Source organism: Mycobacterium sp. NGS40, assembly GCF_059812735.1.
In genome coordinates this window covers 57,672-113,317 of sequence record NZ_JCALDG010000002.1, presented here as the reverse complement: position 1 = coordinate 113,317, position 55,646 = coordinate 57,672, and the positions used below count along the sequence as shown (strand labels likewise).

The 55,646-nt window shown below is 67.4% G+C and carries 55 protein-coding genes and 1 other RNA gene (2 of these 56 cut by a window edge); 30 read left to right on the top strand and 26 right to left on the bottom strand.

Going from position 1 to position 55,646, the window contains the following annotated elements; all coding sequences use genetic code 11:
• Together AC5Y5O_RS04015 and AC5Y5O_RS04010 are read left to right on the top strand one after the other, a co-directional pair.
• Positions 1–340: the 3' portion of a bifunctional RNase H/acid phosphatase gene (locus AC5Y5O_RS04015; protein WP_500023873.1), read on the top strand. 800 nt of this gene lie to the left of the window's left edge; only the last 340 of its 1,140 coding nucleotides appear in the window; its start codon lies off the left edge, out of view; it ends in the stop codon at positions 338–340.
• A gap of 16 nt (positions 341–356) precedes the next feature.
• Positions 357–947 (top strand): TetR-like C-terminal domain-containing protein, encoded by a 591-nt coding sequence (locus AC5Y5O_RS04010; protein WP_500023871.1) that lies wholly within the window; start codon positions 357–359, stop codon positions 945–947.
• A gap of 93 nt (positions 948–1,040) precedes the next feature.
• Here AC5Y5O_RS04010 and AC5Y5O_RS04005 read toward each other — a convergent pair whose 3' ends face one another.
• Both AC5Y5O_RS04005 and AC5Y5O_RS04000 read right to left on the bottom strand, forming a co-directional pair.
• Positions 1,041–1,235, bottom strand: a complete 195-nt coding sequence (locus tag AC5Y5O_RS04005; protein WP_500023869.1) for a ferredoxin — start codon at positions 1,233–1,235, stop codon at positions 1,041–1,043.
• Positions 1,232–2,407: a cytochrome P450 gene (locus AC5Y5O_RS04000; RefSeq protein WP_500023867.1), complete on the bottom strand. Its 1,176-nt coding sequence runs from the start codon at positions 2,405–2,407 to the stop codon at positions 1,232–1,234. Before AC5Y5O_RS04000 ends, AC5Y5O_RS04005 begins: the two co-directional genes overlap by 4 nt.
• Positions 2,408–2,546: 139 nt before the next feature.
• Between AC5Y5O_RS04000 and rnpB the strand changes: the two genes are divergently transcribed.
• Positions 2,547–2,948: RNase P RNA component class A (gene rnpB, locus AC5Y5O_RS03995), an RNA gene on the top strand.
• Between the two features lie 86 nt (positions 2,949–3,034).
• Here rnpB and AC5Y5O_RS03990 read toward each other — a convergent pair.
• Both AC5Y5O_RS03990 and AC5Y5O_RS03985 read right to left on the bottom strand, forming a co-directional pair.
• Positions 3,035–4,600, bottom strand: a complete 1,566-nt coding sequence (locus AC5Y5O_RS03990; RefSeq protein WP_500023865.1) for a CYTH and CHAD domain-containing protein — start codon at positions 4,598–4,600, stop codon at positions 3,035–3,037.
• Between the two features lie 172 nt (positions 4,601–4,772).
• Entirely contained in the window at positions 4,773–5,015 is a 243-nt protein-coding gene (locus tag AC5Y5O_RS03985; protein ID WP_096288720.1) for a hypothetical protein, read from the bottom strand.
• A gap of 140 nt (positions 5,016–5,155) precedes the next feature.
• Between AC5Y5O_RS03985 and AC5Y5O_RS03980 the strand changes: the two genes are divergently transcribed.
• Positions 5,156–5,524, top strand: a complete 369-nt coding sequence (locus tag AC5Y5O_RS03980; RefSeq protein ID WP_243394086.1) for a heme-binding protein — start codon at positions 5,156–5,158, stop codon at positions 5,522–5,524.
• 1 nt (position 5,525) lies between these two features.
• Here AC5Y5O_RS03980 and panB read toward each other — a convergent pair whose 3' ends face one another.
• Positions 5,526–6,377, bottom strand: a complete 852-nt coding sequence (gene panB / locus AC5Y5O_RS03975; protein ID WP_500023862.1) for a 3-methyl-2-oxobutanoate hydroxymethyltransferase — start codon at positions 6,375–6,377, stop codon at positions 5,526–5,528.
• A 231-nt stretch (positions 6,378–6,608) separates the two neighbouring features.
• Between panB and AC5Y5O_RS03970 the strand changes: the two genes are divergently transcribed.
• Together AC5Y5O_RS03970 and AC5Y5O_RS03965 are read left to right on the top strand one after the other, a co-directional pair.
• Positions 6,609–8,165: an alpha/beta hydrolase gene (locus tag AC5Y5O_RS03970; RefSeq protein WP_096288718.1), complete on the top strand. Its 1,557-nt coding sequence runs from the start codon at positions 6,609–6,611 to the stop codon at positions 8,163–8,165.
• Between the two features lie 94 nt (positions 8,166–8,259).
• The gene (locus tag AC5Y5O_RS03965) at positions 8,260–9,819 is read left to right on the top strand and encodes an alpha/beta hydrolase (protein WP_096288716.1); all 1,560 of its coding nucleotides are present in this window, start codon (positions 8,260–8,262) and stop codon (positions 9,817–9,819) included.
• Between the two features lie 13 nt (positions 9,820–9,832).
• Here the strand turns inward: AC5Y5O_RS03965 and AC5Y5O_RS03960 are convergent, their stop codons facing one another.
• Both AC5Y5O_RS03960 and AC5Y5O_RS03955 read right to left on the bottom strand, forming a co-directional pair.
• Positions 9,833–10,018: a hypothetical protein gene (locus tag AC5Y5O_RS03960; protein ID WP_133160868.1), complete on the bottom strand. Its 186-nt coding sequence runs from the start codon at positions 10,016–10,018 to the stop codon at positions 9,833–9,835.
• Between the two features lie 188 nt (positions 10,019–10,206).
• Entirely contained in the window at positions 10,207–10,440 is a 234-nt protein-coding gene (locus tag AC5Y5O_RS03955) for a hypothetical protein (RefSeq protein WP_096288713.1), read from the bottom strand.
• A 311-nt stretch (positions 10,441–10,751) separates the two neighbouring features.
• On the opposite strand from AC5Y5O_RS03955, the gene glnA (AC5Y5O_RS03950) reads away from it, so the two are divergent.
• The 8 genes from glnA (AC5Y5O_RS03950) (at position 10,752) to AC5Y5O_RS03915 (ending at position 19,943) form a co-directional block, all read left to right on the top strand.
• Positions 10,752–12,092 (top strand): type I glutamate--ammonia ligase, encoded by a 1,341-nt coding sequence (glnA, locus tag AC5Y5O_RS03950; protein WP_025735084.1) that lies wholly within the window; start codon positions 10,752–10,754, stop codon positions 12,090–12,092.
• Between the two features lie 51 nt (positions 12,093–12,143).
• Positions 12,144–15,128, top strand: coding sequence for a bifunctional [glutamine synthetase] adenylyltransferase/[glutamine synthetase]-adenylyl-L-tyrosine phosphorylase (locus AC5Y5O_RS03945; RefSeq protein WP_500023859.1), 2,985 nt, complete (start codon positions 12,144–12,146; stop codon positions 15,126–15,128).
• A complete protein-coding gene (locus AC5Y5O_RS03940) occupies positions 15,125–15,769 on the top strand; it encodes a PaaI family thioesterase (protein WP_096288709.1) in 645 nt (214 codons plus the stop codon). The genes AC5Y5O_RS03945 and AC5Y5O_RS03940 overlap by 4 nt, the downstream gene beginning before the upstream one ends.
• Positions 15,766–16,626: a TIGR03619 family F420-dependent LLM class oxidoreductase gene (locus tag AC5Y5O_RS03935; RefSeq protein WP_096288707.1), complete on the top strand. Its 861-nt coding sequence runs from the start codon at positions 15,766–15,768 to the stop codon at positions 16,624–16,626. The genes AC5Y5O_RS03940 and AC5Y5O_RS03935 overlap by 4 nt, the downstream gene beginning before the upstream one ends.
• Before the next feature lie 33 nt (positions 16,627–16,659).
• The gene (locus AC5Y5O_RS03930; protein WP_500023856.1) at positions 16,660–16,881 is read left to right on the top strand and encodes a hypothetical protein; all 222 of its coding nucleotides are present in this window, start codon (positions 16,660–16,662) and stop codon (positions 16,879–16,881) included.
• A 206-nt stretch (positions 16,882–17,087) separates the two neighbouring features.
• On the top strand, positions 17,088–18,485 hold the full coding sequence (locus AC5Y5O_RS03925; RefSeq protein ID WP_096291223.1) for an FAD-binding oxidoreductase: 1,398 nt from the start codon (positions 17,088–17,090) through the stop codon (positions 18,483–18,485).
• 54 nt (positions 18,486–18,539) lie between these two features.
• Positions 18,540–19,151, top strand: coding sequence for a TetR/AcrR family transcriptional regulator (locus AC5Y5O_RS03920; protein ID WP_096288703.1), 612 nt, complete (start codon positions 18,540–18,542; stop codon positions 19,149–19,151).
• A gap of 138 nt (positions 19,152–19,289) precedes the next feature.
• On the top strand, positions 19,290–19,943 hold the full coding sequence (locus AC5Y5O_RS03915) for a hypothetical protein (RefSeq protein WP_500023854.1): 654 nt from the start codon (positions 19,290–19,292) through the stop codon (positions 19,941–19,943).
• Between the two features lie 60 nt (positions 19,944–20,003).
• Here the strand turns inward: AC5Y5O_RS03915 and glnA (AC5Y5O_RS03910) are convergent, their stop codons facing one another.
• Positions 20,004–21,440: a type I glutamate--ammonia ligase gene (gene glnA / locus AC5Y5O_RS03910; protein ID WP_096288699.1), complete on the bottom strand. Its 1,437-nt coding sequence runs from the start codon at positions 21,438–21,440 to the stop codon at positions 20,004–20,006.
• A 233-nt stretch (positions 21,441–21,673) separates the two neighbouring features.
• Here glnA (AC5Y5O_RS03910) and AC5Y5O_RS03905 point away from each other — a divergent pair, with 233 nt between their 5' ends.
• On the top strand, positions 21,674–22,090 hold the full coding sequence (locus AC5Y5O_RS03905) for an RDD family protein (protein WP_096288697.1): 417 nt from the start codon (positions 21,674–21,676) through the stop codon (positions 22,088–22,090).
• Between the two features lie 6 nt (positions 22,091–22,096).
• Here AC5Y5O_RS03905 and AC5Y5O_RS03900 read toward each other — a convergent pair whose 3' ends face one another.
• From AC5Y5O_RS03900 to lipB, 3 genes are read right to left on the bottom strand one after another with little or no spacing between them, the layout of a single operon-like run.
• A complete protein-coding gene (locus AC5Y5O_RS03900) occupies positions 22,097–22,849 on the bottom strand; it encodes a DUF4191 domain-containing protein (protein WP_500023851.1) in 753 nt (250 codons plus the stop codon).
• A gap of 43 nt (positions 22,850–22,892) precedes the next feature.
• Positions 22,893–23,831: a lipoyl synthase gene (gene lipA, locus AC5Y5O_RS03895; RefSeq protein WP_500023849.1), complete on the bottom strand. Its 939-nt coding sequence runs from the start codon at positions 23,829–23,831 to the stop codon at positions 22,893–22,895.
• Positions 23,828–24,517 (bottom strand): lipoyl(octanoyl) transferase LipB, encoded by a 690-nt coding sequence (gene lipB / locus AC5Y5O_RS03890; protein WP_500023847.1) that lies wholly within the window; start codon positions 24,515–24,517, stop codon positions 23,828–23,830. The genes lipA and lipB overlap by 4 nt, the downstream gene beginning before the upstream one ends.
• Before the next feature lie 188 nt (positions 24,518–24,705).
• Between lipB and AC5Y5O_RS03885 the strand changes: the two genes are divergently transcribed.
• Positions 24,706–25,302, top strand: coding sequence for a hypothetical protein (locus tag AC5Y5O_RS03885; protein ID WP_500023845.1), 597 nt, complete (start codon positions 24,706–24,708; stop codon positions 25,300–25,302).
• 313 nt (positions 25,303–25,615) lie between these two features.
• The gene (locus AC5Y5O_RS03880) at positions 25,616–26,986 is read left to right on the top strand and encodes an HNH endonuclease signature motif containing protein (protein ID WP_096288689.1); all 1,371 of its coding nucleotides are present in this window, start codon (positions 25,616–25,618) and stop codon (positions 26,984–26,986) included.
• Between the two features lie 4 nt (positions 26,987–26,990).
• On the opposite strand, the gene AC5Y5O_RS03875 is transcribed toward AC5Y5O_RS03880, so the two are convergent.
• Positions 26,991–27,902, bottom strand: a complete 912-nt coding sequence (locus tag AC5Y5O_RS03875; protein ID WP_500024121.1) for a TIGR01777 family oxidoreductase — start codon at positions 27,900–27,902, stop codon at positions 26,991–26,993.
• A gap of 15 nt (positions 27,903–27,917) precedes the next feature.
• The gene (sucB, locus tag AC5Y5O_RS03870) at positions 27,918–29,714 is read right to left on the bottom strand and encodes a 2-oxoglutarate dehydrogenase, E2 component, dihydrolipoamide succinyltransferase (protein ID WP_500023843.1); all 1,797 of its coding nucleotides are present in this window, start codon (positions 29,712–29,714) and stop codon (positions 27,918–27,920) included.
• 197 nt (positions 29,715–29,911) lie between these two features.
• Between sucB and AC5Y5O_RS03865 the strand changes: the two genes are divergently transcribed.
• Positions 29,912–31,678 (top strand): SDR family oxidoreductase, encoded by a 1,767-nt coding sequence (locus tag AC5Y5O_RS03865; protein ID WP_500023842.1) that lies wholly within the window; start codon positions 29,912–29,914, stop codon positions 31,676–31,678.
• 21 nt (positions 31,679–31,699) lie between these two features.
• Here the strand turns inward: AC5Y5O_RS03865 and AC5Y5O_RS03860 are convergent, their stop codons facing one another.
• Complete coding sequence (locus tag AC5Y5O_RS03860) at positions 31,700–32,038, bottom strand: aminopeptidase (protein WP_096288685.1); 339 nt, start codon at positions 32,036–32,038, stop codon at positions 31,700–31,702.
• A gap of 160 nt (positions 32,039–32,198) precedes the next feature.
• Between AC5Y5O_RS03860 and AC5Y5O_RS03855 the strand changes: the two genes are divergently transcribed.
• Both AC5Y5O_RS03855 and AC5Y5O_RS03850 read left to right on the top strand, forming a co-directional pair.
• Complete coding sequence (locus AC5Y5O_RS03855; RefSeq protein ID WP_500023840.1) at positions 32,199–32,663, top strand: SRPBCC family protein; 465 nt, start codon at positions 32,199–32,201, stop codon at positions 32,661–32,663.
• A 3-nt stretch (positions 32,664–32,666) separates the two neighbouring features.
• On the top strand, positions 32,667–34,259 hold the full coding sequence (locus tag AC5Y5O_RS03850; RefSeq protein ID WP_500023838.1) for a phytoene desaturase family protein: 1,593 nt from the start codon (positions 32,667–32,669) through the stop codon (positions 34,257–34,259).
• A gap of 7 nt (positions 34,260–34,266) precedes the next feature.
• Here the strand turns inward: AC5Y5O_RS03850 and AC5Y5O_RS03845 are convergent, their stop codons facing one another.
• Together AC5Y5O_RS03845 and AC5Y5O_RS03840 are read right to left on the bottom strand one after the other, a co-directional pair.
• Positions 34,267–35,826 carry a leucyl aminopeptidase gene (locus AC5Y5O_RS03845; protein WP_500023836.1) on the bottom strand — a complete coding sequence of 520 codons (1,560 nt, stop codon included), beginning with the start codon at positions 35,824–35,826 and terminating at the stop codon, positions 34,267–34,269.
• A 31-nt stretch (positions 35,827–35,857) separates the two neighbouring features.
• Complete coding sequence (locus AC5Y5O_RS03840) at positions 35,858–36,961, bottom strand: adenylate/guanylate cyclase domain-containing protein (RefSeq protein WP_500023834.1); 1,104 nt, start codon at positions 36,959–36,961, stop codon at positions 35,858–35,860.
• A 44-nt stretch (positions 36,962–37,005) separates the two neighbouring features.
• On the opposite strand from AC5Y5O_RS03840, the gene gcvT reads away from it, so the two are divergent.
• Both gcvT and AC5Y5O_RS03830 read left to right on the top strand, forming a co-directional pair.
• The gene (gene gcvT, locus AC5Y5O_RS03835; protein WP_500023832.1) at positions 37,006–38,109 is read left to right on the top strand and encodes a glycine cleavage system aminomethyltransferase GcvT; all 1,104 of its coding nucleotides are present in this window, start codon (positions 37,006–37,008) and stop codon (positions 38,107–38,109) included.
• Between the two features lie 55 nt (positions 38,110–38,164).
• Positions 38,165–39,271: a branched-chain amino acid aminotransferase gene (locus AC5Y5O_RS03830; protein ID WP_096288674.1), complete on the top strand. Its 1,107-nt coding sequence runs from the start codon at positions 38,165–38,167 to the stop codon at positions 39,269–39,271.
• Here AC5Y5O_RS03830 and AC5Y5O_RS03825 read toward each other — a convergent pair.
• From AC5Y5O_RS03825 to AC5Y5O_RS03810, 4 genes are read right to left on the bottom strand one after another with little or no spacing between them, the layout of a single operon-like run.
• Entirely contained in the window at positions 39,268–40,017 is a 750-nt protein-coding gene (locus AC5Y5O_RS03825; protein WP_500023830.1) for an adenosylcobinamide-GDP ribazoletransferase, read from the bottom strand. The genes AC5Y5O_RS03830 and AC5Y5O_RS03825 overlap by 4 nt on opposite strands.
• Complete coding sequence (gene cobT, locus AC5Y5O_RS03820; protein ID WP_096288670.1) at positions 40,014–41,078, bottom strand: nicotinate-nucleotide--dimethylbenzimidazole phosphoribosyltransferase; 1,065 nt, start codon at positions 41,076–41,078, stop codon at positions 40,014–40,016. The genes AC5Y5O_RS03825 and cobT overlap by 4 nt, the downstream gene beginning before the upstream one ends.
• Positions 41,075–41,611 (bottom strand): bifunctional adenosylcobinamide kinase/adenosylcobinamide-phosphate guanylyltransferase, encoded by a 537-nt coding sequence (locus AC5Y5O_RS03815; protein ID WP_096291219.1) that lies wholly within the window; start codon positions 41,609–41,611, stop codon positions 41,075–41,077. The genes cobT and AC5Y5O_RS03815 overlap by 4 nt, the downstream gene beginning before the upstream one ends.
• Before the next feature lie 27 nt (positions 41,612–41,638).
• Complete coding sequence (locus AC5Y5O_RS03810) at positions 41,639–42,271, bottom strand: DUF3043 domain-containing protein (RefSeq protein ID WP_243394145.1); 633 nt, start codon at positions 42,269–42,271, stop codon at positions 41,639–41,641.
• 246 nt (positions 42,272–42,517) lie between these two features.
• Between AC5Y5O_RS03810 and AC5Y5O_RS03805 the strand changes: the two genes are divergently transcribed.
• Entirely contained in the window at positions 42,518–43,594 is a 1,077-nt protein-coding gene (locus AC5Y5O_RS03805; RefSeq protein ID WP_165796421.1) for a glycerate kinase family protein, read from the top strand.
• Positions 43,595–43,664: 70 nt separating this feature from the next.
• Positions 43,665–44,021, top strand: a complete 357-nt coding sequence (locus AC5Y5O_RS03800; RefSeq protein ID WP_096288664.1) for a HesB/IscA family protein — start codon at positions 43,665–43,667, stop codon at positions 44,019–44,021.
• Between the two features lie 22 nt (positions 44,022–44,043).
• Here the strand turns inward: AC5Y5O_RS03800 and AC5Y5O_RS03795 are convergent, their stop codons facing one another.
• Positions 44,044–44,712 (bottom strand): Rv0361 family membrane protein, encoded by a 669-nt coding sequence (locus AC5Y5O_RS03795; RefSeq protein ID WP_096288662.1) that lies wholly within the window; start codon positions 44,710–44,712, stop codon positions 44,044–44,046.
• A gap of 195 nt (positions 44,713–44,907) precedes the next feature.
• On the opposite strand from AC5Y5O_RS03795, the gene AC5Y5O_RS03790 reads away from it, so the two are divergent.
• Positions 44,908–45,882, top strand: coding sequence for a carbohydrate kinase family protein (locus AC5Y5O_RS03790; RefSeq protein WP_096291218.1), 975 nt, complete (start codon positions 44,908–44,910; stop codon positions 45,880–45,882).
• A 98-nt stretch (positions 45,883–45,980) separates the two neighbouring features.
• Here AC5Y5O_RS03790 and asnB read toward each other — a convergent pair whose 3' ends face one another.
• The gene (gene asnB / locus AC5Y5O_RS03785) at positions 45,981–47,924 is read right to left on the bottom strand and encodes an asparagine synthase (glutamine-hydrolyzing) (RefSeq protein WP_500023827.1); all 1,944 of its coding nucleotides are present in this window, start codon (positions 47,922–47,924) and stop codon (positions 45,981–45,983) included.
• A 153-nt stretch (positions 47,925–48,077) separates the two neighbouring features.
• Here asnB and ctaC point away from each other — a divergent pair, with 153 nt between their 5' ends.
• The 4 genes from ctaC (at position 48,078) to AC5Y5O_RS03765 (ending at position 51,347) form a co-directional block, all read left to right on the top strand.
• Positions 48,078–49,133: an aa3-type cytochrome oxidase subunit II gene (gene ctaC, locus AC5Y5O_RS03780; RefSeq protein WP_500023825.1), complete on the top strand. Its 1,056-nt coding sequence runs from the start codon at positions 48,078–48,080 to the stop codon at positions 49,131–49,133.
• A gap of 8 nt (positions 49,134–49,141) precedes the next feature.
• Positions 49,142–49,561: a cytochrome c oxidase subunit 4 gene (locus AC5Y5O_RS03775; protein WP_096288656.1), complete on the top strand. Its 420-nt coding sequence runs from the start codon at positions 49,142–49,144 to the stop codon at positions 49,559–49,561.
• Between the two features lie 182 nt (positions 49,562–49,743).
• Complete coding sequence (locus AC5Y5O_RS03770; protein WP_500023823.1) at positions 49,744–50,715, top strand: MmpS family transport accessory protein; 972 nt, start codon at positions 49,744–49,746, stop codon at positions 50,713–50,715.
• Positions 50,715–51,347 (top strand): DUF2561 family protein, encoded by a 633-nt coding sequence (locus AC5Y5O_RS03765; protein ID WP_500023821.1) that lies wholly within the window; start codon positions 50,715–50,717, stop codon positions 51,345–51,347. Before AC5Y5O_RS03770 ends, AC5Y5O_RS03765 begins: the two co-directional genes overlap by 1 nt.
• A 7-nt stretch (positions 51,348–51,354) precedes the next feature.
• Here AC5Y5O_RS03765 and AC5Y5O_RS03760 read toward each other — a convergent pair whose 3' ends face one another.
• Complete coding sequence (locus tag AC5Y5O_RS03760) at positions 51,355–51,588, bottom strand: hypothetical protein (RefSeq protein ID WP_096291217.1); 234 nt, start codon at positions 51,586–51,588, stop codon at positions 51,355–51,357.
• Between the two features lie 216 nt (positions 51,589–51,804).
• Between AC5Y5O_RS03760 and AC5Y5O_RS03755 the strand changes: the two genes are divergently transcribed.
• Complete coding sequence (locus tag AC5Y5O_RS03755; protein ID WP_370496602.1) at positions 51,805–52,245, top strand: DUF5994 family protein; 441 nt, start codon at positions 51,805–51,807, stop codon at positions 52,243–52,245.
• A 17-nt stretch (positions 52,246–52,262) separates the two neighbouring features.
• Here AC5Y5O_RS03755 and qcrB read toward each other — a convergent pair whose 3' ends face one another.
• The 3 genes in view from qcrB to qcrC are tightly spaced (each overlapping or abutting the next) and all read right to left on the bottom strand, a layout consistent with a single transcriptional unit that may run on beyond the window.
• On the bottom strand, positions 52,263–53,909 hold the full coding sequence (gene qcrB, locus AC5Y5O_RS03750; protein ID WP_500023819.1) for a cytochrome bc1 complex cytochrome b subunit: 1,647 nt from the start codon (positions 53,907–53,909) through the stop codon (positions 52,263–52,265).
• Entirely contained in the window at positions 53,906–55,084 is a 1,179-nt protein-coding gene (gene qcrA / locus AC5Y5O_RS03745) for a cytochrome bc1 complex Rieske iron-sulfur subunit (RefSeq protein ID WP_500023817.1), read from the bottom strand. Before qcrA ends, qcrB begins: the two co-directional genes overlap by 4 nt.
• Positions 55,081–55,646 carry the 3' portion of a cytochrome bc1 complex diheme cytochrome c subunit gene (gene qcrC / locus AC5Y5O_RS03740; protein ID WP_423790906.1) on the bottom strand. It continues 307 nt past the right edge of the window, so only the last 566 of its 873 coding nucleotides appear in the window; its start codon lies off the right edge, out of view; its stop codon occupies positions 55,081–55,083. The genes qcrA and qcrC overlap by 4 nt, the downstream gene beginning before the upstream one ends.

The following is a 55,646-nucleotide window of genomic DNA, read 5'->3' as shown; positions in this document are numbered from 1 at the left end:
GGAGGGGCTGACGTTCGCCGAGGCCGCCGAACGCGATCCCGACTTACACACCCGCTGGCTGCGCGACACCAGCACGGAGCCGCCGGGCGGCGAGAGCTTCGATGCCGCGGCCGACCGGGTGTATCAGGCGCGCGAGCGAATCCTGGCCACTCATCCCGGCGCCACGGTGCTGGTCGTCTCGCACGTCACGCCGATCAAGATGTTGCTGCGCCTGGCGCTGGATGCCGGACCCGAGATCCTGTACAGATTGCACCTTGACCTGGCATCCTTGAGCATCGCCGAGTTCTATTCGGACGGGGCATCTTCGGTGCGACTCGTGAATCAGACCGGCTACCTCTAGCCGCTAGGAGTAGTAGATGTCGCCGGATCAACCACCCGACGGATTGCCGGACGCCGTTCCGGCGGATGTCCGGGCGCGGGTGATGCCGGCGGTGCTCGACGAGTTGGCCCGCTGGGGCGTCGAGCGATTCAGCATCGAGGCACTGGCCGAGCGTCATCGCATCGACGCGGAAATGATTTACCACCACTGGGTCGATCGGCAACGGCTGATCGTCGACGCGGCTCTCGCTGATCTCGAGACCTGGGGTGACGTGCCGGACACGGGTTCGTTGCGCGGGGACCTGGACGCGTTGGCCATCAGCGTCGCCAAGCGCGTCAACACCGAAGTGGGCCGGGCGTTTCTGCGGGCTTTGGTGATGGCACCGCGTGGGCGCCACGACGAAGAAACCCGAATGATGTTCTGGCGGGCCCGTTTCGCGGTGGTGCGCCGGATCATCGACCGGGCCAGGCAGCGCGGTGAACTGCGCGACGGAATCACCACGGTGGCTGCCACCCAGGTTCTCTTGGCGCCCATCAACATTCGCGCGCTGTACTCCGACGCTCTCATTGAAGAGGAATATTGCTCGGCGATCGTCGACCTGGCCTACCACGCGATTGCCCGCCAATAGGCCGCTGCTTGTCGCCGAACGTGCACTGAGGGCGAGATTTGGGCTATTTATTCGAAATGAGAGCACGTTCGGTGGGGCAGCCGGGTGAGCTGGTCAGCGCGACAACGTGATTGCTCGCTCGGGACAGTTTTTCTCACCCATGCCGGCCTGCTCCTCCAGTTCACCCGAGACGTCCTCGACGAGCACCACACAGTGGCCGACGTCGTCGGCGTCGAAGACCTCGGGTGCCAGGCTGTAACAACGTCCGTGCCCGGTGCACAGGTCGGGGTCGACGGACACCCGACTCATGACACGTCGAAGACCAGCGGCAGCGACTCCACCGATCTCAGTGCGGCCGTGTAGGTCAGCTGAGTGCCGGGTTTGATCTCGTAATCCGGTATGCGCCGGTGGAATTCGCGCAACGCCACCCGCAGCTCCATCCGGGCCAGGTGAGATCCGAGGCAGCGGTGCGGCCCGCCGCCGAACGCGCGGTGCCGGTTCGGGTTGCGGTTGAAGTCCACCAACTCGGGGTCGGCGAACTCGGCGGGGTCGGTATTGGCGGCGCCGAGCAACGGGCTGACTCGCTCACCCTTGCTGATCGGGCATCCACCCACCTCGACGTCTTGCATGGCGACGCGGGCTACACCGGGAACCGGTGTCTCCCAACGCAACAACTCTTCGACGGCGTGCGGCAGAACATCGGGCTGCTCGACCAGCTGATGACGGTGCTCGGGATGACGCGCCAGATACACGAAGAAACAGTCCAGCGAGTCGGTGACCGTGTCCAGCCCGGCGATCAGGAACAGGAAGCAGATGTCCAGTAACTCCTCGCGCGACAGCGGCCGGCCCTCCGCGCTCAGGTTCGCCGCGATCATCGCGGACAGTACGTCGTCGCGCGGGCTGGCGATGTGGTCGTCGATGGCACGCTCGAAATAGTCGTAGATCTGTTGTGCCACGGGCGCTGAACTCTCGTGGCGGCGGTTGAACCCGGAGTCGCCCTCCGGGCGGATCACGCCGTCCTTCCATTCCAGGAATTTGTCGAGATCTTCCAGCGGCAAGCCGAGCAATTGCAGGAAGACGGTGCAGGGCAGCGGCACCGCGAACTCAGCGTGGAAGTCGCATTCGCCCCGCCCGGCGAAGCGGTCGATCATCTCGTTCACCAGCTCGGTGACCTGTGGCTCACGTCGGGCCATCTCCCGCGGAGTGAACAGCGGGTCGAGGACACGGCGGTACTTCGCGTGCTCGGGAGGATCGACTTGCAATGGAATCAGCGGTCGAATGTTGCCGAGGTTGACCGCGTCCATGTTCGACGAAAACAGCTCAGTGTGCTTGAGCGCCATCTCGATATCGGCGAGGCGGCTGAGCACCACCGCCTGCTCCGACCGGAATACCGGGTTCGATTCGCGCAACAGCTTGTACATGGGTTGCGGCTCCGCGAGGCCGGTGACCGACTGGTAGACGAATCCTTGCGCTTCTGTCATGCGGTCAGCGTGGCACCAACTTCTTATTTAGGCAATGATTGGAAAATTGAGCAATAGCCCGGCCCGGGTGATCGATCGCCCGCACCGCCGTCGTGCCGCTGGCCAGGAGATTAACCAGCGAGTACCGTGTTCGTGCGGACGAGTTGGCTGGGCGGCCGCGGCTCGTGCTGACGAGTCGAGGAAAGTCCGGACTTCACAGAGCAGGGTGATTGCTAACAGCAATCCGAGGCGACTCGCGGGAAAGTGCCACAGAAAACAAACCGCCACCCTCGCGGTGGTAAGGGTGAAACGGTGCGGTAAGAGCGCACCAGCATCCCGGGTGACCGGGGTGGCTAGGCAAACCCCACCCGAAGCAAGGTCAAGAAGGCCGCACCGAAAGGTGCGGCCGCGCAGGCGATTGAGGGTAGCTCGCCCGAGCCTGCGGGTAGGCCGCTTGAGGCACCCGGCAACGGTGTGTCCAGATGGATGGTCGCCGCCGTGCCGCCGTTGGTTACGCCGCGGCGGTGGGGAACAGAATCCGGCTTACAGGCCAACTCGCCCGCCCCGCCGGGTATTAGCGCGAGACTGAAACTGGCAACACATCGCCCCAGAGGCAGCGTCGCCAGTTACAGACTCGCCCGCCCTTAGTCAGCGCGCTTTCTTCACCGACTTGTCGAGCTTGCGCAGCGCCTCGTCGAGCTGCTGGCGGCAGCTCTCGGCCAGATCCGACTCCTGCTGGTAGAGAAGGCCGTACGTGAAGGTGTCCTCGCCCGCGGCGTGCGCGGCGTCGGCCTGCTGGACCAGGTGATCGCGGCTGACCACGCTGTCCTGGTGGTCGCCGAGCAGCGACTGGATGGCCTTGGCCTGCTTGGAGACGTCGTCCGCCCCGGTCGCCGCGGCGGTGTAGCGAAGTCGCTTGGCGCGCTTACGAATTACGTGCAGCGCCTCGTCGCGATCGTGCTCTTCGTCGTCGTCGGGATCCTCGTCGGTGCCCGCGGCGAGCTGCTCCTCGTGCGCCTGCGCGGCCTGGTCTGCTTCGGCGGCCGCCTTGGCGGCCTTGCGTACCTTCTTGTACGCGGCGTCGATGGTGACCGGCGCCGGCTGCTCACCGGTCGCGGTCGTCGGCGTTTCGGCCACTATCGAATCGAGCGCGTCGAGCAGCCGGAAGTAGCGCTGCGACCGCATCGCGATCAGCGACCGCCGCAGCCCCGACTGGTAGCGGCGCTTGGCGCCCTCGACCAGGCGTTCGCGCACCGGCCCCCGCACCAGCTCCGGTGCCAGCCGGTCCAGCTCCTGCTCGTAGCGCTGCGCAAGCACCTCGGCGTCGCGCGCCACGCCCAGGACCCCGGCGAGCTCGCGCAGCTCGTCGAGGACCCAGGCGTGGGTGTCCTCGGACAATCCCGCTTGGGCGTCCTTGAGCAGACTGCGGATTTTGCGGGTGGTGACCCGCATCTGGTGCACGGAGTCGAAGACGTCGGCGCGCACCGCGCGGTCCCACACCACCAGCTCGTCGATTTGCTCGGCGATCGCCCGCTGCACCGGATCGTCCGGCGGCTCAGACCCGTTGGTCGGCAACGTTGTACCGAGCACCCGCGCCAGCTTGGACGCATGATTCGCGGGTTCGCCGCCAGCATCCAGCAGCCGGTTACTCAGCCGGCTCAGCAGTTCGGTGTCGGCGGCCCCACGGGATTCGTCGAGCTCGAGCTCCCATTCCCGCCACTCCTGGACGACGGGCTCCGAGTCGGGGCTATCGCTCGCATTGGCCGACCAGGCGCGGACATGGTCGTTGCTGAACTCCGCGAACGGCGCGCCCTCGGTGCCGTACAGCACCTGGCTTTCGCGCTGAGTCGTGATTCGGGCAACGGGTCGCAGCGGCCGGTCACGGACGATCGCCAGCACCACGTCCAGCAATTCGCTGGGCACGGTCTCGTCGTCCGCGGAGCCCAGCGGCATGCGGATCTCGGTGCGGGCGTCGGGCCCGGCCGGCAACTTCAGGTGCCAGCCGGCGTCGTGGCCGCCGGTGCGGCGACGCAGTGTGATCTTGTTGCGGGCGAGGTCCTGCGTCGGCGTATCGAAGTACATCGCGTCCAGCGATTGCGTCGGCAACGTCTCCACCCGGGCCACCGTCGCGATGCCTTCGAACGACGGTGTGACCGTCGAATCGAGGACGTCGAACTTGCGCTCGACCTCCAGATGACGCGAGGTTTCTGGCATTTTTTCGGCTCCATAGGGGGTCGCGCCGACGCGGCATTACACGGTCATCGACGCTCGTAGCTGGTTACCCATAGGGTGCCACACCACACTTGCACCGCCGGCAGCGATCGTTGCTGCGGCGTGTCCGCGACCACTGGCCTGGGCGGACGGATACGTCCCGCCGCGCGATCGACTACGGGGGCGGGGGAGGCGGCGGAGTGTCCTCCGGCATCGGCGCGTAATCCGTCGGCGGCGGTACGTAGCGCTGGATCGCGTCGCCGACGTTGGCGCAACCGCTGACCGACACGCGTCGTCCGGCGCCGACACAGACCGTGGCGTGGGCCTGCCCGGCAGATCCCGTCGCGACAACAATTCCGGGAATTGGCATCATCGCCAACACTGCCAGCAGTGTCCCGATCCAGCGGCGCCGATTCATTTCGCAAGCATATCGGCCCTGGCGGCCATGCGGCGGGGTTTCGCTTCTTTGCCACATGAATGGATTTCGTCCATGGAATCGCCGAAACCGCTTATGGTTTGCGTGCGGGTAGGTATCGATACCTGACGGAGGAGCTAACGATGGTGTTTTTGGCGCTCGCCACTTCGCGCGCGGTTGTCGGCGGAATTGCCGCCGGCGCTATCAGCGGTGCAATGCTTTTCGCTGCCATGGGCTCGGCTCAAGCGGACCCGGAACCGGGGCCGCTGCCGCCGAACTGCACGGCAGCCGATCTCGCCCAGGTTTCCTCGGGGGTTGCCGCGGCGACGTCGGTATATCTGTTCACTCACCCGGACGTCAACGCGTACTTCACCAGCCTGAAAGGCCAGCCGCGGAGCGAGATTGGCGACCAGGTCAAGCAGTACATGGACGCCAACCCGCAGACGCACGCCGACCTCGAAGCAATTCGGCAGCCGCTGACCGACTTCAAGATTCGATGCCAAATGCAGTAGCTCAGAAGCAGTGTTCGTCGGCGGGGAAAACGCCGCCGGCCACTTCTTCCGCGTATTGAATGGCGGCCCGGCGCAATTCGTCGCCGACGTCGGCGAATCGCTTGACGAATCGTGCCGACTTGCCGCTGCTCATGCCGGCCATGTCTTGCCAGACCAGCACCTGCGCGTCGCAGTTTGGTCCGGCGCCGATCCCGACGGTCGGGATGGTCAGCTTGCCGGTGATCTGGGTGGCCAATTCGGCGGGCACCATTTCCATCACGACGGAGAAGGCGCCGGCCTCGGCCACGGCGATCGCATCGTGCACGGTCTGTTCGGCCGCGTCGCCGCGGCCCTGAACCTTGAAGCCGCCCAGGCTATTGACGCTTTGCGGGGTGAAGCCGATGTGGGCCATCACCGGGATGCCGGCCGCGGTCAGGCACGCGATCTGCTCGGCGACCCGCTCGCCGCCCTCGAGCTTGACGGCATGCGCGCCGCCTTCCTTCATGAAGCGGGTGGCGGCGGCCAGTGCGGCGGCTGGCCCGGCCTCATAGCTGCCGAACGGCAGGTCGGCGACGACGAGGGCGTGTGGGGCGCCCCGGACAACGCCGCGAACCAGCGGGATCAGCTCGTCGATCGAGACGGGCACCGTGGTGTCGTAGCCGTACACGACGTTGGCCGCCGAGTCGCCTACCAGCAAGACCGGGATGCCGGCCTCGTCGAAAACGCGCGCCGTCGAATAGTCGTAGGCCGTGAGCATGGCCCACTTGTGGCCTTCGGTCTTCATTTTCTGTAAATGATGGGTGCGGATTTTGATGCGGGGCGCCTTGGCGGCTTCGCCCGCCGCGTTCGCACCGTAAACGTGCTGCTCAGACATCATTGTCCCTAAATGGTGGTCGGGTCGATCCTCGTGGCCGTGATAGGTCCCCGGGTTCGTCTGACGTGCGCTATTCTGCCATCTCTTCGGGGCGGTTGCACCGTCGCGGGAGTGTGAAACGTGCCATTACGCGCGCGGGCGAGTTCCTGGTGGCCCGGAATAACCACTGGTAGCCGACCTACCGCGGCCGCTCACGAAAGTCTCAGGTTCTCTCTGGCAGCATGTGTTGGCATGAGTCTGACTCGCCGCGACACGGTCGCGCGCATGCTGGTGGTCTCGACAGCGATCGCTGCCGTGGCGCTGCTGCTGGGGGGCTGCATACGCGTTGTCGCCGGACATCCGCTGATGGCGGGCCCGAAATTGGGGCAGCCCGTGGAGTGGACGCCGTGCCGGGTCGTCAGCGGATCGGTGAAGCTTCCCGGCGGCGCCATGTGCGGCAAGCTCGCCGTGCCGGTCGACTACGACCAACCGGGCGGCGACGTCGCGACGCTGGCGATGATTCGCTTCCCGGCGACGGGCGACAAGCTGGGCTCGCTGGTGATCAACCCCGGCGGCCCCGGCGAATCCGGCATCGAGGCCGCGCTCGGCGTCGTCCAGACGTTGCCCAAGCGGGTCCGCGAGCGGTTCGACCTGGTCGGGTTCGACCCGCGGGGCGTGGGGTCGTCGCGTCCTGCGATCTGGTGTAACTCCGATGCCGACAACGACCGGTTGCGCACCGAGCCGAACGTCGACTACAGCCCGGCCGGCGTCTCGCATATGGAGGACGAGACCAAGCAGTTCGTCGGCCGCTGCCTCGACAAGATGGGCAAGGACTTTCTGGCCAACGTCGGAACCGTCAACGTCGCCAAGGATCTGGACGCCATCCGCGCGGCCCTCGGTGACGACAAGCTGACCTACCTGGGCTACTCGTACGGCACCCGGATCGGGTCCGCCTACGCCGAGGCCTTCCCGCAAAAAGTGCGGGCGATGATCCTCGACGGCGCCGTCGACCCCAACGCCGACCCGATCGAGGCCGATCTGCGTCAGGCCAAGGGATTTCAGGACGCCTTCAACAATTACGCCGCCGACTGCGCCAAGCAGGCGGCCTGCCCGCTGGGTACCGACCCGTCCAAGGCCGTCGACGTCTACCACAGCCTGATCGACCCGATGGTCGACCCGAACAATCAACTCGTCGGCAGGCCGATCCCGACCAAGGACCCGCGCGGGTTGAGCTACAGCGACGCCGTCGTGGGCACGATCATGGCGCTCTATTCACCGACGCTGTGGCATCACCTGACCGACGGCCTCAGGGAGCTGACCGACAACCACGGCGACACGATGCTGGCCCTGGCCGACATGTACATGCGCCGCGATCAGAAGGGGCACTACTCCGACGCCACCGATGCGCGGGTCGCGATCAACTGCGTCGACCAGCCGCCAATTACGGACCGTGCCAAGGTAATCGACGAAGATCGCCGCTCCCGCGAGATCGCCCCGTTCATGAGCTACGGCAAGTTCACCGGTGATGCGCCGCTGGGCACCTGCGCGTTCTGGCCGGTGCCGCCGACCAGCAAGCCGCACTCGGTGTCGGCGCCGGGCCTCGCCCCGACCGTCGTGGTGTCAACCACGCACGATCCGGCGACGCCGTACAAGGCCGGCGTAGATCTGGCCAACCAGCTGCGCGGCTCGTTGCTCACCTTCGACGGCACTCAGCACACGGTCGTGTTCCAGGGCGACAGCTGCGTCGACGACTATGTGACGGCGTATCTGATCGGCGGCACCACCCCGCCGAGCGGCGCGAAGTGCTAGTGGCACCCGAAGCTGATTCGCCGTCGCGACGCGCCGGGCCCGAGACCAAGGCGTGACCGATTCGCGCCGTCACAGGTACCGAAGGCTGCGACGATTGACAGCCATGTCGCGCCTGAGATCGCTGAGTTCGGCGCTGCTGTCGTTAGGTCTCCTGGTTGCCGTCCAGCCGGCGCTGCCTGTGGCCGGCGCAACACCGGAGCCCGGTGCCGGCCAGACCCCGAACCCGACGCCGCCGGTCGCGGCGTCGCCGGTGAACTGGGGTAGTTGCAGCCAGATTCTCACCGACAGCAGCGAGGTCCCCACCGCACAGTGCACCACCGTGTCGGTCCCGATTGATTACAGCAATCCCACTGGGGCACAAGCGAAGTTGGCGGTGATTCGAGTGCCTGCGACGGGCCAGCGGATTGGGTCGCTGTTGGTCAATCCGGGCGGACCCGGCGGGTCGGCCGTCGACATGGTGGCCGGGATGGCGCCGGATCTGCAGAACAGCGACATCACCCGGCACTTCGATCTGGTCGGGTTCGATCCGCGCGGCGTCGGGCACTCCACCCCCGCGTTGCGCTGCCGCACCGATGCCGAGTTCGACGCCTACCGCACCGAACCGATGGTCGATTACAGCCCGACGGGCGTGGCGCACATCGAGCAGATCTACCGGCAACTGGCGCAGGAATGCGTGAGCCGGATGGGCAAGGACTTCCTGGCCAACACGGGCACCGCGTCCGTCGCGCGCGACATGGACATGGTGCGTCAGGCGCTGGGCGACGAGCAGATCAACTATCTCGGCTTCAGCTACGGCACCGAGCTGGGCACCACCTACCTCGAGCATTTCGCCGACCACGTGCGCACGATGGTGCTCGACGGCGCCATCGACCCGACCGTCGACCCGATCCAGGAGAACATCAGCCAGACCGCAGGATTCCAAACCGCTTTCAACGACTACGCCGCGGATTGCGCGCGCTCACCGGCATGCCCACTGGGCACCGATCCGACCCAGTTCGTCAACCGCTACCACGCACTGATCGACCCGCTCGTCGCCAAGCCGGGACGCACGTCGGACCCGCGCGGCTTGAGCTATGCCGACGCGACCACCGGGACGATCAACGCGCTTTACACCCCGCAGCATTGGAAGTACCTGACCAGCGGCCTGCTCGGGTTGCAGCGCGGCAGCGACGCGGGCGACCTGCTGCTGCTCGCTGACGACTACCAGGGCCGCGACAAGCAGGGGCACTACGACAACGACCAGGACGCGTTCAACGCCATCCGGTGTGTCGATGCGCCGGCGCCGACGGATCCCGCCACCTGGGTAGCCGCCGATCAGCAGATCCGCCAGGCCGCGCCGTTCCTCAGCTACGGGCAGTTCACCGGCAACGCCCCGCGCGACCTGTGCGGCCTGTGGCCGGTGCCCGCGTCGTCCGCACCGCATCCCGCCCCGGCGATGCCGCTCGGCAAGGTCGTCGTGGTCTCCACCACGCACGATCCGGCCACCCCGTATCAGGCGGGCGTGAGCTTGGCCCGCCAGCTAGGTGCGCCGCTGATCACCTTCGACGGGACGCAGCACACCGCGGTCTTCGGCGGAAACCAATGTGTGGACGGCACCGTGATGCGCTATTTCGTAACGGGCACACCGCCGCCGGCATTGCATTGCCAACCCTGAGCCGATCTACCGATCAGCGACCCTGAGCGTCCTGAAGCCCGCGGTTGATGTGCTCTTCGGCAAACGGGCTGCGGTCAGGGGTGGGCGCTTGGCAGCTGCATTGGAGCTGATTGAACGCGGGGTCGGCGGCAGCAGGCGCTGCCAGCCCGACGGCGGTGCCGAGAACGAGGGCGAAACCCGCCACTACTTTGCTGATCATTCCTAGCCTCTCTGCTGGGGGCGTAGCTGCCCTGATTAGCCCCTGACTAGCCAAGGTGACAGCCGCAAAGGCGGCGGACAAGCGACACTGCCGGGCGCAGGCCGGATTCATACGAATTCGCCGCACCGCCGGAATTCAGATAAATCAGTGGCGTTTCCGGCGCGACGACCAATAGCCTGTCCGCGGCCTCACCTGTTGAGCGCGTCTTGCAGGCCTTGATTGATCCGGTCCTCGGTCGTCTGACCCGGCGCGGGCGGCGGCGTCTGGCAGGTGCAGCTGAGGTCGTTGAACGCGGGGTCCGCCACGAGCGCCTGGCTCGGGCCTGGTCCGAGAGCGACTCCGAGACCGATAGCGGTGACGGCGAGAAGTTTGGTGATCACGTTCAGTACCTCCTGCTGATGCCTCTTACGGCGTGTAACCACTTTAACAGGTTACGTATTTCGGACGAACAACGGTAACCGCACCAGTCGGTTACGGATTTGCTGGGCGTCATGGCAGGGTCGCCCAGCCCCGGTGTTGCTCTTGGGGCCCGACGGTACGGATCCGCGGCTGAGCCGACACTGAGGAATCATCGGAATTCGGCCGGTTGCGGGCGACACGCCAGGCGTCGCGCAGCGGTGGTGTCCGCCGGAGCGTCCGATGGGGGTGTTTGCGCTGGTGGCTGTAACAACGGTGCCGAGCACTAAGCACCCGTGTAACACGGAATTAACAGCAATTGCCTACTGTTCGACGTATGGATCGACAGAAGGAATTCGTCCTCCGCACGCTGGAGGAACGGGACATTCGCTTCGTCCGGTTGTGGTTCACGGACGTGCTCGGCTACCTGAAGTCGGTCGCCATCGCCCCGGCCGAGCTGGAGGGGGCTTTCGAGGAAGGCATCGGCTTCGACGGGTCCTCGATCGAAGGGTTTTCGCGCGTCTCGGAGTCCGACACCGTGGCCAACCCCGACCCGTCGACCTTCCAGGTGCTGCCGTGGGCCTCGCCGAGCGGCCATCACCACTCGGCGCGGATGTTCTGCGACATCACCATGCCGGACGGCTCCCCGTCCTGGGCCGATCCGCGCCACGTACTGCGTCGGCAGCTGCAGAAGGCCAACGACCTTGGTTTCTCCTGCTACGTGCACCCGGAAATCGAATTCTTCTTGCTGAAGCCCGGCCCCAACGACGGAACTCCGCCGGTGCCGGTCGACAACGCCGGCTACTTCGACCAGGCGATCCACGATTCCGCGTCCAACTTCCGCCGGCATGCCATCGAGGCGCTCGAGTTCATGGGCATCTCGGTGGAGTTCAGTCACCACGAGGGCGCGCCCGGCCAGCAGGAGATCGACCTGCGATTCGCCGACGCGTTGTCCATGGCCGACAACGTGATGACGTTCCGCTACGTCATTAAAGAAGTCGCGATCGAAAATGGCGCGCGGGCGTCGTTCATGCCCAAGCCGTTCGGCGAACACCCGGGCTCGGCCATGCACACCCACATGAGCCTGTTCGAGGGCGACGTCAACGCCTTCCACAGCCCGGACGACCCGCTGCAGCTCTCGGATGTGGGCAAGTCGTTCATCGCCGGGATTCTCGAGCACGCCTCGGAGATCAGCGCGGTCACCAACCAATGGGTCAACTCCTACAAGCGTCTGGTGCATGGCGGCGAGGCGCCCACCGCGGCGTCCTGGGGCGCGGCCAACCGGTCCGCTCTGGTACGGGTGCCGATGTACACCCCGCACAAGACGTCGTCGCGGCGCATCGAAGTCCGCAGCCCCGACTCGGCGTGCAACCCATATCTGGCCTTCGCCGTGTTGCTGGCCGCCGGACTGCGCGGGGTGGAGAAGGGCTACGTGCTCGGTCCGCAGGCCGAGGACAACGTCTGGGACCTCACCCCCGAAGAGCGCCGCACGATGGGCTACCGCGAGCTGCCCACCAGCCTCGACAGCGCATTGCACGCCATGGAGGCCTCCGAGCTCGTCGCGGAAACGTTGGGGGAGCACGTCTTTGACTTCTTCCTGCGCAACAAGCGCACGGAGTGGGCGAACTATCGCAGTCACGTCACGCCCTATGAGCTGAGCACCTACCTGTCGCTGTAGCTCACACAGGCCGCCGGTTGGTCTGAGAGATCGGCAGCTTGCGCTACCGTTTTGGTCGTGACCAGACCCACGACCGAGCGCCCGCGGCTGCCCAGCGTCGGGCGGCTCGGTTTGGTCGATCCACCCGCTGGTGACCGCCTGGCACAACTGGGCTGGACGGCACACGACGACAAGGCGCACGTCGACCTGTTGTGGTCGTTGTCGCGAGCACCCGATCCAGACGCCGCGTTGCGGGCATTGGTTCGGCTCTCGGAGAACCCCGACACCGGATGGGACGAGCTCAACGCCGCACTGCTCGGCGAGCGCAGTTTGCGCGGCCGACTGTTCTCGGTGCTGGGCTCGTCGCTGGCCCTCGGCGACCATCTGGTCGCAAACCCGAAGTCGTGGAAGCTGCTGCGGGGCAAGGTGAAACTGCCGACGCGCGACGAGCTGCACGAAGCGTTCATCGGGTGCGTCGAAGACGCGCTGGCCGTGCCGAATTCGGTAGTGCCACGGTTGGCCACGTTGTACCGCGACCATCTGCTGGTGCTGGCGGCACTCGACCTGGCGGCGACGGTCGAGGACGAGCCGGTGGTGCCGTTCACCGTGGTCGGCGCCCAGCTGTCCGACACCGCCGACGCCGTGCTGGCGGCCTCGCTGCGGGTTGCCGAGGCGACCGTGTGCGGCGACAAGGCGCCGCCGCGGCTGGCGGTGATCGCGATGGGCAAATGCGGTGCCCGCGAACTGAACTACGTCAGCGACGTCGACATCATTTTCGTCGCCGAGCAGGCCGACTCGCTGTCCTCCCGGGTGGCCACCGAAATGATGCGGGTCGCGTCGACCGCATGCTTCCAAGTCGATGCCGGCCTGCGCCCGGAGGGCCGCAGCGGTGAGCTGGTCCGCACGGTCGAATCGCACGTCGCCTACTACAAGCGCTGGGCGAAGACGTGGGAGTTCCAGGCGCTGCTGAAAGCCCGCGCCGCCGTGGGCGATGCCGAACTGGGCAAGCGTTACCTCGACGAGTTGATGCCGATGGTCTGGATCGCCTGCGAGCGCGAGGACTTCGTGGTCGAGGTGCAGGCCATGCGCCGGCGCGTCGAGCAGCTGGTGCCGTCCGAGGTCCGCGCTCGCGAGCTCAAGCTCGGCAGTGGGGGACTGCGCGACGTCGAGTTCGCCGTGCAGCTACTGCAGTTGGTGCACGGCCGCGGCGACGAGTCCCTGCACGTGGCCTCCACGGTCGACGCGCTGGCCGCGTTGGGCGAGGGTGGTTACGTCGGCCGCGAGGATGCCGCGAACCTGACCGCCTCCTATGAGTTTCTGCGGCTGCTCGAACACCGGCTGCAGCTGCAGCGGCTCAAGCGCACGCACCTGCTGCCGGAGGCCGACGACGAGGAGGCGGTGCGCTGGCTGGCGCGCGCGGCCCACATCCGCCCGGACGGCCGCCACGACGCGGCCGGCGTGCTGCGCGAGGAGCTCAAGCACCAGAACGTGCGGGTGTCCCAGCTGCACGCCAAGCTCTTCTACCAGCCGCTGCTGGAGTCGATCGGGCCGCCCGGCCTGGAGATCTCGCACGGCATGACGTCGGAAGCCGCCGAGCGCCAGCTGGCCGCACTGGGCTATGAGGGGCCGCAAACCGCGCTGAAACACATGTCGGCGTTGGTGAACCAAAGCGGCCGGCGCGGCCGGGTGCAGTCGGTGCTGCTGCCCCGGCTGCTGAACTGGATGTCGTACACGCCGGATCCCGACGCCGGACTGCTGGCCTACCGCCGTCTGTCCGAGGCGCTGGCGTCGGAGACCTGGTACCTGTCCACGCTGCGCGACAAGCCCGCGGTGGCCAGGCGGCTGATGAACGTACTGGGCACTTCCACCTACGTGCCGGACCTGTTGATGCGCGCGCCGAGGGTGATTCAGGACTACGGCGACGGGCCGGCCGGGCCGAAGCTGCTCGAAACCGAGCCCGCCGCGGTGGCGCGCGCGCTGGTCGCCTCCGCGGCCCGGCACCACGACCCGGTACGCGCCATCGCCGCCGCGCGCACCCTGCGACGCCGGGAGCTGGCCCGCATCGGGTCGGCCGACCTGCTCGGCATGCTCGAGGTTCGGGACGTGTGCCAGGCGCTCACGTCGGTCTGGGTGGCCGTGCTGCAGGCGGCCCTGGACGCGCTGACCCGGGCCAACATGCCCGAAGACGGCAAGGCGCCGGCGACGATTTCGGTTATCGGCATGGGCAGGCTGGGCGGCGCCGAACTGGGCTACGGCTCCGACGCCGATGTGATGTTCGTGTGCGAACCGGCCAGTGGCGTCGAGGATTCCGCGGCGGTCAAGTGGGCGACGCCGATCGCCGAGCAGGTTCGCACGCTGCTGGGGACGCCCAGCGTCGACCCTCCGCTGGAAGTCGACGCCAATCTGCGACCCGAGGGTCGCAGCGGCGCGCTGGTCCGGACCCTGGGCTCCTATACCGCCTACTACGACCAGTGGGCCCAGCCGTGGGAGATCCAGGCGCTGCTGCGTGCGCACGCGGTGGCCGGCGACCCTGATCTGGGCCAGCGCTTCATGCTGATGGCCGACAAGACCCGCTATCCACCTGACGGTGTGTCCGCCGAGGCGGTGCACGAGATCCGCCGGATCAAGGCCCGTGTCGAGTCGGAACGATTGCCGCGCGGCGCCGACCCCAAGACGCACACCAAGCTGGGCCGCGGGGGACTGGCCGACATCGAATGGACGGTGCAGCTGCTGCAACTGCAGCACGCGCACGAGATCCCGGCACTGCACAACACCTCGACGCTGGAATCGCTCGACGTCATCGCCGAGACGGGGCTGGTTCCCGCCGACGAGGTGGAGCTGCTGCGGCTGGCGTGGCTGACCGCCACCCGGGCGCGCAACGCCCTGGTGCTGGTGCGGGGCAAGCCGACCGACCAACTACCGGGGCCCGGACGTCAGCTCAATGCGGTCGCGGTCGCGGCGGGCTGGCACAACGATGATGGAAGTGAGTTCTTGGACAACTATTTGCGGGTGACGCGACGTGCAAAAGCGGTGGTGCGCAAGGTGTTCGGGAGTTGAGTCAGGGAGCCGGCGCGTTCGAGGCAATGTTCGAGGTGCTCAGCACCGCAGAGGCTGATCGGTTGACGGGTCGCTACGCGCCGTTGGCCGACGCGGTTCGTGAGCTCATCGACGCCACCATCCGCACCGAGGCCGACGCCGACGTCGTCGCCAAGGCGCGCAACGAGATCGAGGCTGTGACCCGGTTGCTGCGCGAACGGACCCGGCCGGTCGGCGTCAACTTTCGGGTGGATGGCCGTCCGCTGCCGTTGGGCAACGCCGTCGTCGGTGCGTGCAACCCGATCGCGCCGCCGGTGGTCGTCCAACACGACGGAGACGGGCGCTGCCACAGCGAGTTCGTGCTGGGAACCGCCTACGAGGGCCCGCCCGGTCTGGTGCACGGTGGCGTCAGCGCACTGGTGCTCGACCACATGCTCGGCGAGGCGGCCAGCGACGGATTGTCCAAGGCGCGTTTCACCGGAACTATCAGCGTGAAGTACCTGCGCGGCACCCCGTTGGGCCCGCTGCGTTGCGATGCCTGGATCGACCGCGCCCAGGGCGTCAAAGTCTTTGCAAAGGGCACTATTTCGGATGCGAAAGGGGTGACCGTGCAGGCCGACGGCATCTTCATCGAACCGGCGTGGGCGCGGGACGGCCAATGAAGTTCTACGTCAGCAGTGCGTTTTTGAACACCCGGGAGATCGTCGAGATCGCCAAGGCCGCCGACGAACTCGGCTACGACGGTATCGGTATACCCGACCATGTGGTGAACCTGGAGACCCTCGAGACGCCGTACCCGTACACCAAAGACGGGCAACGGCGCTGGCAGCCGTTTACGGATTGGCTGGACCCCTGGGTGCTGGCCGGCGCGCTGGCCCAGGTCACCACCCGGCTGCGGTTCGTCACCACGGTCTACATCCCCGCGATGCGCAATCCGTACTCGGCGGCCAAAGCCATTGGCACCGCGGCTGTCTTGGCGTCGGGGCGCCTCGAGCTCGGCATCGGAGTCGGCTGGTGCCGTGAGGAATTCGCGCTGATGGGCGAACAATTCGACCGCCGCGGCAAGCGCACCGACGAGATGATCGAATTGATGCGCGCGCTGTGGTCGCCGGGCTGGACGGAGTTCGACGGCGAGTTCTACCAGACGCCGCGTCTGGAGATGCAGCCGACTCCGCCGTCGATACCCGTCTACGTCGGCGGGCTCAGCGATGCCGCATTGCGCCGGGCCGCGCGCAACGACGGTTGGATCGGCGACCTGATCAAGACCGAGCATGCCATCGAGGCGGTCGGCAAGCTGCGCGAACTGCGCGCCCAAAATGGTTTGACGATGCGCGATTTCACCATTCTCACGCCGCTGACCGACGCCTTCACCACCGCCGACTACCAACGCGTCGCGGATGCCGGTATCACCGGCATCATCACGATGCCGTGGATGTTCTACTCCGGACCCGAGGCGACGCTCGACGACAAGATCGACGGCCTGCAGCGCTTCCGCAAGGATCTCGCGCTCGACGGCTAGACGGTGGGTTCGGTCGCGGCCATACTCGAACGCATGCCTTTCACGGTGGTGTTCAGCAACGGCGAACCGCGCGACTATGGCGCATTCGACAAGTACGAAGTCACGGATGCGGGCGTGTTGGTCATCGACATGCATCGTGAGGACGTCAAGCGCCACTACATCGCTCCCGGAAGTTGGCTCGAGGTTGTCGACATGGCCGACGGGCAGCCCGCAGGCGCATCGCGCGGGATCTTGGGTGTCAGGCCGGCTCGTTAGACCTCAGGCCTGAAGGGGAGCGGAGGCTACGGCAGTACGACCGGCATCGACGCGTGTGCGCGGCCGGACAATCCGGCTGCGGCCACTACCAGTAGCAGCGATGCCGCGCTTGATGCTGCGCGGGCGATCTCGTTCACGCCTCGCCCCACATGTCGGTATCATGATACCGTATTTTAATACCGGAAGTGCCAGCGAAAGGGGCGGCGATGGCATCATGGCGGGACGGTGTTCCAGAACTTCGGGGCGCCTTGCGGGGACCGGTCTTCACCGCTGACGATGTGGGCTACGACGACGAGGTGGCGGTGTTCAATATGGCGGTGCGGCACCGGCCCGCGCTCGTCGTCGGCGCCGGCAACGCCGCGGACGTATCCGAGGCGGTAATGTTCGCAGCGCGGCACGGCTTGAACATCGCCGTTCTCAACACCGGCCACGGGCCGAGCGTGGCCGCCTCGGACGACACGTTGATGATCACCCTGGGACGAATGTCCGACCTCGTCATCGACCCCGAAAAGCATTGTGCAAGAGTCGATGCCGGGGTTCGCTTCGGTCAGCTGGTCGACGCCGCCGCGTTGCACGGGCTGGCTCCGCTGCCAGGCTCCTCACCCGGCGTCGGCGTTGTCGGCTACACACTCAGCGGCGGGGCAAGCTCGACGATGGGCCGTAAGTACGGGTGGGCCGCCGATCATGTCAGTGCCATCGACGTGGTGACCGCTGATGGCCAACTACGCTGTGTGTCAGCAGAATCCGAATCCGATTTGTTCGGTGCCTTACTTGGCGGCAAGAGCAATTTCGGCGTGGTGGTGGCGATGAAATTCGCGCTCTTCCCGGTGACACAGTTGTATGCCGGTGCACTCTTCTACTCCGGTGAGCACATCCGGCAGGTACTGCAGGCGTACCGAGAACTCACCGCGTCCGCGCCCGACGAGTTGACGACATCATTCGCAGTGCTGAACCTGCCCCCGTTGCCCGGCGTACCGCCATTCATGCAGGGGCACTTGACCATAGCGGTACGAGTGTCGTACGTCGGCGAAGCCGAGATTGGCTCGAAGCTGATCGACCCGCTGCGCGCGGCGGCGCCTACGCTAGCGGACACCGTGGCCAGCATCCCATACACCCAGTTCGCCACCATCAGCAACGACCCGACCGATCCCGCGCCCGCGGTCGAGCATTTCGGACTGCTTCGAGAACTGACCGACGAGACCGTCAAGGCAATCGTCGACACGGTTGGGCCCGATTCCGGCAGCACGATCAACATCGTCGATATCCGGCATTTGCAAGGAGCTTTCAGCAGGCCGGCGCCGTTCCCCAACGCGGTAGGAGCCCGTGACGCCGCGTATGCGATGTTCGGTCTTACCGTAGTGCCGCCGGGACAAGACGTCGCGGCCTACCGTGACTCGGGCCGTGAACTCCTTGCGGCACTGCGGCCCTGGCTGCACGAGATGACCAACCCAAGCTTCGTCGGACCGGCCGACGTATCCGGGGGGCGTATCAGGCGGGTCTATGAGCCCGAGGTCTACGACAAATTGCAGACGGTCAAACAGCGCTACGACCCGTACAACAGATTCCGGCTCAACCACAACATCCCGCCGCGTTCCGCCGCCTAGGGCGCGCCGGGACCCCTGGCTTGCCCGGACCCGGTATTTCCGTACCATACAAAAATGGCTGTCGAACGTCGAACACGCCGGGCCGGGGGTGCACGCCGGACCGCGGCCGTCGAAGCCGCGGCCGGGGTGCTGGCGGATCGAGGGTACGAAAATGCCCGGTTCGCCGATGTCGCGCAGGCCAGCGGTACGGCGATCAGCACGCTGCAGAACTACTTCGGCTCGCGCGAGGACATGCTGATCGAGGCGATGCGGCATGCGACTGAAGTCGAGGTGGCCGCGCTCGAGGCCGTGGCCGACGCCGAGAACGACCCGTGGAACCGCCTGGTCGCGATGATCGACCGCAACCTCAATACGCCGCTGCGCAACCACCAGATGCTGATCGAGTTCTGGCGCTCGGGCATCCGCGACGGGGAGTTGCGGGACTACGGCGAAGAGGGCTGGGCCCGTTACCGGGCGCCGTTTCTGCGCACGGTGATCGAGGGCCGCGACGCCGGCGTCTTCACGCCTTCGATCGCCGCGGACGACGTCGTGGATCTGCTGTTCGCCACGATCGTCGGCGCCATGATTCCGCGGGTGCTGCGGTTTCCCAGCCCCTCGGCCGACCGGTTCCGGACCGCGTTGCTCCGGCAACTTGCTGTGACGCTCGGTCGCCCCGGATACGAGTAGGCCGGCGGCCTGCGGCGGGATCCGCCCGCGACGTTAGCGAACGGGCGATTACCAACTGTCGAAAACTCCGCGATGTCGCTGCCTGGTTTTGTTGTGCGAGATACGTTTTCGCGCAAAACATACAGCGAAGGATCGCACATGAGTCACGCGTCGCGTTGTCGCACCGTCGGCCTCGGGTTGGCCGCTGGGTCCGTATTGGCCGCGGGTTTGATCACGGTGGCACCCATCGTGTCTGCCGACGGGACCGCGCAAGCCATCGCACCCGCGGCCCCGGCGCCGTTCCCGGCCGATCCGGTCACGAAGAATCCGCCGCCTGCGACCGGCACCGCGCCGCCGGTTACCGCGCAGTCAGCTCCGCCGCCGGCCGCTGAGCCGACCCAAAAGGGTGGTCAACCCGAAGGGCAGGCCACTCAACAGCAGGCGACGACGCAGGCCCAGCAGCCGCAGGGGCAACCGCAACAGCAGCAGGCGACACAGCAGCAGGCCGCGCCCGCGACTCAGACACCGAAAGGCGCTCCGCCACCGGCCGAGGCGGCCGAGGCCTCTCCGCAACCCGCGGCGCCGGCCCCGTCGCGGCAGGCTCCCGATGGCTCCGGTCCGCTCGCGGGCAATGGTCCCGGCTCGGGCCCCCTCGCCGGTGACGGCCCCGGTCCCGGCGCTGGCGAGGGGGCCGGTGGCGGTCCAGGCCAGGGGCGGTTGGGCTCGGGTCCCGGTGCGGGCGCCGGCCCGGGCGGCGGTGGTCCCGGTCCCGGCGCCGGTCCCGGGCGACGAGGCGGCATCGGCAGGAATTGACCCGCATCGACGACAACACCCGCGCGGCGATTGCCACGCGGGTGTTGTCGTTAAGCCGACTCAGACGTCGTAGTACAGCGCGAACTCGTAGGGGTGCGGCCGGATCTGGACCGGCAGAATCTCGTTCTCGCGCTTGAAGTTGATCCACGTCTCGATCAGGTCGGGCGTGAAAACGCCTCCCTCGGTGAGGTATTCGTGGTCCTCTTCCAGCCGGTCGATCACCGCGGACAGCTGGGTTGGCGCCTGCGGGATGTTGGCGGCCTCTTCGGGCGGCAGCTCGTAGAGGTCCTTGTCGACCGGCGCCTGCGGCTCGATCTTGTTCTTGATGCCGTCCAGGCCGGCCATCAGCATGGCGGCGAATGCCAGGTACGGGTTGCCCGACGAGTCGGGGCAACGGAACTCCAGGCGCTTGGCCTTCGGGTTGCTGCCGGTGATCGGGATACGCACACACGCCGACCGGTTGCGCTGGCTGTAGACCAGGTTGATCGGCGCTTCGTAGCCGGGCACCAGCCGCTTGTAGGAGTTCACCGTCGGGTTGGTGAACGCCAGCAGCGACGGCGCGTGGTGCAGCAGTCCGCCGATGTAGTGGCGCGCGGTGTCCGACAGGCCGGCGTAGCCGGTCTCGTCGTACATCAACGGGCTGCCGTCCTTCCACAGTGACTGGTGAGTGTGCATGCCGGAGCCGTTGTCACCGAACAGCGGCTTGGGCATGAAGGTGACGGTCTTGCCGTTCTGCCAGGCGGTGTTCTTGACGATGTACTTGTACAACTGCATGTCGTCGGCCGCGTGCAGCAGCGTGTTGAACTTGTAGTTGATCTCGGCCTGACCGCCGGTGCCCACCTCGTGGTGGCCCTTCTCCAGGCTGAAGCCGGCCTTGATCAGGTTCGACAGCATCTCGGCGCGCAGATCGACGTAGTGGTCGACGGGGGCCACCGGGAAGTACCCACCCTTGGGGCGCACCTTGTAGCCGCGGTTGGGCGAACCGTCGTTCTCGCTGGGCTCGCCGGTGTTCCACCAGCCGGAGATCGCGTCCACCTCGTAGAACGAGCCGTTGGTGCGCGAGTCGAAGCTCACCGAGTCGAAGATGTAGAACTCGGCCTCGGCGCCGAAGTAGGCCGTGTCGGCGACACCGGTGCTGATCAGGTAGTTCTCCGCCTTGCGGGCGACGTTGCGCGGGTCGCGCGAGTACGCCTCCAGGGTGAAGGGGTCGTGCACGAAGAAGTTGAGGTTCAGCGTCTTGTGTTCGGTGAACAGGTCGATCTGCGCGGTCGCGGGGTCGGGCAGGAGCAACATGTCCGACTCGTGGATCGACTGGAAGCCGCGAATCGACGAGCCGTCGAAGGCCAAGCCGTCTTCGAAGATGCTTTCGTCGAAGAACGAAATCGGAATCGTGAAGTGCTGCATGATGCCGGGCAGGTCACAGAACCGGACGTCGACAAATTCGACGTTTTCGTCTTTGGCGAGTTTGAAGACGTCATCCTGCGTCTTTTCCGTCACTGATTGCTCCTTTGCTTGGTAATCCGCGGCCTGACGCTATGAAGGTGATGTTGCCCGCCCATCAACCCCGTGTTGCGCGGAGGTTACGTGACCACGCGTCCCACAGATCGGAGTGGAGCAACGGCGGGTTCTATTGTGAGGCCCATGGACCGCAAAATCGTATCTGGTCGGCCGCGCGGGCGCAGCAACCCGTCCCTGCCGTCGGCGGCCGGCTCCGACGCGACGAAGGGGCGATGATGCCGGAGTCGCGCCCGGCGTATCCCGGCGAGACGCTCGGCTTGCCGAAGAGCGGCCCGGGCGCATTGGCGTCGATGGGACGCCGGCTGGCCGCATTGATGGTCGACTGGCTGATCGCATACGGTCTGGCGGCGCTGGCGATGGCGTTCGGCATGTTCTCCGAACGGATGTTGTCGACGGCGGTGTTGGTGATCTGGTTTCTGCTCGGTGTGGTGGCGGTGCGGCTGTACGGGTTCACCCCGGGTCAGCTGGCGCTCGGCCTTCGGGTGACCGCGTTGGACGGACGCCTGGGTGTGGGCCGCGTGGCGGCGCGCGGGCTGCTGGTCGCCCTGGTGGTGCCGGCGTTGTTCACCGACTGGGACGGGCGGGGCATTCAGGACCGGGTGACCAACACCGCCGTCGTCCGGCGTTAGACGCGCCTACTTGCGGCGCACCGTCCGCTGTACGCCGCGCATTTTGCCGGCGCCCGGCAGCGGCCCCTTCGGCATCACGGCTGCCCCGGCCCGCGACCCGAGCGCAGTCAGCCGCGACTCCAGGGTGTCCATCTGCTTGACGCTGATGTTGGCCGGCAGCTTGGTCAGGTGACGCTCCAGCTTGGACAGCGGTACCTCGCCCTCGCCGTTGCCGACGACGATGTCGTAGATCGGGACGTCGCCGACCAGTCGCGCGGTGCGCTTCTTCTCTTGCGCCAGAAGCGGTTTGACGCGGCCCGTTGCCCCTTCGCCGACCAAGATGACGCCCGGCCGGCCGAGCACCCGGTGCACCGCGTCCAAGTGGCCGGTCGCGGCCACCCCCGGCGTGACCCGCCACTTGCCGCGCAGGTTGTCCAGCACCCAGGCCGCCGCACCGGTTTGCCCCTCGGCCTGGCGGTAGATCGATTTCTGGGCCCGGCGCCCGAAGATGATGAACGCCACCAGCGCGCCCAGCACCACGCCGAGCGGGATCAGGGTGAACATGGTGAACCCGCCGACCAGCACACCGACCGTCGTCGAGACGGCCACGATCAGGACGAAGGCGCCGATCATGTAGGGGAGCAGGCGCTTGTCCTGCTTGCGCTGCACGTTGAACGCCTGCCACAGCTGACCGCGGCGCTCCTTGGCCGCGGCCTTGTGTTCGGCGGCCGCCGCTGCCCGGGCGGCTTTGTTCTCGGCGGTGGTGCGGGGTTTAGCCATAATCACCAAGGATACGAGGCGCCACGCCCGTGATGGCCTCGAGTTACCCCAGGGCGTCGGAGGCGCGGCCGCGTACCACCTGCTCGTAGAGCCGCCCGGCCCGATACGACGATCGCACCAGCGGCCCGGCCAGCACCCCGGCGAAGCCCAGCCCCTCGGCGTACTGCGCGAACTCGTCGAACTCCGCGGGCTTCACCCAGCGCTGGACCGGGTGGTGGCGCGCCGACGGGCGCAGGTACTGGGTGATGGTGACGATGTCGCAGCCGGCGTCGTGCAGATCGGCCAGCGCGGTGCGCACCTCGTCGGGCGTCTCGCCGAGGCCGAGGATCAGGTTGCTCTTGGTGACCAGTCCGTCCTCGCGTGCCGCGGTGAGCACGCCCAGGCTGCGCTGGTAGGTGAACGCCGGCCGAATCCGCTTGAAGATACGTGGGACCGTTTCGACGTTGTGCGCCAACACTTCTGGGCGCGCCGCGAACACCTCCGCCAAGCGGGCGGGCTCGCCGTTGAAGTCGGGGACCAACAGCTCGACGCCGGTCGACGGGTTGAGCTCCTTGATGGCGCGCACGGTTTCGGCGTACAGCCACGCCCCGCCGTCGGGCAGGTCGTCGCGGGCGACGCCGGTGACGGTGGCATAGCGCAACCCCATCGCCTGCACGCTTTCGGCGACGCGCCTGGGCTCGTCGCGGTCCAGCTCGGCGGGCTTGCCGGTGTCGATCTGGCAGAAGTCGCAGCGGCGGGTGCACTGGTCGCCGCCGATCAGGAAGGTGGCTTCCCGGTCCTCCCAGCATTCGAAGATGTTGGGGCAGCCGGCCTCTTCGCAGACGGTGTGCAGCCCTTCGCGTTTGACCAGGCTTTTGAGCTCGGTGTACTCCGGTCCCATCCGGGCCCGCGTCTTGATCCAGGGCGGCTTGCGCTCGATCGGGGTTTGCGCGTTGCGCACCTCGAGCCGCAGCAGTTTGCGGCCTTCCGGAGCGACAGTCACATTGCTGATGCTACGCGGGTGGCGTCGGGTGGCCCCACCGGTAAGACCCCGTCCAGGGCGTCGCACACCGCCGCGGCGACGGCCGCGCGAACCTCGTCGACGGTGACGGTGCAGCCGAGTTCGGCGGACAACGACGTCACCCCGGCGTCGGTGATGCCGCAGGGCACGATGGCCTCGAACGCGTTCAGGTCGCAGTCGCAGTTGAGCGCGAATCCGTGCAGGGCGGTCGCCCTGGAGACCCGCACACCGATCGCGGCGATCTTGCGCGCGGGCCGGCCGGGCAGCCAGACGCCGGAGCGGCCGTCGACCCGGCCCGCATCCAGCCCCAGATCGCGGCATACCTTGATCAGCGATTCCTCAAGGCGCCGAACGTAATTCACCACATCCAGGGGCTCGGCCAGTCCGATCACCGGGTAGCCGACCAATTGCCCTGGCCCGTGCCAGGTGATCTTGCCGCCGCGGTCGGTGTCTATTACGGGAGTGCCGTCCACCGGTCGCTCGTGTGGCTCGGTGCGCCGCCCGGCAGTGTAGACGGCGGGGTGCTCCAACAGCAGCAGGGTGTCGCTGCCCTCGGCGACCCTGGTGTCGGCCAGGTCGCGCTGTAGTTGCCAGGCGGTGCGGTATTCGACCGTTCCCAGTTGACGGACGTCGATGGGTGCCGCGCTGGACCGGATGGAGCTTGTCACGTTGGCGAGGTTACGCCCCGGGCGGCGGACCACGAGACACCGATGGATAAATCGTCGCCACTTGTCATTGCAGGCAAGGGGTAATGGCGATAGCTTTCTAACCGGAGTTCGCCGGGTAGGGGGCCTCGACGGACGTCATCGATCAAGGAGTGGCGATGGCCCATCCCCCGCTATATGACGGCGGCCGGTTGCTCGAACTATTCGACCGGGCCGCGATTATCCTTCGCAACACCCAGCAAGGACCGGAGCGATTTGGGCTCGCGGCGTCAGTGCTGTGTGAGTTTTTTCAGACGGTGGTGTCGGACGACAATTTTTGGGGCGTGCTGGGGGGTGTCATTGACGGCCAGCCGGACATCACTGAGATTCTGCAGAGTCTGGACGACTTTGAGGACGACGAGTACCAGCTCCTGGTGGCGGCAGGCGTCGATGAACGGGTGGCCGCAGACTTGGTCCGCAGCCTGAGGCGACAACTTGAGCGATACCGCCCCGGCTCCGCGCCGGCGACCCAAGAGTTGCGGAACGGCATTGACCAAATGGCCGGGGCCGTCTGCAGCGCTCAGAACGAGCTCGCCACGATCCAGCAGGGAAAGGATGGGCGCCGGCGACGGCGCGCGAAGCTCAGGCTCCTCGGTCGCTGTCTGAAGGTCGCGGCGTCGATTGTCACCATTGTCGTCGACATACCGGCGGTGCCAACGCTGGCGGGCATTGGCTCGATAGTTGGTGGAGTGCTCGAGGCGGGGCAACAGGTCGCCGAGCACCTCGCGGAGAGTGAGACCGACGGATGAACGCCGAGACGGCCGATAGCGCGACCGCGCTCTAACAACCATCGCGGTGAATGTATTTGTGCCGCTTATGTTTATCTGTGTTGAACGACAGTAGAAACCCAAATCCCATCGCGACGGTGAGAGATGTACGACTGGCTCCGTGATGCTGGGTAGGCGATTGGATCCTCGACCCAACGATGTCGGGGCGGCCGCGTGCGGCCATATTTGAGCGACGATCGCCGCCAGTGCACACTCGTCAAATCTCTTGTGCCACTTGTGTTTCTGTAGTCACATTGCCGGGTTTTTTGTCGGTGATTGTCGATAGTTTCGGGGTATGAGTTCAGCAGTGGCCATCGACGAGGACGCGGCGTTTGATGCCTTGGACGCGGCCCTCGAGATCGTGCTCGGGTTGGACTCACACATGCTGGACACCCGCGAACGCCTGACGAGGCTGCAACGCTACGAAAACGTGCGCCGACGCCTGTCCGCCGGTGAACACCGGCTGATCAACCAACTCCAGCAGGAAGCCACCCCGGCGGAGTTGGGCGGCAAACTCTCCCATGCCATCGCGGACTGGATCTTGATCAGCCGCGCCGAAGCTGGGAGGCGGGTGCGCGACGCCGCCGACCTGGGCGAGCGGCGGGCGTTGACCGGGGAGCCGTTGGTACCGGTGCTGGCCGCGACCGCCACCGCCCAACGAGCCGGAAAGCTGGGGACCGAACATGTGGCGGTGATCCGCCGCTTCTACCACCAGTTGCCGGGCTGGATCGATATCGAGACCCGCACCCGTGCCGAAGCCGACCTGGCGCGTCTGGCCACCCAGTATCGCCCCGATCAACTCGCCGGGTTCGCCGAACACCTGACCGATTGCCTGAACCCGGACGGCAGTTTCACCGACGATGACCGGGCCCGGCGCCGCGGAATAACCCTGGGCAAGCAAGGGGCCGACGGCATGTCGGCGTTCAGTGGCTGGCTGACACCGGAGGCCCGGGCCACGCTCGAGGCGGTGTTGGCGAAGCTCGCCGCACCGGGCATGTGCAACCCCACCGACGACACCCCGTGTGTCGACGGCGCGCCCAGCCAAGACGCGATCGATCACGATCCGCGCTCCACCGCGCAACGCCATCACGACGGCCTCAATGCCGCCCTGCGCGCGGTCCTGGCCTCCGGAGAACTGGGCCAGCACAACGGGCTACCCGCCACCATCATCGTGTCCACCACCCTGGCCGAACTCGACGCCGCGGCCGGCCAGGGAACGACTGGCGGCGGCACCCGATTGCCGATCAGCGACGTGATCCGCCTGGCCCGCCACGCCCATCACTACCTGACCGTGTTCGACAACGGCAAGCCGGTGGCGCTGTATCACAGCAAACGGCTCGCCTCACCGGGTCAGCGAATTGTGCTGTACGCCAAGGACCGTGGCTGCTCAGCGCCCGGATGCACGACCCCCGGCTACTTCTGCGAAGTCCACCACATCACCGACTACGCCCAATGTCACGAAACCGACATCGACAACCTGACCCTGGCCTGCGGCACCCACCACCGCCTGCTGCAACCGCGCGGTTGGAGCACCCGAAAACGGGCGAACGGCGACACCGAATGGATACCGCCGCCGCACCTCGACCGCGGCCAACCCCGCACCAACACCTACCACCACCCGCAGAAACTGCTCTGCGACGAGGAAGGTGACCCGGACGTCGCGTAGGGCGCTAGTCCTGGTCGCGCCGCGCGGTGGCATAGGCCAGCGCCTCGCCAATGGTGTTGTGGTGGAACTGAAATCCGGCGCGTTCAAGAGCCGACGGGATGGCACGCTGACCGGTCAACAGCCCCTCGTCGGCGAACTCGCCGAGCGCGGCTCGCACCGCGACCGCCGGTAGCAACATCGGGGTCGGACGGTTGACCGCGCTGCCGAAGGCGGTGGTGAACTCGGCGTTGGTCACCGGTGCGGGCCCGGTCATGTTCACCGGCCCGGACAGCGACGGGTGCCCGATCGCGAACAGCAGCGCCCGCACCTCGTCCTCCAGGCTGATCCACGACATGTACTGACGGCCGCTGCCCAGCCGGGCGCCCAGGCCCACCGAAAACAGCGGACGCATCCGGCGCAACGCGCCGCCCGCCGCGGCCATCACCAGGCCGGTTCGGGCCAGCACCACCCGGGCACCGCCGTATTGGGCCGGCAGCGTCGCCGCCTCCCAGTCTTCACAGAGCCGGGCCAGGAAACCCGTTCCCGCGCGGTCGTTTTCGTCGACCACGCGGTCCTTGGTGTTGCCGTAGTAGCCCACGGCGCTGGCGTTGATCAGGGTCTCGACGCCGGCGTCGGCAACCGCGGTGGCCAACACCTCCGTCGGGGCGATGCGGCTGTCGCGCAGGCTCTGCTTGAACGCGCCCGACCACCGGCGCTTGCCGACATTGACACCACACAGGTTGACGACAGCGTCGACCTCGCTGAGCGCGTCGGGATCGAACTGGCCGCTCTCCGGATTCCAGCGCAGCTCATCGGGATTCGCCGGCGTCCGGCGCACTATGCGCAACACCCGATGGTCGGCGGCGCGTAGGGCCGCAGCCAAGGCGGAACCGATCAGGCCGGAGGAACCCGCAATCGCGACGACGGGCTTGGCCAATGTGCTCAAGCCCTTCTAAAGACCTAAGTCGGCCTCGAACGCTCCCTCTTCAAGCCGGTGCTTGACCGTGGTGAGGAATCGTCCGGCATCGGCCCCGTCGATCAGCCGATGGTCGTAGGTCAGCGGCAAGTAGCAGATCGAGCGCACGCCGATCGATTCGTTTCCGCTCTCGTCGACCACCACCCGCGGGCGCTTGACGATCGCCCCGGTGCCCAGCATGGCGGCCTGCGGCGGGACCAGAATCGGGGTGTCGAACAACGCGCCCTGGCTGCCGATGTTGGTGATCGTGAAGGTGCCGCCGGACAGCTCATCCGGTTTCAGGTTGCCCGTCCGGGCGCGCTCGGCGATGTCGGCGATCGCGCGGGCCAGCCCGGCCAGCGACAGGTCGCCGGCGTTGTGGACCACGGGGGAGAGCAGGCCCTGCTCGGTGTCGACGGCGAAACCCAGGTGCTCGGCGTCGTAGTAGGTGATCTCCTTGGAGTCCTCGTTGTAGCTGGCGTTGATGTTGGGGTGAATCTTCAGCGCGTCGATCACCGCCTTGGCGATGAACGGCAGGTAGGTCAGATTCACGCCCTCACGCTCGGCGAACGACGTCTTCGCCTTCGCGCGCAGTCCCACGATCTTGGTCATGTCGACCTCGTGGGTCTGGGTGAGCTGCGCGGTGGCCTGCAGCGATTCCCGGGTCTTCTTGGCCGTGATCTGCCGGATCCGGTTGGCCTTCTGCGTGGTACCGCGCAGGTGGGCCAGCGCCGGTGCCGGAGTCGGCGCGGCCGAGGCCTTGGCCGCCGGTGCGGCGGGAGCCTGAGCGGCCGGAGCGGGGGCCTTCGCGGCCTCTTGCTTGCGCTGCGCGGCGGCCAGCACGTCCTGCTTGCGGATGCGGCCACCGACCCCGGTGCCCTTCACCGAGGCAAGGTCGATGTTGTTTTCGCTGGCCAGTTTCCGCACCAGCGGGGTCACGTACGGGCTGCCGTCACCCTGGGGCTCGGCGACCAGCTCCGACGGTGCGGCCTTGGGGGCTGGGGCCGACTCGGGCGTCGGTTGCGGCTTCGGCGCGGGCGGGGCCTCCGGCGCGGGAGCGGGCTTCGGCGCCGGCGGCGCCTCGGCCTTGGGCGCCGGTGCCGGCTCGGGCTTGGGCTCCGGCTTGGGGGCCGGGGCCGGGGTGGCGGCCGCGGCCGAGCCGCTGCCGATCCGGGCCAGCTCGCCGCCGACGGCGACGGTGTCGTCCTCGTCGGCTGTGATGCTGACCAGGACTCCAGCCACCGGCGACGGGATCTCGGTGTCCACCTTGTCGGTCGACACCTCCACCAGCGCCTCGTCGACCTGGACTGAATCGCCGACCTTCTTGAGCCAGCGGGTCACGGTGCCCTCGGTGACCGACTCGCCGAGCTCGGGCATCAGCACCGGGGTCGCGCTGCCGTTGCCCGAACTCGCGGCCGGCGGAGCGGGTTCGGGCTGACGCTCGGGTTCCGGCTGGGCCTCGGGTTCCGGCTGGGCCTGCGACTCCGGCTGGGCCTCGGGTTCCGGTTCCGGCTCGGCTGCCGGCTGGCTGGGCGCGGCGGAGGCGCCGTTCTCCGAGGCGTCGCCGATGACGGCGAGCTCGCCGCCGACCTCGACGGTGTCGTCCTCCTGGGCGACGATCTTGGTCAGCACACCCGCGGCCGGCGAGGGGATTTCGGTATCGACCTTGTCGGTCGACACCTCGACAAGCGGTTCGTCGAGCTCGACCGTGTCGCCTTCCTGCTTGAGCCAGCGGGTGACCGTCCCCTCGGTGACGCTCTCACCGAGTGCCGGCATTTGGACGGAGAAGGCCATGTCTTTTGACTCCTCGATCGCTCGTGGGTCTGCGCAGGTCAACATCTGACTTACCACACCGCGGTGTCTGCAAGTTGACGTCGAAACTATCCTGTCATTGCCTCCGCGTCGGCACACAACCAGGGCTGACCCGCTTGCTGCGGTGGGCCGAATTGTCAGGGGGCGGTCACGCTAGATCGCGGGGAGGCGGAAGTTCGATGCCGGCAATACAGCAGTTCGTCGACAGCGCGGACGGTGTCCGCGTCGCCGTCCACGAGGAAGGCAACCCCGACGGTCCCACCGTCGTACTGGTGCACGGATGGCCCGACTCGCACGTGCTGTGGGACGGTGTCGTACCGCTGCTGACCCAGCGGTTCCGGGTGCTGCGCTACGACAACCGCGGCGTCGGGCTGTCGGGGTCGCCCAAGAAGGTCTCGTCGTACACGATGGCGCACTTCGCCGACGACTTCGCGGCGGTGACAAACGAACTGAGCCCGGGCGCGCCGGTGCACGTGCTGGCCCACGACTGGGGTTCGGTGGGTATCTGGGAGTACTTGAAACGCCCGGGCGCCGGTGGCCGGGTGGCGTCGTTCACGTCGGTGTCCGGCCCGAGCCACGAGCAACTCGTGGAATACATCTTCAGCGGACTGCGCCAACCGTGGCGCCCGCGTCGGTTCGCCCGCTCGGTCAGTCAGGCGCTGCGGCTGACCTACATGCTTTTCTTCTCGGCCCCGGTGCTGGCGCCGCTGTTGATTCGGGCGGCCTTCTCGGTGCGCGCGCTGCGGCGGATGGTGGTCGATAACATTCCCGCTGAGCAGATCCATCACTCCCCGAACATGGCCGCGGATGCGGCCAGCTCGGTTAAAACCTATCCCGCCAACTACTTTCGTTCGTTCTCCGTGCGCGGCCAACCCATCCACGCGGTCGACGTGCCGGTGCAGCTGATCGTCAACACCCGCGACCAGTACGTCCGGCCCTACGGCTACGACGAGACCGGGCGGTGGGTGCCGCGGCTGTGGCGCCGCGACATCAGGGCCGGGCACTTCTCGCCGATGTCGCACCCGCAGGTGATGGCCGCCGCGGTGCACGAGTTCGCGGACCTGACCGACGGCAAGGCGCCCAGCCGTGCGATGCTGCGCGCGCAGGTGGGCCGTCCCCGCCGGGCCTTCGGCGACACGCTGGTGTCGGTCACCGGTGCCGGCAGCGGTATCGGGCGCGCGACCGCATACGCGTTTGCCCGGGAGGGCGCCGAGCTGATCGTCAGCGACATCGACGAAGCCGCCGTCAAGGAGACCGCGGCCGCGATTGCCGCACGCGGCGGGGTCGCGCACGCCTACGTGCTCGACGTGTCCGACACCGACGCGGTCGAGGCGTTCGCCGAGCGGGTCTGCGCCGCCCACGGGGTGCCCGACGTCGTGGTCAACAACGCGGGCATCGGACAGGCCGGCCAGTTCCTGGACACCCCCGCCGAACAGTTCGACCGGGTGCTCGACGTCAACCTCGGCGGCGTGGTGAACGGCAGCCGGGCGTTCGGGCGGCGCCTGGTCGAGCGCGGCACCGGCGGGCACATCGTCAACGTGTCGTCGATGGCCGCCTACGCCCCCCTGCAGTCGCTGAACGCCTACTGCACGTCCAAAGCCGCGACGTACATGTTCTCCGATTGTCTGCGCGCCGAACTCGACGCCGCCAACGTCGGTCTGACCACGATCTGCCCGGGTCTGATCGACACGAACATCATCAACACCACCCGGTTCGACGCGCCCGCCGGCAAACACGACGACCACGTCGACGGCCGACGGGGTCAGCTGGGCAAGATGTTCGCGCTGCGCCGCTACGGGCCCGAGAAGGTCGCCGACGCGATCTTGACGTCGGTCCGCAAGAACACGCCGATTCGCCCCGTGGCGCCGGAAGCCTATGCGCTGTATGGGGTTTCGCGGCTACTGCCGCAAGCACTGCGTAGCACCGCGCGCTTGCGGGTGATCTGACTCGCCCTCAGCCCGCTTCGCTCAGGCCGCCGGCGCTCCCTCACGGCGCACCAGCAGCGCACCCGCGATCGCGACGAGCCCGACGATCGTCAAGGGGATGGTCCAGGTCCGACGGGTACCCAGCTCCGACTCGCAGCGCGCCACGTAGTCGGTGTGCGGCACCACCTGGTTGACGATCGGGATGTTGGCCACGCTCTTGTCGTTGGCGTTACGCGCCGCGGTGAGATCCGCGACAACAGCGTTCCCGCACCCCAAAGAACCGCCATTGCCGTCGGATACCGAGACCGGCACCAGCAGCCCGATCACGCCGGCCAGTAGCAGCACGGCGGCTACAGCAAGGATCAACCGACGCACCGTCATGATTCGCCTCCCGTTCGAGTACTGATCGCAGGGAGGTTATCCATCGAAAGAGGTGGCTAAACGGTGAACTGTCCGCCGGCGGCCGCGCGGACGTGGTTGCCGCGCTTGGGCCGCAGCTGCCGGGGTACCCGAGCCGAGACCCCGATACGAAGGACTTCACATGACGTCGAAGGAACAGATGGCCACCAGCCGGGAGGTGCGCGCTTCCCGCCAGCAGGTCTGGGACGCGATGGCCAACGGATGGACCTACACCCAATGGGTGGTCGGCAACAGCCGTACCCGCGCCGTCGACTCGGACTGGCCGCAGCCTGGCTCGGCGATCCGGCACTCGGTGGGCGTCTGGCCGTTGGTGATCAATGACAAAACCGTCGTCGAAAGCTGCACTCCAGGCCAGGAACTGATACTTCGTGCACACCTGGGTGTCCTTGGCGCTGCCCGGATTACGCTGCGGCTCAACGACATTGGCGATGGATGCCGAATCGACATGATCGAGGTGCCCGCGACGGGTCCGATGAAGATCATCCCCGACCGACTGGCGCTGGCCGCCGTCTACCCGCGCAACCGCGAGTGCCTGCTGCGGCTGGCGGCGCTGGCCGAACGCCTTGAGCCGAGCCAGGTCAAGTAGCCCGTGGCCGTGGATACGGCAGACGCGGTCGTCATCGGAGCCGGACATCACGGCCTGGTGGCCGCGTCGATGCTGGCCGACGCCGGCTGGGACGTGCTGGTGCTCGAGGCGCAACCCGAGCCGGGTGGCGCGGTACGCAGCGCCGAGCTGACTCCGGGCTACATTACCGATCTGTTCAGCTCGTTCTACCCGATGACGGTGGTCTCACCGGCCATGCGGTCGCTGCGGCTCGAAGACCACGGGCTGCGATGGTCGCGCGCGCCCGCAGTGGTCGGCCACCCGCGTGACGGCGCCGACGACGACCCGCCCGTCGTCTACCCCGACGCCGCCCGGACGGCAGCGGAATTCGCGCGGCGATCCCCGGCCGACGGCGACAACTGGTGGCGTCTGGTGGAGTTGTGGGACAAGATCAAGACGCCGCTGCTGGACGCGATGCTGGCGCCGTTCCCGCCGGTGCGTCCGCTGCTGGGACTGCTGCGCAGACTCGGCACGCCCGAAGCGCTCCGAGTCGCGCGGCTGCTGGTGCAGCCGGCCAACGCCATGGCGAGCCAGCTGTTCGACGGTGAGGCACCGCGAAGGTTGTTGTTGGGCAACGCGATGCACGCCGATGTTCCACCGGACGCGCCGATCAGCGGCGCGATGGGCTTTCTGATGACGATGCTGGCCCAGGATCAGGGTTGGCCGGTTCCGGTGGGCGGTTCCGGTCAATTGACGGCGGCGCTGATCGCGCGAGCGCGCTCGGCCGGTGCGCGAATCGAGTGCGATCAGAACGTGTCTCGCATCCACGTGCGGGCCGGCCGCGCGGTCGGTGTGAGCACCGCGCAGGGACGAACAGTGAACGCGCGTCGTGCGGTGGTGGCCGACGTGACCGCACCCAGATTGTTCTGCGACATGCTGCCGCCCGACGCGGTTCCCGCCGCGCTGCGTCGCGACCTCGCGCACTACAGCTGGGATCCGCCGGTGGTGAAGGTCAACTACGCGCTGGCAACCCCGATTCCGTGGCGAGCGAAGAGTCTGAGCTCGGTCGGCACCGTGCACTTGGGTGCCGACGGGGACGGCCTGATCCGCTGGATGGCAGACCTGAATACCCGCGTGGTGCCCGATCATCCCTACATGCTGTTGGGCCAGACCACTACGGCAGACCCCAGCAGATCACCGGCGGGCACCGAAAGTGCCTGGGCCTACACACATTTGCCGCGAAATGTGGCTGACGACGCTTCGGCGCAGCAACTGGCGGCATCGATGGACCGGGTCATCGAAGAGCATGCGCCCGGCTTCGGCGCGGCGGTGATCGACCGCTTTGTGCAACGCCCGTCCGACTTGGAGGCCAGCGACGCCAATTTGCACCTCGGGGCGCTCAACGGCGGGACCGCGCAGTTGCATCAGATGCTGATCTTTCGTCCCGCGCCCGGAATGGGCCGGGCCGAAACACCGGTCGAGCGGCTGTATCTGGGCAGCGCGTCGGCGACGCCGGGCGGCTCGGTGCACGGCGCCTGCGGACGCAACGCGGCCCGCGCCGCGCTGGCCGCCGACGGTCTGACGGGCTGGCCGCGCCGTCGATTCCGCAAGGCCGTGCTCGACCGGCTGAGCCGCTAGCCGTTCACTAGCCCTTTTCGCAGATGTCCTCGAGCACCGCGAACATCGTGCGGGTCGGCACGCCGGTGGAACCCTTGGGGGAGTAGCCCCAGGGGCTACCGGTGTTGAAGGCCGGCCCCGCCACATCGATGTGCGCCCAGCTCACCCCGTCGGCGACGAACTCGCGCAGGAACACCCCGGCCACCAGCATGCCGGCGAAGCGCTGCCCGCTGATGTTGGACAGGTCGGCGACCTGAGACTTCAGGTCGTCCTTGAGCTCGTCAGGTAGCGGCATCGGCCAGCCGTTCTCGCCCACCCGCTGCGAGATCGCGGCGACCCGGTCGCGGAACTCGTCGCTGCCCATCACCCCGGGGATGCGCGCGCCCAGCGCCACCGTCTGCGCACCGGTCAGCGTGGACGTCTCGATCAGATAATCCGGATCGTCCTCGCACGCCCGCACGATGGCGTCGGCCAGGATGAGCCGGCCCTCGGCGTCGGTGTTCTGCACCTCGACGGTGGTTCCGCCGTACTGGGTGAGGACGTCGCCGGGGCGCTGCGCGGTCGCCGAAGGCATGTTCTCGGCCATTGGTACGGTGGCGATCACGTCGATCGGCAGTTCGAGCTGCGCGGCCAGCGTGACGGTCGCGATCACCGCGGCGGCACCGCCCATGTCCGAGGTCATGTGATGCATCGAGGCGGCGGGCTTGATCGAAATGCCGCCGGTGTCGAACGTGACGCCCTTGCCGACCAGCGCCACCTTTCGGGCCTGCTTGGGCTTCTTGGCCAGCTTCGAGCCGCGGTGGATCAGCCGCACCAGGCGCGGGGGCCGCGACGAGCCCTGCCCAACGCCGACAATGCCGCCGTAGCCACCCTTTTGCAGCGCCTTCTCGTCGAGCACCTCCACTTCGAGGCCGACCGACTCGCCCAAAGCCTTTGCGCGTTTGGCGAATTCGGCGGGGAACAGGTGACTCGGCGGGGTGTTGACGAAATCGCGTGCGGTGGCGACCGCGGCCGCGACGGCTGCACCGTGCGCGACCTGCTTCTTGGCGTCTTTCGCCCGCCCTGTTTCAGAGGCCAGCACCGTGATCTTGCTCAGCCCTTTGTCTTTGGGCGCGGTCTTCTCGCTGCGGAACTCGGTGAACCGGTAGCTGCCCAGGATCAGTCCCTCGACCGCGGCGGCGGCCACGTCCTCGCCGGGCAGCTCGGCCAGCGTGGTGATCACCGATTCGGCCTTGCCCAGCGAGCGGGCGGCCACCCCCGCGGCGCGCCGGACGGTTTCGGCGGGCCACTCGGATTGCGGCTTCCCGAGGCCGACGGTGAGCACGCTGGCTACCGGAAGCGACGACACCACCAGCCGGTGCACCTGTTCGCTGGCGCCGGTGGCGTCCAGTGCCTGCAGGCCGGCCAGGATCTCGGCGACGGCTTCCTCGGCTAGGAAGGGTTCGGCGGCGGCTACGGTCGCGCCCGGCCGGTCTTCGTCACCGGTCGAAACGACCGGCAAGACCAATACCGACGAACCCGCACCGCGTTTGGACAGCGACGTGGCCACAGTGACAGAAGGAGCCTGGTATCCCGGTTCGGTACTCACGCGTAAACACCCTAGTCAACGGGGGTGGTGTCTAGCTCGGCAGCGTCCCCGCACGCAGGTCGAACGCGGGTACCGGGTCGTCAAATCCCTTGAGCGTCAACGGTCCACACGCGAGCGCGGGCACGCCGGGCAACTTGTCGCGCAGCTCGGAGGTGGCCAGGATCTGTTCTGGGGCCGCTGCGGCCACGAGTCGGGCGGCCAGGTTGACCGGGTTGCCGAAGTAGTCGCCGTTGATGGCGACGACGGTGCCGTACGCGAGGCCGGCGCGGACCTGCAATCCTTCGTCACGGGCTTTGGGGTGCTCCACCAGGTGAACCGCCGCCCGCAGCAACTGCTCGGGCGCCGAGCTCACCCACATCACCTCGTCGCCGATGAACTTCACGACCCGGCCGCCGTCGGCGTGCACCACATCCGAGACGGTGCCGGCGAACTCGTTGAGCAGATGCGACAGCTGGGCCGGTGTCAGCGCCTGAGTCAGCGCGGTGAAGCCGGACAGATCCGCAAAACCGACACCACACACCACGGCGGCCGATGTGTCGCGCAAAACGCCTTCGAAGTGTGTTCGAGCGCTGGTCAGATGATGGCGGTGCACGACGTCGATCAGGGCGCCGAGCCGGGGGACGAACTCGGCGACGGAGCGGTACGCCTGTGCGGTGGCGAGCTCGTCACGGGTGTGGGTCATCTGAATATCCGGTGTCCCGGCGCGAATCATCGTCGACTCGGCTTCAGCCAGCCGGGCCATCGCAGCGCCCAGCACCCGCAACAGGCCGAAGGCCCCCTCATGGCCGACGACCGCCCTGATCGCCAGCCAGGTCGCCAGGGCATCGACGTCCGCCTGGCTGAGCACCGGAATATCGGGACCGGCGACGGTCAGTCCGAGTAAAGCCCAGGCTCGTGCGACGTCTTCGGCTGATATCCCGAGTTCCTGGGCCGCGGTCTGCACCGTATAAATCGGTCGCCCCGACCACGACAAAACGTCACCGGCCAAGCCGAACAACCGGCCGCGGAGTTCGGCTTCCGCCATTTCTTCGACCGTGAAGCCGAGGTCGTCCAGATATTTGATCAAGTCGGCCCGCTCGCGCGCGTTCGCTACCCCGGCGGCTTCCAGCGCCTCGAAATCCAGGGAATCGGACACCTACAGCAGTCTGCCAGGTGCTCCCACGATTAGGGTGGATCGTCGTGAGCGATGCGACGGAGGCACTCAGGGGACCGCTGGAAGATCGTCATCGTGAGTTGGGCGCCAGTTTTGCCGAATTCGGCGGCTGGCTGATGCCGGTGTCGTACGCGGGCACCGTCAGCGAGCACAACGCGACGCGAAATGCCGTGGGCCTGTTCGACGTCAGCCATCTGGGCAAGGCGCTGGTTCGCGGTCCGGGTGCCGCCCAGTTCGTCAACTCCGCGCTGACCAACGACCTGGGCCGTATCGAGCCCGGCAAGGCGCAATACACGTTGTGCTGCACCGACTCCGGCGGCGTCATCGACGACCTGATCGCGTACTACGTCGACGACGACGAGATCTTTCTGGTGCCCAATGCCGCCAATACGGCCGCGGTGGTCGAGGCGCTGCAGGCGGCCGCACCGTCGGGTCTGACGATCACCGACGAGCATCGCTCCTACGCGGTGCTGGCGGTGCAGGGCCCGCGCTCGAGCGAGGTGCTCGCCGAGTTGGGGCTGCCGAGCGACATGGACTACATGGCCTTTGCCGACGCCTCCTTCTCGGGGGTGCCGGTGCGGGTCTGCCGCACCGGCTACACCGGCGAACACGGCTACGAACTGCTGCCGCCCTGGGACACCGCGGGTGTGGTGTTCGACGCGCTGGTGACGGCGGTGTCGAATGCGGGCGGCGAACCGGCCGGTCTGGGCGCCCGCGACACCCTGCGCACCGAGATGGGTTATCCGTTGCACGGCCACGAGTTGTCGCTGCACATCTCGCCGCTGCAGGCCCGCTGCGGCTGGGCGATCGGCTGGAAGAAGAGCGCGTTCTTCGGCCGCGATGCGCTGCTGGCCGAGAAGTCGGCGGGGCCGGCCCGGCTGCTGCGGGGTCTGAAAATGCTGGGCCGGGGTGTGTTGCGGCCCGGGCTGACGGTGCTGGCCGGGGAAAACCCGGTCGGGCTCACCACATCCGGGACGTTTTCTCCGACGTTGCAGGCCGGCATCGCGCTGGCGTTGATCGACACCGACGCCGGGGTCGAAGACGGTCAGCAGGTCACCGTCGACGTGCGCGGTCGTGCGGCGCAGTGCGAAGTGGTGCGCCCGCCGTTCGTCGAGCTGAAAACGCGCTAGCCACCGCCGCTTCATGCGGGAAAAACCTATTGGTACGCGCATATACAATCGGCGCATGACGAGCGGCCTTCTAGAGTTCACCGTTCAACACGCGTCCAATCCCGCTAGTGGCGCAGAACGTGACTCCATCCTGGCCGACCCCGGATTCGGCAAGTTCTTCACCGACCACATGGTTTCGGTCGATTACGACGAGGGCCAGGGCTGGCACAACGCGCGGGTGATCCCGTACGGCCCAATCCAGCTGGACCCGTCCGCGATCGTGCTGCACTACGCGCAGGAAGTGTTCGAGGGACTCAAGGCATACCGCTGGGCCGACGGCTCGGTCGTGTCATTTCGCCCGGACGCCAACGCCGCCCGGATGCGCGCGTCGGCGCGGCGCATCGCGATTCCCGAGCTGCCCGACGAGCTCTTCCTCGAATCCCTGCGCCAGCTCATCGCTGTCGACAACGCCTGGGTGCCCAGGGCGGGCGGCGAAGAGGCGCTGTATCTGCGGCCGTTCGTCTTCGCGACCGAGCCGGGGCTGGGTGTGCGACCGGCCAAGCACTACCGCTACCTGCTGATCGGTTCGCCCGCCGGCGCGTACTTCAAGAACGGCATCAACCCCGTCGACGTCTGGGTGTCAACGGATTACGTGCGGGCCTGCCCCGGCGGTACCGGTGCGGCGAAGTTCGGCGGCAACTACGCCGCGTCGCTGGTGGCCCAGGCCGAAGCCGCGGAACACGGTTGCGACCAAGTGGTTTGGCTCGACGCGGTCGAGCGTCGCTTCGTCGAAGAGATGGGCGGCATGAACCTGTTCTTCGTGCTGGGCAGCGGCGGCACCTCGCGGCTGGTCACCCCGGAGCTGTCCGGCTCGCTGCTGCCGGGGATCACACGGGATTCGTTGTTGCAGTTGGCACTTGACGCGGGCTACACGGTCGAAGAGCGCAAAATCGACATCGACGAGTGGCAGAAGAAGGCCGCCGCGGGGGAGATCACCGAGGTATTCGCTTGCGGCACTGCGGCGGTCATCACGCCGGTCGGCCGAGTGAAGTACGCTGACAGCGAGTTCAGCATCGGTGACGGCCAGCCGGGCGAGGTGACGATGGCGCTGCGCAACACGCTGACCCGCATTCAGCGGGGGACCTTCGCCGACACGCACGGCTGGATGACACGGTTGGGCTAGAACCGGACCAGTGCCGCGAGCGTCACAGCGCTGACCGTGGTGGTGAGTTCGATTGCGGCGCCCAGCACATCGCCGGTCATGCCGCCGAAGCGGCGCACGCAGTGCGCGACCAGCACCGCGGCGCAGCACAACGCCAGCACCACCGCGGCCGGGCCCTGCCATGGTTGCGGACCGGCCAGCAGCGAAGCCGCCAGCAGCGCCACGATCCAGCCGGCGACGACCGGCAGTGGCTGAGTGCCGGCGACGTCGACGCCCAACTCGCTACCGTCGGCTGCCGTCGCCGGGCGCCGGCAGGCCAGCACGGCGCTGACCCGGCCGGCGGCAACCGCCACGACGATCGCGGCAAGCCCGTGCCGCCAGGTTGCGCCGAGGGCCGAAAACGCCAAGCCCTGCAACAGGATCACCAGCACGACGGCCGCGACACCGAAGGGTCCGGTCGATCCGTCGCGCATCACCGCCAGGGCGCGTGTCGGCGGCCCGTAGCAGCCCAGCCCGTCGGCGGTATCGGCGACGCCGTCGATGTGCAGTCCGCGGGTCGCGAGCAGAAGTGCCGCCACCGCAAGCAATCCCGGCAGCGGGCTGGACGCACCGAAGGCCAGCGCGCCGCCCCAGGCGATGCCCGCGGCCAGTGCGCCCAGGGTCGCACCGACCACCGGCAGCGCGGTCATGGCGCCGCGGCCCATCGCGCCGCCCCGCACGGGCAGTACCGTTGCGAACGCGAAAGCCGTTGCCAGCGAACGAATCACGGAGATGGCGGAGCATCGTCGGGCCGGCTCGAAACACCGGCTTCGGAGAACGTCGCCATTGACGACAACGTGGCCACCGCGGCGCGCAGCACCGGCAAGGCCAGCGTCGCGCCGCTGCCCTCGCCCAGCCGCATGCGCAGGTCCAGGATCGGGTCCAGGTCCAACGCGGTCAGCGCCAGCGCATGACCCGGCTCGGTGGATCGATGGCCGGCCTGCCACCACTGCCGCGCGCCCGGTGCCAGGCGTTCGGCGACCAGCGCGGCGGCCGTCACCGCCATGCCGTCCAGCAGCAGCGGGGTGCGCCGCACGGCGGCTTGTGCGCAGAAGCCGGCCATCGCGGCCAGATCCGCGCCGCCGCAGCAGCGCAGCAAGGCAACCGGGTCGGGCAGCACCGGCCGGGTCCGGTACAGCGCGTCGCGCACCGCGGCCGTCTTGCGGGCCCAGCCGGCATCGTCGATGCCGGAACCGAAGCCGACCACCGCAACCGGCTCGGCGTTCGTCAGCGCCGCCACCAGAACGGCTGCCGCCGTGGTGTTTCCGATGCCCATGTCGCCCGCGATCAGCAGGTCGGCGCCGGCGTCGACCTCTTCGTCGGCGATGCGCTGGCCCGCCGCGATCGCGGCGGCGGTTTCCTCCTGGCTCAGCGCGTCCTGCACGGCGATGTCGCCGCTGGAGCGACAGACCTTATGCGCGCCGATCTGCTCCGAGAGCGGCTCGGCGTCCACCGCCACATCGGCCACCCGCACCGTCGCGTCCGCGATCGCGGCCAGCGTGTTGATCGCCGCGCCACCGGCGTCGATGTTGGCGACCATCTGTGCGGTCACCTCCGGCGGGTATGCCGAGACCCCGGATTGAGCGACCCCGTGATCGCCGGCGAACACCACCACCCGGGCGCGCGCGAATTGCGTTGGCGGGCAATGCCCTTGGCACGACGCGATCCACACGGACAGGTCCTCGAGACGGCCCAGCGCACCGCGCGGCTTGGTCAGGGTGTCGTGGCGGGCTCGGGCTGCCGCGGCCGCGGCCGCGTCGGGGGAAGAGATCGGCGCGAATTCCATCATGTCCCTGACGGTTTGATCGACAACGGTTGGCCGGCCACCACCAACACCACTTGATCGCACAGTGCCGCGGCGCGCTGGTTGAGTGAGCCCAGCTCGTCGGCGAACCGGCGGCCGGAGGCGGTGGCGGGCACCACGGTCAACCCGACCTCGGGACTGACCAGCACCAGCGTGGATTCGAACGCACCGACGGCGTCCAGCATCTCGTCGACCGCTGCGCCCACCGAGCCGTGCTCCCAGGCTTGGTGGTGATCCAGGGTCCCGGTGAGCCAGGTGCCGAGGTCGTCGACCAGGGTCGGGGTGGCCGGGGACTGCCGCAATTCGGTGGTGATGTCCTGGGTTTCGACCGTCGACCAGTGCGCGGGCCGACGACCGCGGTGTTTCGCGATCCGATCAACCCAGTCCGGATCGGTGGCGTCGCTTTGTCCGGCGGCCAGGTAGCGGACCGGTTGCCCGGCCGGCACCGACGCGGCGATGGTTTGCTCGGCCCACTCGGATTTGCCCGACCTGATCCCGCCGAGCACCAGGGTGCGCACTGCGGTCAGCAGGCTTTCCGGCAACGGCTAGTCGACACGGCTGCCGCGCTTGACCTGAGGCCGCGGCGCCCGCATGCGGCGCATCTGGGAAGCCCGGCCGGCGGCGTAAATGCCGAGTTTCCAACGGCTTTCGGTGTTGCTCGGGAACTTCTCGTCGACCAGCCTGCTGACCTTGCGGCCCAGGATCAGGCCGTCGATGGCCATGATCGCGGTGATCACCAGCATCGCGGGGGAGATGTAGAGCTGCAGCTGTGGAGCGCCGAACATGACGAACAGCAGACCCAGCGTCGCCGGCATGAACAGGCCGAGCAGGTTGCGCCGGGCATCCACCACGTCGCGCACATAGCGGCGGATCGGACCCTGGTCGCGTGGCAGCAGGTAGGCCTCGTCGCCGGCCATCATGCGTTCCCGCCGGTCGGTCATCCGGGCCCGGCCGGCGGTGCGCTCGGCCTTGCGCTCCTCGCGGCTGAGTTTCGGGCCCGCCAGCGATTTACGGCGAGCGCGCGCTTCGGCGGCGGTCTTGGGCGCCGGGGCGACGGGGCCCTTCTTCGCGCTGCGCCGGGCAGCTTCGCGCTTGGGTGTCGGCCGGCCCTTGGGCCCGGTTGTGCGTGATCCGCGCGATGCCGCCTCCAGGGCGGCATCGGAGGCAACCGGTGTCACGAGATCGTCTTCGCCGGCCTCTTCATGGGTTTTCTTACGGCCCAACAACTTCACAACCGCCAGGTTACTTCGCGACCCGCCCGGTTCGGTGAATGGGCTCGTCAGGCATCGCGATAGCTCTGCGGCGGCACGTTAGTTGGACCTACCCTTAACAGTGATGAACGGCTACGGGTAATGGACAACGGCTCGATGGCCTCGGACGATGTTGCCACTGGTCTTTCTCCGGGTCGTTTGCAATTGCCGGCTATGCGGGTGTTGGTGGCCCCGGATTGCTACGGCGACAGTCTCTCGGCGCTAGAAGCTGCCGCCGCTATCGCGACCGGCTGGACGCGGTCCCGCCCGGGTGACCAGTTCATCGTCGCCCCGCAGTCCGACGGCGGTCCCGGTTTCATCGAGGTGCTGGCCAACCGGCTCGGGCAGAAGCGGCGCGTCGAGGTCGCCGGGCCGCTGGACACGACGGTCGAAGCCGAGTGGGTCTGGGATGCGGAGACGGCGACCGCCTACCTGGAAATTGCGCAGGCCTGCGGTCTGGCGCAGCTTGGCCGCCCGGCCGACCCCGAGACGGCGCTGGCGGCACACAGCAGGGGAGTCGGGCAGCTGATCGCCGAGGCGCTGCGCGCCGGGGCGAGGCGCATCGTGGTGGGGCTGGGCGGCAGCGCGTGCAGCGACGGTGGGCAGGGCATGATCGCCGAGTTGGGCGGTCTGGAGGTCGCCCGGCACCAACTGGCCGGTGTTGAGCTGATCGCCGCCTCGGACACCGAATATCCGCTGGTGGGGCCGTGGGGCGCGGCTCGGGTGTTCGGGCCGCAGAAGGGCGCCGACACGGCGACCGTCGCGGCGCTGGAAGTCCGCCTCGAGGCGTGGGCGCTGCAGCTGGAGGCGGTGGCCGGACGCGACGTGAGCTCGGAGCCGGGGGCCGCCGCCGCCGGGGGTATCGGAGCGGGTTTGCTCGCGCTTGGGGGCCGCTGCGAGTCCGGTGCGGCGATCATCGCCGAGCACACCCATCTGGCCGACGATCTCGACATCGCCGAGTTGATCGTCACGGGCGAAGGCAAGTTCGACGAGCAGTCGCTGCACGGAAAGGTGGTCGGTTCGCTCGCCGCGGCGGCCGGCCCGCTGGGAATTCCGGTGATCGTGCTGGCCGGTCAGGTCGGCCTGGAGAAAACCGCGGTCCGGACGGCGGGCATCATGTCCGCGCTGTCGATGGCCGAGTACGCCGGTTCGGTGGGATTGGCGCTGGCCGACGCGGCAAACCAGCTGATGGGATTAGCGTCACAGGTGGCGGCGCGACTCGGGAATAGCGGTCCTGCGAGGTACCGTTGAGGCATTGGGTTCTCACCGAGTGGTTCGGGTGCCCGGGCACCTACCCAACAACAGGCATGTAGGAGAAGTAATGACGGTGCAAAACGAGTCGACCGCCAAGACCCATGGCGTAATCCTGACCGAGGCCGCCGCCACCAAGGCGAAGTCCCTGCTGGACCAGGAGGGACGTGACGACCTGGCGCTGCGTATCGCAGTTCAGCCGGGTGGCTGCGCTGGCCTGCGATACAACCTGTTCTTCGACGACCGCTCGCTGGACGGCGACCTGACCGCCGACTTCGGTGGCGTGAAGCTGACGGTGGACCGGATGAGCGCTCCGTATGTGGAAGGCGCCTCGATCGACTTCGTGGACACCATCGAGAAGCAGGGCTTCACGATCGACAACCCGAACGCCACGGGTTCGTGCGCATGCGGGGATTCCTTCAACTGAGCGCGGTGTCCAGCACGCCGGGCTAGTACGAGCCCCCGGTACGCAGCACGTACGAGCACACCAGGATGTCGCCGCGCTGGAACAGCAGCTGCGCGACTCCCTGAACCTGGCCGCGCAGCGGGCCGCCGGTGGCAGGCGATACCTGCATCGTGAACAGCGCCTGCGCCTGGTACTGCGACAGGTACACGATCTTGTCGATCGAGGTCAGCTGGACCTGCGAAAACTGCTTGCGGAACGCGTCGCTGCTCAGCTTGGCCAGGGCCTGGTCGGACCGGCGGTCGCGGACGCCGTCGTAGAGGCCGCAGAGCGCGTTGCGGGCGACCTCGTCGGTGTTGCGGTTCTCCAGCGCGTCCAGGTAGCCCTGGATCGCCGTCTTGGCCGAGGCTTCGGAGAAGGCGGCACCGGTGTTGGCCCCGTTGGTCCGGACGCCGTACACGATCGCCGCCGTCATGGCCGCCACCAGTGCGACGGCCGCCAGCACCCCGATGACCAACCGTCGCGTGGAGCGCCGCTTCGGGTAGCCCGGCGGCGGTGTCGGGCCAGGGTAGGCGCCCCGCCCAGGCTCGTTGCCCGGCCCTGGCGCGTAAGCGGTTTCGCCGACCGGAGGGTCGTGCGGGAAGTCGACGGGCTCGGTGTAGGGCACCGGTCCGTCGCCGCCGACACCGTGGTTCGGTGAATGCGGACCGCCCATTGTGGATCTCCTACGTTGGTAGACACCGACCACGAGCGGGTACCGCCCGAATAGTCGGTCCCGGCGACTTCAGGTGAGTTCCCTAGGGAGGCTAGCGCACCCCCGTGCGCCGACCGCCGACGCTGGCGCTGTCTGGTTGGCCGTCGAAACGCGTAGGTAGGCTAGACGCGCTTACCAATGAAGGGTGGATATTTCGTGACGATCGCGGTAACCGGTTCGATTGCGACCGACAACCTGATGCGTTTTCCCGGCCGGTTCTCCGAGCATCTGCTGGCCGAGCATCTGCAGAAGGTTTCGCTCAGCTTCCTGGTCGACGACCTGGTGATTCACCGCGGTGGTGTGGCGGGCAACATCGCCTTCGCCATCGGCGTGCTCGGCGGTGATGTCGCGCTGGTCGGCGCGGCCGGTGAGGACTTCGGCGAATACCGCGAGTGGCTGGAACGCCACGGGGTCAACTGCGAGAACGTGCTGATCTCCAAGACCGCGCACACCGCCCGGTTCACCTGCACCACCGACGAGGACATGGCCCAGATCGCGTCGTTCTACCCGGGCGCGATGTCGGAGGCCCGCAACATCAAGCTCTCCGACGTCGTGTCAGCGGTCGGCAAGCCGGATCTGGTCATCATCGGGGCCAACGACCCCGACGCGATGGTGGTGCACACCGAGGAATGCCGCAAGCTCGGCCTGGACTTCGCCGCCGACCCCTCCCAGCAGTTGCCTCGCCTGTCCGGCGAGGAGATCAACAAGCTGATCGACGGGGCGGCCTACCTGTTCACCAACGACTACGAGTGGGAGCTGCTGCTCAACAAGACCGGCTGGTCGGAGAGCGATGTGCTGGAAAAGGTCGGCCTGCGGGTGACCACGCTGGGTGCCAAGGGCGTGGACATCGTCGACCGCGACGGCACCATCACCCACGTCGGCGTGGTGCCGGAGAAGAGTCAGACCGACCCCACCGGCGTCGGCGACGCGTTCCGGGCCGGCTTCCTCACCGGGCGCAGCGCCGGGCTGAGTATCGAGCGTTCGGCTCAGCTGGGCTCGCTGGTCGCCGTGCTGGTGCTGGAAACGACCGGCACGCAGGAGTGGAAGTGGGACCACGCGGAAGCCAAGACGCGGCTGGCGGACGCCTACGGCGACGAGGCGGCCGCCGAGATCGCCGCGGTGCTTGCTTAGTGCTAGGCAGCCGTCGAGTGTGAACCCGCGGCGCCGAGTGTGCGCTCAGGGCGCCGTGGCCTCACACTCAAGGCCCAGGTTTCACACTCGACGACCCGCTAAAGCTGAACCGGGTACACCGGCTCGCTGATCTGGGGCACCACGGTGCCCTCGACGAAGATCGCATGCCAGAGCATGAAGATCAGCACCGTCCACAGCCGGCGGCTGTGATCACCGACGCCGCTGCGGTGTTCGTCGAGCATCCGGCGGACGGCGGCGGTATCGACCAGATGCCCGGCCTGCGACGCGTCCACCGTCGCGTAGGCCCACTCCAGCAGTTCGCCGGCACGCAGCCAATGCCGGATGGGCACCGGAAACCCGAGCTTGGGCCGGTGCAGCACGTGCGCGGGGACGATGGGCTCCAGCGCGCGCCGCAGCGCGTATTTGGTGGTCGTGCGGGTGATCTTCGCCTCGACGGGTAGCCGCGACGCGACGGCGAACACCTCCGGGTCCAGGAACGGCACCCGCAGCTCCAGCGAGTTGGCCATCGTCATCTTGTCGGCCTTGACCAGAATGTCGCCGCGCAGCCAGGTGAACAGGTCGACATGCTGCATCCGAGCCACCGGGTCCCAGCCCGCCGATTCGGCGTACACCGAGGCCGTCACGTCGGTATGCGTCCAATCGTCGCGGAACCCGGTCAACACGTCGCGCAGTTGGGCATCCGAGAAGCTGCGGGCGTTGCCGTAGTAGCGCTCCTCGAGCGTCAGCGAGCCGCGATGCAGCAGGCTCTTGCCGCGCATCCCGTCGGGCAGCGGCTTGCTCATCTTGCCCATCGACCGCCGCAGCGGCCGGGGCAGATAGTCAAAAGGCTTCAGCGACAACGGTTCTCGATATATCGTGTAGCCGCCGAACAGCTCGTCGGCGCCCTCACCGGAGAGCACCACCTTCACGTGCTTGCGGGCCTCACGCGCGACGAAGAACAGCGGCACCAGCGCCGGGTCGGCGACCGGTTCGTCGAGATACCAGACGATCTCGGGCAGGGCGGCGACGAACTCGCCGGCGCTGACCACCTTGGCGATGTGGCGGGCACCGATCGCCTCGGCCGAGGCCACCGCGACGTCGATCTCGGAGAAGCCCTCGCGCTCGAATCCGGTGGTGAACGTGATCAGCCGCGGGTTGTGCCGGATGGCCAGTGCCGCGATCGCGGTGGAATCGATGCCGCCGGACAGGAACGCCCCGACGGTCACGTCGGCGCGCATGTGCTTGGCCACCGAGTCCTCGAGCACCGCGGTGATCTCGTCGTAGCGGGCCTGCTCGGTGTCGCGGGTCAACGGCACCGCGGCGAACCGCGGCGCGAAGTAACGGCTGACCTGCGGCGGGGATCCGGGCCGGATGCGCGCGTAGCAACCCGATTCCAGCCGGCGCACCCCGCGGTGCAGCGTCTCGGGCTCCGGCACGTACTGCAGCACGGTGTAGTGCTGCACTGCGCGCTCGTCGATCGCGGTGTCGAACCCGACCAAGTCGACGAGATCCAGCAGGCACTTTTTCTCGCTGGCCACCGCCGTGCCGCCGGTGCCGGTCGCCATGAACAGCGGCTTGATGCCGAAAGGATCGCGGGCACAGAACAATTCGCGGGTGACTGTGTCCCACAGCGCGAAGGCGAACATGCCGCGCAGCCGGGTCAGCACGCCGGTGCCCCAATGGTGGTAGCCGGCGACGATGGCCTCGCCGTCACCGTCGGTGGCGAAGGCGGCGCCGTACTGGGCGGCCAGTTCCTCGCGCAGTTCGAGGTAGTTGTAAATCTCGCCGTTGAACACCAGCACGTAGCGGTCGGGCGCCTCGGGCGGTCCCCAGCGCAGCGGCTGATGCGAATGCGCGATGTCGATGATGGACAGCCGGTTGAAGCCGAAGACAACCGTTCCGTCGGCGCCAGGGTCGGCCCAGGTGCCCGGCTCGTCGGGTCCGCGGTGGCGCATCAAATGCGACGCGCGCGCGACTGCATCGTCGGCCCGGGCCGCATCAGCACTGTCCGGGTCCGCGACGAACGCCAGCAGTCCACACACGGCCACCAATATGCCGTACTTCGGTGACGCTTGTGGGCGCCGCACCGGGCCGGTCGCGACGACGCGGCGCCCGACCGGCCGGGGTTTAGTCGCCGGGCGCAGCGGCGTGGTCTACGCTGCGTAGTATTCGACGTTCGAGCAGGAGGCGCCAACGTGACACCCGGCGGGCAGTTCCGTTCGCAGCGTTTGTCGCATCGCATATTTCGACCGCTGGCGCTGGCCGGAACGCTGGGAGTGCTGGCGGTCACCCTGAGTGGTTGCAGCTGGCAGACGGTGTTTGCGCTGGGCTGGCCCGAAGGCATCACCCCGCAGGCCCACCTCAACCGAGAGCTGTGGATCGGCGCGGTAATCGCTTCGCTGGTCGTCGGGGTCATCGTGTGGGGCCTGATCTTCTGGTCGTCGGCGTTCCACCGGAAGAAGGCCACCGACACCGACCTGCCGCGGCAGTTCGGCTACAACATGCCGCTGGAACTGGTGCTCACGGTGACGCCGTTCCTGATCATCTCGGTGCTGTTCTACTTCACCGTCGTGGTGCAGGAGAAGATGCTGCACCTGGACAAAAACCCCGAGGTTGTGATCGACGTCACGGCCTTCCAGTGGAACTGGAAGTTCGGTTATCAGAGCGTCAACTTCCAGGACGGCACACTGACCTACGACGGCGCCGACGAGGCCCGGAAGAAGGCGATGGTCTCCAAGCCCGAGGGCAAGGATGAGCACGGCGAAGAGCGCGTCGGCCCGGTGCGCGGGATCAACACCGAAGACCGGTCCTACCTGAACTTCGACAAGATCGAGACGCTGGGAACGCCCACCGAGATTCCGGTATTGGTGCTACCGGCCGGCAAGCGGATCGAATTCGTATTGAATTCAGCCGACGTCGTCCACGCTTTCTGGGTGCCGGAATTCCTGTTCAAGCGCGACGTGATGGCCTACCCGAAGCAGAACAACTCGGTCAACGTGTTCCAGGTCGAAGAGATCCAAAAGACCGGGGCATTCGTCGGCCACTGCGCCGAGATGTGCGGCACCTATCACTCGATGATGAACTTCGAGGTCCGCGTCGTTGAGCCCAATGACTTCAAGGCTTATTTGCAGCAACGCAGCGAAGGAAAGACGAACGCTCAAGCGTTGCAGGCGATCGCCCAGTCTCCGGTCGCGGTGACCACTCATCCGTTCGACACTCGCCGCGGCGAACAGACGCAACCAGTCGGTTAGGACACGCAATGCATATCGAAGCAAGGCTGTTCGAATTCATCGCCGCGTTCTTCGTCTTTTGCGCGGTGCTCTACGGGGTACTGACGGCGCTGTACGCCACCGGCGGCGAGGAGTGGGCGGGTACCACCGCGCTGGCGCTGACCGGCGGTCTGGCGTTGATCACGGCCACCTTCTTCCGGTTCGTGGCTCGCCGCCTCGACACCCGACCCGAGGACTACGAGGGTGCTGAAATCAGCGACGGTGCAGGCGAATTGGGATTCTTCGCCCCGCACAGCTGGTGGCCGCTGATGCTCGCATTGTCGGGCTCGGTGGCCGCGGTTGGTATCGCGCTGTGGCTGCCCTGGCTGATCGTCGCCGGTGTGGTGTTCATCCTTGCTTCGGCCGCCGGATTGGTCTTTGAGTACTACGTGGGCCCCGAGAAGCACTGATTTGCGTCTCAAAGGTAACAATCTGGGCATCAGTTGAGCTGTCGCCCGTTTGCCAAGACTTCTATGCGCTGCCCGGTTCGGTAGGGTTTGCGCAGGCACATGAGAATCTCCCGAGCGCGTGCGACACGAGGTACCCCTGAAGCCGCGTGCGCAGGTGACGCAGTTGGACAGGGCAGGCAGACATGAGCGGGCCGAAACCCCCGGGATGGGAACCCGACGAATCCGATTCGGCCAGTGAGCTCACCCACGAACCGAATTCCGGCGGCGAGCCCGACGACGAATCAGACGAGCACGACGACGAATTGCACGGCCGTCACGAACTCGAGCCATTCGGCGACAGCGGCGCGATACCGGCCGCAGAGCAGACCGGCGAGACGGACGCATATTCGCGTGCCTACTCCGCGCCGGAGTCCGAGCATTTCATCAGCGGCCCGTATCTGCCGGCCGATCTGAGGCTCTACGACTACGAGAATTACGACGACGCGGCCGACGACGACGAAGACCACGACGGCGCCCCTCGCTGGCCGTGGGTGGTCGGCGTGGCCGCCATCGTGGCCGCGATCGCGCTGGTGGTGTCGGTGTCGCTGCTGTTCGCGCGCACCGACACCAGCCAACTGGCCAATCCGGGCACCACCACGTCGTCGACGCCTCCCGTGCAGGACGAAATCACCACGACCAAGCCGCCACCGCCGCCGACCACCACCGAACCGCCGCCGCCACCGCCCCCGACAGCTACGGAGACCCAGACAGTGACGGTGACGCCGCCGCCCCCACCGCCTCCGCCGCCACCACCACCCGCGCCGTCCACCGCAGCTCCGCCGGCCACGACTTCGGCTACCGCGGCCCCGCCTCCAGCGCCTCCGGCGCCGACGACACCGGCCGGTCCGCGGCAAGTCACCTATTCGGTGACCGGGACCAAGGCGCCGGGCGACATCATCTCGGTGACCTACGTCGACGCCTCGGGCCGCTCACGCACCCAGCACAACGTCTACATCCCGTGGTCGATGACGGTCACACCGATCTCGCAATCCGACGTCGGCTCCGTGCAGGCGTCCAGCCTCTTCCGGGTCAGCCGGCTCAATTGCTCGATCACCACCAGTGACGGAACGGTGCTGTCGTCGAACAATGCCGACCAACCCCAGACGAGCTGCTGATGGTCAGCAGATACTCCGCGTATCGTCGCGGGTCCGACACCGTTCCGCCGGATGTCATCGATCGCCTTCTGCTGGGCACGTGCGCCGTGATCTGGCTGCTGTTGCTGGGGGTCAGCGTGGCCGCTGCCGTCGCGCTGGCCGATCTCGGCGGCGGCCTGCACAGCGCGGCGCGGAATTCGCACAGTACGCCGTGGGTGTTGTACACCGTCATCGTCGTGTCGGCGTTGATCATCGCCGGCGCCATCCCGGTGCTGCTGCGGGCCCGCCGGATGACCAAGGCCGAACCGCCGATCGTTCGGTCGACGGCCCTGCAGGGAAGGCCGCCGACCCGGACGTCCAACGCGCGCACCGTGGTCGAACGGGTGCGCCCGCAGCGCGCCCCGGCCGCCGACGCGAACGGGGAGTGGTCCGGCGAGGCCGTGGACCGAATCTGGTTGCGCGGCACCGTCGTGTTGACCACGACGATGGGCATCGCACTGATTGCCGTCGCCGCGGCGACCTACTCGATGGCCGTGGGGCACGACGGCCCGTCCTGGGTGGGCTACGGGCTGGCCGCCGCCGTCACCGCGGCGATGCCGGCGGTCGAATGGCTCTACGTGCGCCAGTTACGCCGGGAAGTCGCCGCAACCTAGTCGGCTGTCACGAAGCTTTGGCGTACCTGCGGACCAACTCGTCCTCGCGGAACGTGCTGGTGTGCTGCAGGCCTCCGTCGTCCCGGCAGAAAAACGTCCACTGTCGCGGACCTGTGTGCGGTGAGCCGATCATCTTGACCGTGTAGCGCAGACCGGTGGGGCGACTCGTCCCGATGACGTCACCCACCCGAATCTGCGACGGGTGAATCTCGGGTGCGTCGTTCCAGTCTTGAACTGCCATCAACCAGCCATCCCCGGTTTTGGGCCGCGTCACGCCGTCACATTCCGGAATTACCTAGCTGTGGCGTAGCGTCAAGCGTGAGTTGGCCTCGTTGTCAGCGGTAGTACAACCGCATCGGCGCCCCGCTCCGCCGCCCCCGACTTTGGGGGCGATGTCGACGGTGAAGGGATCGCCCGTGAAGTCTATGACACTCAGCAGCGCAAGCCGACATCTTCGATGAGCCGACCCGTCGGCGGTCGCGGCGCAGCCAAACCCATCCGGTTGTCGCTGGCGCGTGAGCTCGGCCGCGTCATCGACGGCGCGTGGTGGCCGCGCGCCGACCGCATGAGCATTGAATTGCCCGGCCTGGTTGCCCTGCTGACTCCGATGCTGGGGGACATCACGACGATCAACGTCAATTGGCAACCGCTGCAACGACCACCCGACTTCAATTGGCCGGGATGGGACCAGAAGCACCACCACGTCATGACCATCGAGGCCGGCGACCGCCGCGCCAACCTGCTGATCGTCCCGTACGCGACCTACAGCGCACTCGCGCTGATGGTATTGCGCTGCGCCGCCGACCTGCCGGTCTGTGCCGCTGACCGGGAGAAGCCCATCTTCGTGACCGCAGGGTCGATCCTGCGCGCGGCCCAACAGCAACGCACCACCGGCTGAGCTAGCCGCAGCGGCGGCTAGTGCTCGCCGTTGCTGGATCCGTTGGTTTCCTGGCGTTCCCGCAGCGCGGTCAGCGCGCGTTGCTCCGAGGCGTGGGCCGCCTCGCGCAGCGCCGCATCCTCGGACGGCGGGTCGGCGAACAAGAAGCTGCCGCTGCCCGGCGTACCGGCGGAGCCCAGCTTGTTCATCTTGTTGGGAATCGCCGCGCCCGCGTATTCCAGCGGAATCGGGTGGCCGTGGTCGTCGACTGGGCCGAGCGGCTGGTGCAGCTCGATGTAGGCACCGTGCGGCAGCCGCTTGATGATGCCGGTCTCGACGCCGTGCTCAAGCAGCGCCCGGTCGCTGCGCTGCAGCCCAATGCACCAGCGGTAGCTGATGAAGAAGACGAGCGGCGGCAGGACCACCATGCCGATACGCCCGATCCACGTCGTCGCGTTGAGCGAGATGTGGAACGTGAACGCGATGATGTCGTTCATCGCGCACAGCGTCAGCAGCATGTAGAAGGCGATCGCCATCGCGCCGATCGAGGTCCGCACCGGCACGTCGCGCGGCCGCTGCAGCAGGTTGTGGTGGGCCTTGTCGCCGCTGAACCGCTTCTCCAGGAACGGGTAGATGATCAGCAGGATGAAAACGGCACCCATGATCAGGGCCACCCAGACCACGGCCGGAATGGTGTGGTGCCAGAAGTAGAACTCCCACGGCGGCCAGATACGCGCCAGGCCTTCGGTCCACATCATGTAAAAGTCGGGCTGCGAGCCGGCCGACACCTGAGATGGCTTGTAGGGACCCAGGTTCCAGATCGGGTTGATCTGGAGCAGGCCGCCCATCAGGCCCAGCACACCGACGATGGCCGCGAAGAACGCGCCGGACTTGACCGCGAACACCGGCATGACGCGCACGCCGACGACGTTGTGCTCGGTGCGTCCCGGACCGGGGAACTGGGTGTGCTTCTGGAACCACACCATGGCCAGGTGCAGCCCGATCAGCGCCAGGATGATGCCCGGGATCAGCAGGATGTGCAGGGCGTACATCCGGGGGATCAGGATGGTGCCGGGGAAGTCACCGCCGAAAAGTGCCCAGTGCAGCCAGGTTCCGATCACCGGCATGCCCAGCGTGATCGACGAGAGCGCGGCCCGCAGACCGATGCCGGAGAGCAGGTCGTCTGGCAGTGAGTAGCCGAAGTAGCCCTCGAACATCGACAGGATCAGCAGCAGCGAGCCGATCACCCAGTTGGCCTCGCGGGGCCGGCGGAAGGCGCCGGTGAAGAAGATGCGCGCCAGGTGCACCATGATCGACGCCGAGAACATCAGCGCGGCCCAGTGGTGGATCTGGCGGACGAACAGGCCGCCGCGGACCTCGAAGGAGATGTCGAGTGCCGACTGGTAGGCCCGCGACATCTCGACGCCGCGCAGCGGCTGGTACACGCCGTTGTAGGTGACGTCGACCATGGACGGGTCGAAGAACAGCGTCAGGTACACCCCGGTGATCAGCAGCACGAAGAAGCTGTACATCGCGATCTCACCGAGCAGGAACGACCAGTGCGTCGGGAAGACCTTGTTGAGCTGCCGGCGGACCGCGGCCGACGGGTGATACCGGCTGTCGATGTCCTCGCCTTGGCGGGCCAGGACATCACCGATCTTCGGGGGACTCAGTTTCGGACTCATGTTGTCGTCCTCTCCCAGAACGCAGGACCGACGGGCTCGATGAAGTCGCCGTTGGCGACGAGATACCCGTTTGAGTCAATGGTGATCGGCAGTTGCGCCAACGCACGGGCCGCCGGGCCGAAGATCGGCTTGGCGAAATGCAGAGCGTCGAACTGCGATTGGTGGCAGGGGCACAGGATTCGGTAGGACTGCTGCTCGTACAGCGACGACGGGCAGCCCAGGTGCGAGCAGACCTTGGTGAACGCGAAGAACTCGCCGAAGTTGAAGCTTTCCTGGTTCTGACGCTTGACCACCCGCGGCATGTCGGTGGGCCGGATCCGGATGAGCATCACCGGATTACGGACCCCCATCTTGATGCCGATCAGCTTTTCGTGCGATTCCACCGTGGTGCCGTCGCCGTCGGACTCCCGCCACGGGAACACGGTCTCCATGCCGCCGGCGTCGATGTCCTCGGGGCGCATCTTGACGAACGGGGCACCCTCGGTGGCGCCGGTGGCGCGCGCCAGGAAGATCGTCTCGCCGTGGTAGCGCGGGGTCCAGCCCGAGGTCCACAGCACCGCTTTCATGCCGTCGGCGGTGGGCACGACCGGCTTCCACGGGTTCTTGATCAAGCCGCCGGCAAACGCCACCAGGGTGCCGAGGCCGAACGCGCCCATGCCCAGGCCGAACGACGCTCCGATCAGCTTGCGGCGCCCGATCGTCGACGTCTCGTAGGCGTCAGTCAGGTTCGCGACGACCGTCTTGCGGTCGATGTCACGCGAGACGCCGTCATGGCGGTCCTGAATCGAAATCTCTTCCGGGATAAAGCGTTTCTGATACAGGATCGCGCCGATGGCGATCGACAGGACCGACATCCCGAACGTGAAACCGTACAGCGGCGTAGCCAGCGAGTAGAGGAAGTTGCCGGCTTGCCCGTCGCCCTTGTACTCCCACGGCCAGAACAAGAAGATCAGCAGCAGTGCCAACCCGAATCCGCCGCCCAGCAAAAGCCACAGGGCCACGCCGCGCTCGGCACGCTTCTCGGCCTTGGTGCCCTCGACCGGCCAGCGCGGCTCCTTGAAGACGGTCTCGACGCCGTCGATCTTGCCGCCCAGCTCGAGCAGTTCCTGGTTGGACATCGCCGCCAGTGCGGCCTGGTCCGGTTCTTTACCGACGCCGGTGCTTTCCGAGCTCATGCCCGTGCCCCAATCCACAATGCCAACGCGATGGCCGCGACCATCCCGATGATCCAGATCGCCATGCCCTCGGGTGCCGGCCCGAACCCGCCCAGGCCGTAGCCACCCGGCGAGCGCTCCTCGGTGACGTTCTTGACGTAGCCGATGATGTCCTTCTTGGCTTCGAAGGAAAGCTGGCGGTCGGCGAACTTCGGCATGTTCTGCGGGCCGGTCAGCATCGCCGTCAGGATCTGCTGCTCGTTGGCCTCACCCAGGTCGGGTGCGAACTTGCCCGACGACAGCGCGCCGCCCTTACCGGTGAAGTTGTGGCAGGAGGCGCAGTTGAGACGGAACAGATCGCCACCGCGGCCCAGGTCCTCGCCGCGCAGCGAGTGCATCGCGATGCTGCCGTCGGGATTGCGCACCACGGTCGGGCCGCCACCGTTGGCCTGGACGTAGGCCCCGAGCGCGTCGATCTGGGCCTCGTCGAAGATCGGCGCTTTACGCGGGGCCTGGGCCTCGCCGCGCATGGCCGGCATGCGGCCGCTGGACACCTGGAAGTACACCGCCGCCTCGCCGACGC

What these genes read in the sequence shown, in the direction of transcription:
- AC5Y5O_RS04010 (WP_500023871.1), top strand. Translation starts at nt 357, where the DNA reads ATGTCGCCGGATCAACCACCCGACGGATTGCCGGACGCCGTTCCGGCG.
- AC5Y5O_RS04005 (WP_500023869.1), bottom strand. Translation starts at nt 1,235, where the DNA reads ATGAGTCGGGTGTCCGTCGACCCCGACCTGTGCACCGGGCACGGACGT.
- AC5Y5O_RS04000 (WP_500023867.1), bottom strand. Translation starts at nt 2,407, where the DNA reads ATGACAGAAGCGCAAGGATTCGTCTACCAGTCGGTCACCGGCCTCGCG.
- AC5Y5O_RS03990 (WP_500023865.1), bottom strand. Translation starts at nt 4,600, where the DNA reads ATGCCAGAAACCTCGCGTCATCTGGAGGTCGAGCGCAAGTTCGACGTC.
- AC5Y5O_RS03985 (WP_096288720.1), bottom strand. Translation starts at nt 5,015, where the DNA reads ATGAATCGGCGCCGCTGGATCGGGACACTGCTGGCAGTGTTGGCGATG.
- AC5Y5O_RS03980 (WP_243394086.1), top strand. Translation starts at nt 5,156, where the DNA reads ATGGTGTTTTTGGCGCTCGCCACTTCGCGCGCGGTTGTCGGCGGAATT.
- panB (WP_500023862.1), bottom strand. Translation starts at nt 6,377, where the DNA reads ATGTCTGAGCAGCACGTTTACGGTGCGAACGCGGCGGGCGAAGCCGCC.
- AC5Y5O_RS03970 (WP_096288718.1), top strand. Translation starts at nt 6,609, where the DNA reads ATGAGTCTGACTCGCCGCGACACGGTCGCGCGCATGCTGGTGGTCTCG.
- AC5Y5O_RS03960 (WP_133160868.1), bottom strand. Translation starts at nt 10,018, where the DNA reads ATGATCAGCAAAGTAGTGGCGGGTTTCGCCCTCGTTCTCGGCACCGCC.
- glnA (WP_025735084.1), top strand. Translation starts at nt 10,752, where the DNA reads ATGGATCGACAGAAGGAATTCGTCCTCCGCACGCTGGAGGAACGGGAC.
- AC5Y5O_RS03935 (WP_096288707.1), top strand. Translation starts at nt 15,766, where the DNA reads ATGAAGTTCTACGTCAGCAGTGCGTTTTTGAACACCCGGGAGATCGTC.
- AC5Y5O_RS03930 (WP_500023856.1), top strand. Translation starts at nt 16,660, where the DNA reads ATGCCTTTCACGGTGGTGTTCAGCAACGGCGAACCGCGCGACTATGGC.
- AC5Y5O_RS03925 (WP_096291223.1), top strand. Translation starts at nt 17,088, where the DNA reads ATGGCATCATGGCGGGACGGTGTTCCAGAACTTCGGGGCGCCTTGCGG.
- AC5Y5O_RS03920 (WP_096288703.1), top strand. Translation starts at nt 18,540, where the DNA reads ATGGCTGTCGAACGTCGAACACGCCGGGCCGGGGGTGCACGCCGGACC.
- AC5Y5O_RS03915 (WP_500023854.1), top strand. Translation starts at nt 19,290, where the DNA reads ATGAGTCACGCGTCGCGTTGTCGCACCGTCGGCCTCGGGTTGGCCGCT.
- AC5Y5O_RS03905 (WP_096288697.1), top strand. Translation starts at nt 21,674, where the DNA reads ATGATGCCGGAGTCGCGCCCGGCGTATCCCGGCGAGACGCTCGGCTTG.
- AC5Y5O_RS03900 (WP_500023851.1), bottom strand. Translation starts at nt 22,849, where the DNA reads ATGGCTAAACCCCGCACCACCGCCGAGAACAAAGCCGCCCGGGCAGCG.
- AC5Y5O_RS03880 (WP_096288689.1), top strand. Translation starts at nt 25,616, where the DNA reads ATGAGTTCAGCAGTGGCCATCGACGAGGACGCGGCGTTTGATGCCTTG.
- sucB (WP_500023843.1), bottom strand. Translation starts at nt 29,714, where the DNA reads ATGGCCTTCTCCGTCCAAATGCCGGCACTCGGTGAGAGCGTCACCGAG.
- AC5Y5O_RS03865 (WP_500023842.1), top strand. Translation starts at nt 29,912, where the DNA reads ATGCCGGCAATACAGCAGTTCGTCGACAGCGCGGACGGTGTCCGCGTC.
- AC5Y5O_RS03860 (WP_096288685.1), bottom strand. Translation starts at nt 32,038, where the DNA reads ATGACGGTGCGTCGGTTGATCCTTGCTGTAGCCGCCGTGCTGCTACTG.
- AC5Y5O_RS03855 (WP_500023840.1), top strand. Translation starts at nt 32,199, where the DNA reads ATGACGTCGAAGGAACAGATGGCCACCAGCCGGGAGGTGCGCGCTTCC.
- AC5Y5O_RS03830 (WP_096288674.1), top strand. Translation starts at nt 38,165, where the DNA reads ATGACGAGCGGCCTTCTAGAGTTCACCGTTCAACACGCGTCCAATCCC.
- cobT (WP_096288670.1), bottom strand. Translation starts at nt 41,078, where the DNA reads ATGATGGAATTCGCGCCGATCTCTTCCCCCGACGCGGCCGCGGCCGCG.
- AC5Y5O_RS03805 (WP_165796421.1), top strand. Translation starts at nt 42,518, where the DNA reads ATGCGGGTGTTGGTGGCCCCGGATTGCTACGGCGACAGTCTCTCGGCG.
- AC5Y5O_RS03800 (WP_096288664.1), top strand. Translation starts at nt 43,665, where the DNA reads ATGACGGTGCAAAACGAGTCGACCGCCAAGACCCATGGCGTAATCCTG.
- AC5Y5O_RS03795 (WP_096288662.1), bottom strand. Translation starts at nt 44,712, where the DNA reads ATGGGCGGTCCGCATTCACCGAACCACGGTGTCGGCGGCGACGGACCG.
- AC5Y5O_RS03775 (WP_096288656.1), top strand. Translation starts at nt 49,142, where the DNA reads ATGCATATCGAAGCAAGGCTGTTCGAATTCATCGCCGCGTTCTTCGTC.
- AC5Y5O_RS03770 (WP_500023823.1), top strand. Translation starts at nt 49,744, where the DNA reads ATGAGCGGGCCGAAACCCCCGGGATGGGAACCCGACGAATCCGATTCG.
- AC5Y5O_RS03765 (WP_500023821.1), top strand. Translation starts at nt 50,715, where the DNA reads ATGGTCAGCAGATACTCCGCGTATCGTCGCGGGTCCGACACCGTTCCG.
- AC5Y5O_RS03760 (WP_096291217.1), bottom strand. Translation starts at nt 51,588, where the DNA reads ATGGCAGTTCAAGACTGGAACGACGCACCCGAGATTCACCCGTCGCAG.
- AC5Y5O_RS03755 (WP_370496602.1), top strand. Translation starts at nt 51,805, where the DNA reads ATGAGCCGACCCGTCGGCGGTCGCGGCGCAGCCAAACCCATCCGGTTG.
- qcrB (WP_500023819.1), bottom strand. Translation starts at nt 53,909, where the DNA reads ATGAGTCCGAAACTGAGTCCCCCGAAGATCGGTGATGTCCTGGCCCGC.
- qcrA (WP_500023817.1), bottom strand. Translation starts at nt 55,084, where the DNA reads ATGAGCTCGGAAAGCACCGGCGTCGGTAAAGAACCGGACCAGGCCGCA.